Annotated in this window: 57 protein-coding genes and 2 pseudogenes (1 of these 59 running past the window's edge); 39 read left to right on the top strand and 20 right to left on the bottom strand. The window is 71.5% G+C overall.

Annotated features, from left to right (window positions below; genetic code table 11):
- The 3 genes in view from ABT360_RS18910 to holA are tightly spaced (at most 57 nt apart) and all read left to right on the top strand, a layout consistent with a single transcriptional unit that may run on beyond the window.
- Positions 1 to 1227, top strand: the end of a protein-coding gene (locus tag ABT360_RS18910; RefSeq protein WP_351817285.1) for a ComEC/Rec2 family competence protein. 1278 nt of this gene lie to the left of the window's left edge; 1227 of the gene's 2505 nt are visible here — the last part of the coding sequence; the start codon falls outside the window, past its left edge; the stop codon is at positions 1225 to 1227.
- Between the two features lie 24 nt (positions 1228 to 1251).
- On the top strand, positions 1252 to 1497 hold the full coding sequence (locus ABT360_RS18905; RefSeq protein WP_351817282.1) for a hypothetical protein: 246 nt from the start codon (positions 1252 to 1254) through the stop codon (positions 1495 to 1497).
- Between the two features lie 57 nt (positions 1498 to 1554).
- Positions 1555 to 2541, top strand: coding sequence for a DNA polymerase III subunit delta (gene holA, locus ABT360_RS18900; protein ID WP_351817279.1), 987 nt, complete (start codon positions 1555 to 1557; stop codon positions 2539 to 2541).
- 591 nt (positions 2542 to 3132) lie between these two features.
- Here holA and rpsT read toward each other — a convergent pair.
- The gene (gene rpsT / locus ABT360_RS18895) at positions 3133 to 3399 is read right to left on the bottom strand and encodes a 30S ribosomal protein S20 (protein WP_064069563.1); all 267 of its coding nucleotides are present in this window, start codon (positions 3397 to 3399) and stop codon (positions 3133 to 3135) included.
- A gap of 208 nt (positions 3400 to 3607) precedes the next feature.
- On the opposite strand from rpsT, the gene lepA reads away from it, so the two are divergent.
- From lepA to hemW, 4 genes are all read left to right on the top strand, one after another.
- Positions 3608 to 5479: a translation elongation factor 4 gene (gene lepA, locus ABT360_RS18890; protein WP_351817275.1), complete on the top strand. Its 1872-nt coding sequence runs from the start codon at positions 3608 to 3610 to the stop codon at positions 5477 to 5479.
- A 222-nt stretch (positions 5480 to 5701) separates the two neighbouring features.
- Complete coding sequence (locus ABT360_RS18885) at positions 5702 to 7591, top strand: AMP-dependent synthetase/ligase (RefSeq protein WP_351817272.1); 1890 nt, start codon at positions 5702 to 5704, stop codon at positions 7589 to 7591.
- 146 nt (positions 7592 to 7737) lie between these two features.
- On the top strand, positions 7738 to 9783 hold the full coding sequence (locus tag ABT360_RS18880) for a SpoIIE family protein phosphatase (RefSeq protein ID WP_444852271.1): 2046 nt from the start codon (positions 7738 to 7740) through the stop codon (positions 9781 to 9783).
- A gap of 27 nt (positions 9784 to 9810) precedes the next feature.
- A complete protein-coding gene (gene hemW, locus ABT360_RS18875; protein ID WP_351817269.1) occupies positions 9811 to 11043 on the top strand; it encodes a radical SAM family heme chaperone HemW in 1233 nt (410 codons plus the stop codon).
- Between the two features lie 165 nt (positions 11044 to 11208).
- Here the strand turns inward: hemW and ABT360_RS18870 are convergent, their stop codons facing one another.
- Positions 11209 to 12024 (bottom strand): DUF3097 domain-containing protein, encoded by an 816-nt coding sequence (locus tag ABT360_RS18870; RefSeq protein ID WP_351817266.1) that lies wholly within the window; start codon positions 12022 to 12024, stop codon positions 11209 to 11211.
- A 10-nt stretch (positions 12025 to 12034) separates the two neighbouring features.
- Positions 12035 to 12757, bottom strand: coding sequence for an MBL fold metallo-hydrolase (locus ABT360_RS18865; RefSeq protein WP_351817263.1), 723 nt, complete (start codon positions 12755 to 12757; stop codon positions 12035 to 12037).
- 167 nt (positions 12758 to 12924) lie between these two features.
- Here ABT360_RS18865 and hrcA point away from each other — a divergent pair, with 167 nt between their 5' ends.
- The 9 genes from hrcA (at position 12925) to ABT360_RS18820 (ending at position 21915) form a co-directional block, all read left to right on the top strand.
- Positions 12925 to 13941, top strand: a complete 1017-nt coding sequence (hrcA, locus tag ABT360_RS18860) for a heat-inducible transcriptional repressor HrcA (RefSeq protein ID WP_351817260.1) — start codon at positions 12925 to 12927, stop codon at positions 13939 to 13941.
- Positions 13942 to 15078, top strand: a complete 1137-nt coding sequence (gene dnaJ, locus ABT360_RS18855) for a molecular chaperone DnaJ (RefSeq protein ID WP_351817257.1) — start codon at positions 13942 to 13944, stop codon at positions 15076 to 15078.
- A gap of 204 nt (positions 15079 to 15282) precedes the next feature.
- Positions 15283 to 16359, top strand: a complete 1077-nt coding sequence (locus tag ABT360_RS18850) for a nitronate monooxygenase (protein ID WP_351817254.1) — start codon at positions 15283 to 15285, stop codon at positions 16357 to 16359.
- Positions 16356 to 17096 (top strand): 16S rRNA (uracil(1498)-N(3))-methyltransferase, encoded by a 741-nt coding sequence (locus tag ABT360_RS18845; protein WP_351817251.1) that lies wholly within the window; start codon positions 16356 to 16358, stop codon positions 17094 to 17096. Before ABT360_RS18850 ends, ABT360_RS18845 begins: the two co-directional genes overlap by 4 nt.
- 75 nt (positions 17097 to 17171) lie before the next feature.
- A complete protein-coding gene (locus ABT360_RS18840; RefSeq protein WP_351817248.1) occupies positions 17172 to 18455 on the top strand; it encodes an ATP-binding protein in 1284 nt (427 codons plus the stop codon).
- Complete coding sequence (locus ABT360_RS18835) at positions 18452 to 19564, top strand: tetratricopeptide repeat protein (protein ID WP_351817245.1); 1113 nt, start codon at positions 18452 to 18454, stop codon at positions 19562 to 19564. The genes ABT360_RS18840 and ABT360_RS18835 overlap by 4 nt, the downstream gene beginning before the upstream one ends.
- Positions 19565 to 19604: 40 nt before the next feature.
- Positions 19605 to 19967 (top strand): histidine triad nucleotide-binding protein, encoded by a 363-nt coding sequence (locus ABT360_RS18830; protein ID WP_351817242.1) that lies wholly within the window; start codon positions 19605 to 19607, stop codon positions 19965 to 19967.
- Positions 19968 to 19976: 9 nt separating this feature from the next.
- Positions 19977 to 20882, top strand: a complete 906-nt coding sequence (locus ABT360_RS18825) for a ribonuclease Z (RefSeq protein ID WP_351817239.1) — start codon at positions 19977 to 19979, stop codon at positions 20880 to 20882.
- A gap of 28 nt (positions 20883 to 20910) precedes the next feature.
- Positions 20911 to 21915, top strand: a complete 1005-nt coding sequence (locus ABT360_RS18820) for an adenosine deaminase (protein ID WP_351817236.1) — start codon at positions 20911 to 20913, stop codon at positions 21913 to 21915.
- 42 nt (positions 21916 to 21957) lie between these two features.
- Here ABT360_RS18820 and ABT360_RS18815 read toward each other — a convergent pair whose 3' ends face one another.
- Positions 21958 to 22455 carry a MarR family winged helix-turn-helix transcriptional regulator gene (locus ABT360_RS18815; protein WP_351817233.1) on the bottom strand — a complete coding sequence of 166 codons (498 nt, stop codon included), beginning with the start codon at positions 22453 to 22455 and terminating at the stop codon, positions 21958 to 21960.
- A 67-nt stretch (positions 22456 to 22522) separates the two neighbouring features.
- On the opposite strand from ABT360_RS18815, the gene ABT360_RS18810 reads away from it, so the two are divergent.
- A complete protein-coding gene (locus tag ABT360_RS18810; protein ID WP_351817230.1) occupies positions 22523 to 24715 on the top strand; it encodes an MMPL family transporter in 2193 nt (730 codons plus the stop codon).
- Here the strand turns inward: ABT360_RS18810 and ABT360_RS18805 are convergent.
- Entirely contained in the window at positions 24627 to 25955 is a 1329-nt protein-coding gene (locus ABT360_RS18805; RefSeq protein WP_351817227.1) for an MFS transporter, read from the bottom strand. The two genes, ABT360_RS18810 and ABT360_RS18805, sit on opposite strands and share 89 nt — an antisense overlap.
- A gap of 252 nt (positions 25956 to 26207) precedes the next feature.
- Between ABT360_RS18805 and ABT360_RS18800 the strand changes: the two genes are divergently transcribed.
- The 10 genes and pseudogenes from ABT360_RS18800 (at position 26208) to era (ending at position 33884) form a co-directional block, all read left to right on the top strand.
- Entirely contained in the window at positions 26208 to 27326 is a 1119-nt protein-coding gene (locus ABT360_RS18800) for a carbohydrate kinase family protein (RefSeq protein WP_351817224.1), read from the top strand.
- A gap of 132 nt (positions 27327 to 27458) precedes the next feature.
- Positions 27459 to 28472: a PhoH family protein gene (locus tag ABT360_RS18795; protein ID WP_351817221.1), complete on the top strand. Its 1014-nt coding sequence runs from the start codon at positions 27459 to 27461 to the stop codon at positions 28470 to 28472.
- A 14-nt stretch (positions 28473 to 28486) separates the two neighbouring features.
- Positions 28487 to 28984: an rRNA maturation RNase YbeY gene (ybeY, locus tag ABT360_RS18790; RefSeq protein WP_351817218.1), complete on the top strand. Its 498-nt coding sequence runs from the start codon at positions 28487 to 28489 to the stop codon at positions 28982 to 28984.
- Positions 28981 to 30252, top strand: a complete 1272-nt coding sequence (locus tag ABT360_RS18785; protein WP_351817215.1) for a hemolysin family protein — start codon at positions 28981 to 28983, stop codon at positions 30250 to 30252. The genes ybeY and ABT360_RS18785 overlap by 4 nt, the downstream gene beginning before the upstream one ends.
- Positions 30249 to 30602, top strand: a complete 354-nt coding sequence (locus tag ABT360_RS18780) for an MmcQ/YjbR family DNA-binding protein (RefSeq protein WP_351817212.1) — start codon at positions 30249 to 30251, stop codon at positions 30600 to 30602. The genes ABT360_RS18785 and ABT360_RS18780 overlap by 4 nt, the downstream gene beginning before the upstream one ends.
- A 223-nt stretch (positions 30603 to 30825) precedes the next feature.
- Positions 30826 to 31314 (top strand): annotated as a pseudogene (locus ABT360_RS18775) (MmyB family transcriptional regulator); the annotation flags it as partial.
- 96 nt (positions 31315 to 31410) lie between these two features.
- On the top strand, positions 31411 to 32124 hold the full coding sequence (locus tag ABT360_RS18770; protein ID WP_351817209.1) for a hypothetical protein: 714 nt from the start codon (positions 31411 to 31413) through the stop codon (positions 32122 to 32124).
- Between the two features lie 27 nt (positions 32125 to 32151).
- Complete coding sequence (locus ABT360_RS18765; protein WP_351817206.1) at positions 32152 to 32505, top strand: cytidine deaminase; 354 nt, start codon at positions 32152 to 32154, stop codon at positions 32503 to 32505.
- Positions 32505 to 32891: a hypothetical protein gene (locus tag ABT360_RS18760; RefSeq protein WP_351817204.1), complete on the top strand. Its 387-nt coding sequence runs from the start codon at positions 32505 to 32507 to the stop codon at positions 32889 to 32891. Before ABT360_RS18765 ends, ABT360_RS18760 begins: the two co-directional genes overlap by 1 nt.
- 42 nt (positions 32892 to 32933) lie before the next feature.
- Positions 32934 to 33884: a GTPase Era gene (gene era, locus ABT360_RS18755; RefSeq protein ID WP_351817201.1), complete on the top strand. Its 951-nt coding sequence runs from the start codon at positions 32934 to 32936 to the stop codon at positions 33882 to 33884.
- Between the two features lie 101 nt (positions 33885 to 33985).
- On the opposite strand, the gene ABT360_RS18750 is transcribed toward era, so the two are convergent.
- Both ABT360_RS18750 and ABT360_RS18745 read right to left on the bottom strand, forming a co-directional pair.
- The gene (locus tag ABT360_RS18750) at positions 33986 to 34252 is read right to left on the bottom strand and encodes a protealysin inhibitor emfourin (protein ID WP_351817198.1); all 267 of its coding nucleotides are present in this window, start codon (positions 34250 to 34252) and stop codon (positions 33986 to 33988) included.
- A gap of 10 nt (positions 34253 to 34262) precedes the next feature.
- Positions 34263 to 35327: a M4 family metallopeptidase gene (locus ABT360_RS18745; RefSeq protein WP_351817195.1), complete on the bottom strand. Its 1065-nt coding sequence runs from the start codon at positions 35325 to 35327 to the stop codon at positions 34263 to 34265.
- Positions 35328 to 35622: 295 nt separating this feature from the next.
- Between ABT360_RS18745 and leuA the strand changes: the two genes are divergently transcribed.
- The 4 genes from leuA to ABT360_RS18725 all read left to right on the top strand — a co-directional run bounded on the left by leuA (position 35623) and on the right by ABT360_RS18725 (position 40314).
- Entirely contained in the window at positions 35623 to 37380 is a 1758-nt protein-coding gene (leuA, locus tag ABT360_RS18740; protein ID WP_351817192.1) for a 2-isopropylmalate synthase, read from the top strand.
- A 149-nt stretch (positions 37381 to 37529) separates the two neighbouring features.
- Positions 37530 to 38225 (top strand): TerB family tellurite resistance protein, encoded by a 696-nt coding sequence (locus tag ABT360_RS18735; protein ID WP_351817189.1) that lies wholly within the window; start codon positions 37530 to 37532, stop codon positions 38223 to 38225.
- A 58-nt stretch (positions 38226 to 38283) separates the two neighbouring features.
- Positions 38284 to 39273 (top strand): ornithine cyclodeaminase family protein, encoded by a 990-nt coding sequence (locus tag ABT360_RS18730; RefSeq protein WP_351817186.1) that lies wholly within the window; start codon positions 38284 to 38286, stop codon positions 39271 to 39273.
- Positions 39274 to 39477: 204 nt separating this feature from the next.
- Positions 39478 to 40314: a nitroreductase/quinone reductase family protein gene (locus tag ABT360_RS18725; RefSeq protein WP_351817183.1), complete on the top strand. Its 837-nt coding sequence runs from the start codon at positions 39478 to 39480 to the stop codon at positions 40312 to 40314.
- A 58-nt stretch (positions 40315 to 40372) separates the two neighbouring features.
- Here ABT360_RS18725 and ABT360_RS18720 read toward each other — a convergent pair whose 3' ends face one another.
- On the bottom strand, positions 40373 to 41737 hold the full coding sequence (locus ABT360_RS18720) for an FAD-dependent oxidoreductase (RefSeq protein WP_351817180.1): 1365 nt from the start codon (positions 41735 to 41737) through the stop codon (positions 40373 to 40375).
- Between the two features lie 160 nt (positions 41738 to 41897).
- On the opposite strand from ABT360_RS18720, the gene ABT360_RS18715 reads away from it, so the two are divergent.
- Positions 41898 to 42650 carry a hypothetical protein gene (locus ABT360_RS18715; RefSeq protein WP_351817177.1) on the top strand — a complete coding sequence of 251 codons (753 nt, stop codon included), beginning with the start codon at positions 41898 to 41900 and terminating at the stop codon, positions 42648 to 42650.
- Between the two features lie 6 nt (positions 42651 to 42656).
- Here ABT360_RS18715 and ABT360_RS18710 read toward each other — a convergent pair whose 3' ends face one another.
- The 3 genes from ABT360_RS18710 to ABT360_RS18700 are packed head-to-tail and all read right to left on the bottom strand — an operon-like array spanning position 42657 to position 44383.
- Entirely contained in the window at positions 42657 to 43265 is a 609-nt protein-coding gene (locus ABT360_RS18710) for a DUF7691 family protein (RefSeq protein ID WP_351817174.1), read from the bottom strand.
- 9 nt (positions 43266 to 43274) lie between these two features.
- The gene (locus ABT360_RS18705; protein WP_351817171.1) at positions 43275 to 43562 is read right to left on the bottom strand and encodes a DUF397 domain-containing protein; all 288 of its coding nucleotides are present in this window, start codon (positions 43560 to 43562) and stop codon (positions 43275 to 43277) included.
- Positions 43544 to 44383, bottom strand: coding sequence for a helix-turn-helix domain-containing protein (locus ABT360_RS18700; protein WP_351817168.1), 840 nt, complete (start codon positions 44381 to 44383; stop codon positions 43544 to 43546). The genes ABT360_RS18705 and ABT360_RS18700 overlap by 19 nt, the downstream gene beginning before the upstream one ends.
- Before the next feature lie 144 nt (positions 44384 to 44527).
- Between ABT360_RS18700 and ABT360_RS18695 the strand changes: the two genes are divergently transcribed.
- Positions 44528 to 44734 (top strand): hypothetical protein, encoded by a 207-nt coding sequence (locus tag ABT360_RS18695; protein WP_351817308.1) that lies wholly within the window; start codon positions 44528 to 44530, stop codon positions 44732 to 44734.
- Entirely contained in the window at positions 44731 to 44946 is a 216-nt protein-coding gene (locus tag ABT360_RS18690; RefSeq protein WP_351817165.1) for a hypothetical protein, read from the top strand. Before ABT360_RS18695 ends, ABT360_RS18690 begins: the two co-directional genes overlap by 4 nt.
- A 2-nt stretch (positions 44947 to 44948) precedes the next feature.
- On the opposite strand, the gene ABT360_RS18685 is transcribed toward ABT360_RS18690, so the two are convergent.
- Entirely contained in the window at positions 44949 to 45209 is a 261-nt protein-coding gene (locus ABT360_RS18685) for a hypothetical protein (RefSeq protein WP_351817162.1), read from the bottom strand.
- Entirely contained in the window at positions 45206 to 45553 is a 348-nt protein-coding gene (locus tag ABT360_RS18680) for a DUF6247 family protein (RefSeq protein ID WP_351817159.1), read from the bottom strand. The genes ABT360_RS18685 and ABT360_RS18680 overlap by 4 nt, the downstream gene beginning before the upstream one ends.
- 327 nt (positions 45554 to 45880) lie before the next feature.
- On the opposite strand from ABT360_RS18680, the gene recO reads away from it, so the two are divergent.
- Genes recO through ABT360_RS18665 form a run of 3 tightly spaced genes read left to right on the top strand, consistent with a single transcriptional unit; the run spans position 45881 to position 48095 of the window.
- On the top strand, positions 45881 to 46627 hold the full coding sequence (gene recO, locus ABT360_RS18675; protein ID WP_351817156.1) for a DNA repair protein RecO: 747 nt from the start codon (positions 45881 to 45883) through the stop codon (positions 46625 to 46627).
- Between the two features lie 27 nt (positions 46628 to 46654).
- Positions 46655 to 47506 (top strand): isoprenyl transferase, encoded by an 852-nt coding sequence (locus tag ABT360_RS18670; protein ID WP_351817153.1) that lies wholly within the window; start codon positions 46655 to 46657, stop codon positions 47504 to 47506.
- Between the two features lie 43 nt (positions 47507 to 47549).
- Entirely contained in the window at positions 47550 to 48095 is a 546-nt protein-coding gene (locus ABT360_RS18665; protein WP_351817150.1) for a YcxB family protein, read from the top strand.
- 56 nt (positions 48096 to 48151) lie between these two features.
- Here the strand turns inward: ABT360_RS18665 and ABT360_RS18660 are convergent, their stop codons facing one another.
- The 4 genes from ABT360_RS18660 to ABT360_RS18645 form a co-directional block, all read right to left on the bottom strand.
- Positions 48152 to 48559, bottom strand: coding sequence for a Fur family transcriptional regulator (locus ABT360_RS18660; RefSeq protein WP_351817148.1), 408 nt, complete (start codon positions 48557 to 48559; stop codon positions 48152 to 48154).
- Between the two features lie 89 nt (positions 48560 to 48648).
- Positions 48649 to 49557 (bottom strand): metal ABC transporter permease, encoded by a 909-nt coding sequence (locus tag ABT360_RS18655; RefSeq protein ID WP_351817145.1) that lies wholly within the window; start codon positions 49555 to 49557, stop codon positions 48649 to 48651.
- Position 49558: 1 nt separating this feature from the next.
- Entirely contained in the window at positions 49559 to 50353 is a 795-nt protein-coding gene (locus ABT360_RS18650) for a metal ABC transporter ATP-binding protein (protein WP_444852270.1), read from the bottom strand.
- 5 nt (positions 50354 to 50358) lie between these two features.
- Positions 50359 to 51333 carry a metal ABC transporter substrate-binding protein gene (locus ABT360_RS18645; protein WP_351817139.1) on the bottom strand — a complete coding sequence of 325 codons (975 nt, stop codon included), beginning with the start codon at positions 51331 to 51333 and terminating at the stop codon, positions 50359 to 50361.
- A 144-nt stretch (positions 51334 to 51477) separates the two neighbouring features.
- Between ABT360_RS18645 and ABT360_RS18640 the strand changes: the two genes are divergently transcribed.
- Positions 51478 to 52860, top strand: a complete 1383-nt coding sequence (locus ABT360_RS18640; protein ID WP_351817136.1) for a glycine--tRNA ligase — start codon at positions 51478 to 51480, stop codon at positions 52858 to 52860.
- 63 nt (positions 52861 to 52923) lie between these two features.
- On the opposite strand, the gene ABT360_RS18635 is transcribed toward ABT360_RS18640, so the two are convergent.
- Both ABT360_RS18635 and ABT360_RS18630 read right to left on the bottom strand, forming a co-directional pair.
- On the bottom strand, positions 52924 to 53520 hold the full coding sequence (locus tag ABT360_RS18635) for a TetR/AcrR family transcriptional regulator (RefSeq protein ID WP_351817133.1): 597 nt from the start codon (positions 53518 to 53520) through the stop codon (positions 52924 to 52926).
- A 31-nt stretch (positions 53521 to 53551) separates the two neighbouring features.
- Positions 53552 to 54574 (bottom strand): aldo/keto reductase, encoded by a 1023-nt coding sequence (locus tag ABT360_RS18630; protein WP_351817305.1) that lies wholly within the window; start codon positions 54572 to 54574, stop codon positions 53552 to 53554.
- Between the two features lie 241 nt (positions 54575 to 54815).
- Here ABT360_RS18630 and ABT360_RS18625 point away from each other — a divergent pair, with 241 nt between their 5' ends.
- Positions 54816 to 55016: a DUF6243 family protein gene (locus ABT360_RS18625; RefSeq protein WP_351817130.1), complete on the top strand. Its 201-nt coding sequence runs from the start codon at positions 54816 to 54818 to the stop codon at positions 55014 to 55016.
- A 69-nt stretch (positions 55017 to 55085) separates the two neighbouring features.
- Here the strand turns inward: ABT360_RS18625 and ABT360_RS18620 are convergent.
- Positions 55086 to 55346, bottom strand: a pseudogene (locus ABT360_RS18620) (serine/threonine protein kinase); the annotation flags it as partial.

Genomic DNA, 55346 nt, shown 5'->3' with positions numbered 1-55346 from the left:
GCGGCGCTCGCGGCCCAGGCGGTGTGCGCCCCGGTGGTGGCGGTCTTCGCCGCGCGGGTCAGCCTGGTGGCGATCCCGTGCAACCTGCTCGCCGAGCTCGCGGTGGCCCCGGCGACCGTGCTCGGGTTCGCCGCGCTCGCCACGGCACCGGTCGCGATGCCGGTGGCCGGACTGCTCGCCGAATGCGCGGGGTGGCCGGCCGGGTGGATCGCCTCCGTCGCCCGGGCGGGGGCCTCACTGCCCGGGGCGGAGGCTCAGTGGCCCGGAGGCTGGCGCGGAGGGCTGCTTCTCGCCGCCGTCACCGGGCTGGTGCTGGTGGGCGTGCGCCGGGTGCGGCACCGGGCGTGGCTGGCCGGAGCGTGCTCCGTGCTGTTGCTGCTCGCCGTGGTGCGGCCGCAACCGCTCACCAGGCTGGTCACCGGGTGGCCGCCACCGGGGTGGGTGTTCGCGATGTGCGACGTCGGCCAGGGCGATGCGACGGTCCTCGCGGCGGGCGGTGACACGGCCGTGGTGGTCGACGTGGGCCCGGACCCGGCGCTCGTGGACCGGTGCCTGCACCAGCTCGGGGTCAGCCGGGTGCCGCTCGTGGTGCTCACGCACTTCCACGCCGACCATGTCGCGGGCCTGCCCGGCGTCCTGAGGGGCCGGGCCGTCGGGGCGATCCAGACCACGAGCCTCCAGGACCCGCCGGACCAGGCGGCGTTCGTGCGGAGAGCCGCCGCGGCGGCAGGGGTGCCGGTCCTCCGGGCGGGAGCGGGTGAGCGCCGGCGGATCGGGCCGCTCGACTGGCGGGTGCTGTGGCCGGGCGCCGCCATGACGGGCCCGGAGCCCGAGGGAGCGAACGACGCCAGCGTCGCGCTCCACGTCCGCATCGACGGCGGTACGACCCTGCTGCTCCTCGGCGACCTGGAGCCGCCCGCCCAGCAGGGCCTGCTGCGGGCCCACCCGGACCTGCCGCCGGTCGACGTCCTGAAGGTCGCCCACCACGGTTCGGCCCACCAGGACCCCCGCCTGCTGGGCAGGGCCCGTCCACGGCTGGCCCTGGTCTCGGCCGGCCGTGACAACCCGTACGGCCATCCGTCACCGCGTACGGTCGACGCGCTGAGGTCCGGCGGAGCGGTGGTGCTGAGCACCGACAGGCACGGTGCGATCGCCGTGACGGGACGGGGGAGGGAGCTGCGTGCCGCCACCGCATCGGTGCCGACGGCCCCGGGGCCGGAGCCGTAGCGGTACGCGGGAACAATGTCTGTTGTGAGCGATGTGAGACATGTGCTGGTGCTGCCCGACCGGGACGCGGCCGAGGAGGTCGCCGAGGAACTCGGGGAGCGTTTCGGGATCACGGAGGAGCCGCAGCTGGTACGGGACGCCCTGGCCGGTGAGGACGACGCCGAGGACGCCCAGTGGCTGGTGGTGGTCGAGGACCCGGACGGGCGGCTCGCGGCCGCCGAGCTGGACGAGTTCGCGGCCCGGTGGGACGGCTGGCGCGAGGAGCCGTAGGGCGGGCGGTTCCGGGCGTGCCCGCGTTGTCGGTGGGCCGTGCGATGCTGGTTCGCGATGGCCACCAGAAAGAACCAGACCGACGACGTCCTCGCGCCCGTCACCCTCGCCGTGGGGCAGGAGGACCTGCTTCTCGACCGGGCGGTGCAGCAGGTGGTGGCGGCCGCCCGCGCGGCCGACGCCGACACGGACGTCCGCGACCTCACGCCCGACCAGCTCCAGCCCGGCGCGCTCGCCGAGCTGACGAGCCCCTCGCTCTTCGCCGAGCGCAAGGTGCTGGTCGTGCGGAACGCGCAGGACCTCTCCGCCGACACGATCAAGGACATCAAGGCCTACCTCGGCTCGCCCGTGGAGGACATCTGCCTCGTCCTGCTCCACGCGGGCGGCGCCAGGGGCAAGGGTCTGCTGGACGCGGCACGCAAGGCGGGTGCGCGGGAGGTCGCGTGCCCGAAGACCACCAAGCCGGCGGAGCGACTGACGTTCGTACGCGGTGAGTTCCGCGCGCTGGGGCGGTCGGCGACGCCGGAGGCCTGCCAGGCGCTCGTCGACGCGGTGGGCAGCGATCTGCGGGAGCTCGCGTCCGCGGTGTCGCAGCTCGCCGCGGACGTCGAGGGCACGATCGACGAGTCGGTCGTCGGCCGCTACTACACGGGCCGTGCGGAGGCCTCCAGCTTCAACGTCGCCGACCGGGCGGTGGAGGGCCGGGCCGCGGAGGCCCTGGAGGCGCTCCGGTGGTCGCTGTCCACCGGCGTCGCGCCCGTGCTGATCACGAGCGCGCTGGCGCAGGGCGTGCGGGCGATCGGCAAGCTGTCGTCGGCGCGAGGCGGGCGGCCCGCGGACCTGGCCCGCGAGCTGGGTATGCCGCCGTGGAAGATCGACCGCGTGCGTCAGCAGATGCGCGGCTGGACGCCGGACGGGGTGGCCGTCGCGCTGCGCGCGATCGCCGAGGCCGACGCGGGGGTCAAGGGCGGGGGAGACGACCCGGAGTACGCGCTGGAGAAGGCCGTCGTCACCATCGCCCGCGCGGCCCGCTCCCGCCGCTGACGCGAGCGGTGCGGCGCGCCGCCGCCGTGCGGCGGGGGCGATACGAGTGCCGTGGGCCGGCGGTGGCGTGCGCTGCCGGTCGCGGTGTGGCTACCGGGGGCGAGGCGGTGCGTAGTCGGCCTCGAGCCGGTGGGAACCCCGCACGCCTGGAAGCCGGGCTCGGTTTCCGTCGCGCCACCCGCCGCGGGAGGTGCGAGTGCGGGTCTTTCCGTGGGGCTTCCGGCCGTCGGTCGGCCGCGGGCCGTGTGCCGGCGAGCGGTGCTGGTGAGCGGCCCGGTCTCCCTCCCGTGCCGCTTGTACGCGAGCGGCCCCACGTGGAGCCCTTTGCCGTCGGCGGCTGCGCGCCGGACGGTCAGGCGTGGCCCGGGAGAGGGCGTAACCACCGGGGGGCCAGGGTGTGCGGGCCGGGGCTGGGTATGGCGAAGGCCCCGGCGGGCGTCCTGGGGAAGGACGGCGACGGGGCCTTCGGGTGGTGCGTTGGTGAGCTCGTACCCGCGTGGCGAACGCAGGCCGCGTACGGGCTCGGGGTGCCGGTCAGGAGCGGATGAGAGGGCCCGCTGGGTCCCTTCCGGCGATCAAATCAAGAGCAGCTCAGCCCTGGAGGGAGGCAACCTTGGTGGCCAGCGCCGACTTCTTGTTGGCGGCGGCGTTCTTGTGGATGACACCCTTCGAGACGGCCTTGTCGAGCGCACGGGAGGCGGCGCGAGCGGCAACGGTGGCCTTCTCGACGTCACCCGCGGCGGCAGCCTCACGGGCCTTGCGGATCGCGGTCTTGAGCGACGACTTGACGGCCTTGTTGCGCAGGCGCGCCTTCTCGTTGGTCTTGTTCCGCTTGATCTGGGACTTGATGTTCGCCACGAAAGAGCCTTTTCAGGTTCGTAAGGATTTCTCTGATGTGTGCCCCGTTGCTGAGAGGGCCACGAGACACAGCTGCCCAGGCTACCAGTCGCCCTCCGAGCGGCCCAAACCGAGCGCCCGTCCCCGTCCGTGGGACCATGGAACCTACGTATCGATCCGCCGTCGACCCGAGCAGAGACGCCCGGCGTCTCGAGAATCAGGACCCTGCGTGCCCGCGACCCCTATCCACGTGCCCGAGCCGAGCCGTACCGACCCGGCGCTGATCCGCAATTTCTGCATCATCGCGCACATCGACCACGGCAAGTCCACCCTTGCCGACCGGATGCTCCAGCTGACCGGTGTGGTCGAGCAGCGGCAGATGCGCGCTCAGTACCTCGACCGCATGGACATCGAGCGCGAGCGCGGCATCACGATCAAGTCCCAGGCGGTGCGTCTGCCGTGGGCCCCCACCGAGGGGCCCGGCCAGGGCAGCACTCACATCCTCAACATGATCGACACCCCTGGTCACGTCGACTTCACCTATGAGGTGTCGCGGTCCCTGGCCGCCTGCGAGGGCACCATCCTGCTCGTCGACGCCGCCCAGGGCATCGAGGCGCAGACCCTCGCCAACCTCTACCTGGCGATGGAGAACGACCTCGCCATCGTCCCCGTGCTCAACAAGATCGACCTGCCGGCCGCCCAGCCGGAGAAGTTCGCCGAGGAACTGGCGAACCTGGTCGGCTGCGACCCCGACGACGTCCTGCGGGTGTCCGCCAAGACCGGTCTCGGTGTCGAGGCGCTGCTGGACCGCGTCGTCAGGGAGGTCCCGGCCCCGGTCGGCGTCAAGGACGCCCCCGCCCGCGCGATGATCTTCGACTCGGTCTACGACTCGTACCGGGGCGTCGTCACGTACGTACGTGTCATCGACGGCCAGCTCAACAAGCGCGAGCGCATCCGCATGATGTCCACCGGCGCCACGCACGAGCTGCTGGAGATCGGGACGAACTCGCCCGAGATGCTCCCGGCCGACGGCCTCGGTGTGGGTGAGGTCGGTTACCTGATCACGGGTGTGAAGGACGTCCGGCAGTCCAAGGTCGGTGACACCATCACCACCCTGCACAAGGGCGCCACCGAGGCGCTCGGCGGGTACAAGGACCCCAAGCCCATGGTGTTCTCCGGCCTCTACCCGCTGGACGGCTCCGACTACCCCGAGCTGCGTGACGCCCTCGACAAGCTCCAGCTCAACGACGCCGCGCTGGTCTACGAGCCGGAGACCTCCGCCGCCCTCGGCTTCGGCTTCCGTGTCGGCTTCCTCGGCCTGCTGCACCTCGACGTGATCCGTGAGCGGCTGGAGCGCGAGTTCGGGCTGGACCTGATCGCCACCGCCCCGAACGTGGTCTACCGCGTGCTCATGGAGGACGGCACCGAGCACACCGTCACCAACCCGAGCGAGTTCCCCGAGGGCAAGATCAGCGAGGTCTACGAGCCGGTCGTCCGCGCCACGATCCTCGCCCCCAGCGAGTTCATCGGCTCGATCATGGAGCTCTGCCAGACCCGCCGCGGCACCCTCCTCGGCATGGACTACCTCTCCGAGGACCGGGTCGAGATCCGCTACACCCTGCCCCTCGCGGAGATCGTCTTCGACTTCTTCGACCAGCTGAAGTCCAAGACCCGCGGCTACGCCTCCCTCGACTACGAGCCCACCGGCGAGCAGGCCTCCAGCCTCGTGAAGGTCGACATCCTGCTCCACGGCGACAAGGTCGACGCCTTCTCCGCCATCACCCACAAGGACGCGGCGTACGCGTACGGCGTGCGGCTCGTGGCCAAGTTGCGCGAGCTCATCCCGCGCCAGGCGTTCGAGGTGCCGATCCAGGCGGCCATCGGCTCGCGCGTCATCGCCCGCGAGACCATCCGCGCCATCCGCAAGGACGTCCTCGCCAAGTGCTACGGCGGTGACATCTCCCGTAAGCGGAAGCTGCTGGAGAAGCAGAAGGAAGGCAAGAAGCGGATGAAGATGGTCGGTTCCGTGGAGGTTCCGCAAGAAGCCTTCATCGCGGTGCTGTCCAGCGACGACTCCGCCGGCGGCAAGGCCAAGAAGTAGCAGTGCCCGCACAGCGCCCGTTCGGTTCACGGACGGGCGCTTTTGCGTGCTTGCGACGTGCCGCCGCGCGTCCGAGTCGTTATGAAGCGGGTATGAAGCACCGGGCCGCAGCCCCTTACATGGCGGACCATGGCGCTCTAACCTGATGCCGCCCGAGGGTTACTCGCCAGTTAAACAATCATCCCGTCGTGCAGCCCTGCCGCAAGCCGCCCGGAGGACGTCGTGAGCGACACACAAACCCTGATCGAGAACCGACCGCCTTCCGTGGCCACCCTCTTCCTGGAGCGCGTGGCGAAAACGCCCGAAGGCGAGGCCTACCGCTACCCGGTCCCCGCCGCCTCCGGCCAGGGCCCCGACGAGTGGAAGTCCCTCAGCTGGGGACAGGCCGCCGAGCGCGTCTACGCCATCGCCGCCGGCCTCGTCGACCTCGGCGTACGGTCCGAGGAGCGGGTCGCCCTCGCCGCCGCCACCCGTGTCGAGTGGATCCTGTCGGACCTCGGCGTGATGTGCGCCGGTGCCGCGACCACCACCGTCTACCCCCAGACCAACGCCGAGGAGTCCGCGTACATCCTCGCCGACTCCGACAGCCGCGTCCTGATCGCCGAGGACGCCGCCCAGCTGGCCAAGGCACGTGAGAAGCGTGCCGACCTGCCGCACCTCACCCATGTGGTCGTCATCGACCCGACCGGTGTGGAAGCGGACGAGGCCGACCCCGAGGGCTGGGTGCTCTCCCTCGCCGAGCTCGAGGAGCGCGGCCGCGCGTACCTGGAGAAGAACCCGGACGCCGTCAAGGACCGGGTCGCCGCCATCACCGCCGACCAGCTCGCCACCCTCATCTACACCTCCGGCACCACCGGCCGCCCCAAGGGCGTACGGCTGCCCCACGACAACTGGTCGTACATGGCCAAGGCCATCGCCGCGACCGGCCTGGTCACGGCGGACGACGTGCAGTACCTCTGGCTGCCCCTCGCTCACGTCTTCGGCAAGGTGCTGACCTCCGGCCAGATCGAGGTCGGGCACGTCACCGCCGTCGACGGCCGCGTCGACAAGATCATCGAGAACCTGCCGGTCGTCCAGCCGACGTACATGGCCGCCGTCCCCCGCATCTTCGAAAAGGTTTACAACGGAGTCGCGGCAAAGGCACGGGCAGGAGGCGGCGCCAAGTACAAGATCTTCAAGTGGGCCGCCGAGGTCGCCCGCGAATACGCCAGGACCAGTCAGGACAACTTCCGCCGCACCGGCAACGCGAGCGTCCCCTTCGGCCTGAAGGCCAAGCACAAGATCGCCGACGCCCTCGTCTACTCCAAGCTCCGCGAGGCCTTCGGCGGCCGGCTGCGCGCCGCCGTCTCCGGATCGGCCGCCCTCGCGCCCGACATCGGCTACTTCTTCTCCGGCGCCGGCATCCACATCCTGGAGGGCTACGGCCTCACCGAATCCAGCGCCGCGTCCTTCGTCAACCCGGGCGAGGCCTACCGCACCGGCACCGTCGGCAAGCCGGTGCCCGGCACCGAGGTCCGGATCGCCGACGACGGCGAGATCCTGCTGCGCGGCCCCGGCATCATGGAGGGGTACCACGGGCTGCCGGAGAAGACCGCCGAGGTCCTGGAGCCGGACGGCTGGTTCCACACCGGCGACATCGGCGAACTGTCCGTCGACGGCTACCTCCGCATCACCGACCGCAAGAAGGACCTGATCAAGACGTCCGGCGGCAAGTACATCGCGCCCGCCGAGGTCGAGGGACAGTTCAAGGCCGTCTGCCCGTACGTCTCCAACATCCTCGTCCACGGCGCCGACCGGAACTTCTGCACCGCGCTCATCGCCCTCGACGAGCCCGCGATCCTCGGCTGGGCGGAGGAGCACGGCCTGGGCGGCAAGTCCTACGCCGAGGTCGTGGCCACCCCCGAGGTCAACCAGCTCGTCCAGGGCTATGTGGACCGGCTCAACGAGGGGCTCCAGCGCTGGCAGACCGTCAAGCAGTTCCGGCTCCTGCCGCGCGACCTCGACATCGAGCACGGCGAACTGACGCCCAGCCTCAAGCTGAAGCGCCCCGTGGTCGAGCGTGAGTACAAGCACCTGATCGACGAGATGTACGCGGGGACCAGGGAAGCCTGAGACCGGCGGGACGCAACGACGGGGCCGCGCTCGGCGAGCGCGGCCCCGTTCGCGTGGGCGAGTTCGATGACTCGGCGCTTATGGGCGTGCTCGATCTGTCACCCTGTCGGTGTCCGACCACGAGCCGAGCCGACGAGGAGCCGCACGTGGGGTCCCTTCCGACACAGCGCGCGACCACCGGCGAGTTGCTGCTGCCGCCCCACCACCCGCCCCCGGGCCAGTCCGTCACGCGCACCAGCCTGCCGGGCAACCCGCTCGCGCCGTCCGCCGCCCGCCGGTTCGTACGCGCCGCGCTCGCCGACTGGACCGGACTGGCGCTGCCCGCCGCCGCGACGATCAACGACCGGGTCGCCGCCGACGCCGTCCTGGTCGTCGGCGAGCTCGTCACCAACGCCGTCGTCCACGCCGGTACCACCGTCGAGCTCCTCTTCCGTCTCGAGGACCCCGCCGACGGGCGGCCCGCCGCCCTCGTCCTCGAGGTCTCCGACCACCACCCCACCCGGACCGTCCGCCACGAGCAGCAGCACCAGGAGGACGAGGACGGTCTCGACGAGTACGGCCGCGGGCTCCAGCTCGTCGCCGCCCTCGCCGAATGCTGGGGCATCACCTACCGCCCCGGCCTCAAGACCGTCTGGGCCCGGCTCCCCCTCGACGGCTGGGACACCTGCCCCGTACCCGGCGCCGAGCCGGCGATCCAGCGCGGGCTGCGCGCCGCCGGGATCCTCGCCCCGGCACCGCGCCGGGTCGTGCGCGACGACCACGAATGGGCCGGCCGCGGGGCGCTGTCGTTCCTCGCCGAGGCGTCCGACCTGCTCGCCGGCCAGCTCGACGAGGACCTCGTCGCCGCGCTCGCCGGCCAGCTCCTGGTGCCGCGCCTGGCCGACTGGTGCGCCTTCTGGCTGGAGGACAACACCACGGAGGGCGGCGGGCCCCGGCTCGCCCGGGTGTGGCACGCCGACGAATCGGCGCTGGAGACGCTGCGCACGGTGCTGGAGAAGGAACCGCCCCGCATGCCGGAGCCGCCCCGCACCGGGCCGGTGCCGATCCCGTGGCCGTCCTCGGAGCGCGGCGCGGAAGGGCACGCGGACGGGCACGGGCATGCGCACGCGGACGGGAAAGCGGACAGGCACGGGCACGCGGACGGACACGGGGTCCGGGGCGGCGACGGGCAGGGGGTCCGGGGCGTGCCGGGCGGCGCGGCGGGAGGCACCGCGCTCGCGTACCGGCTGGTCGTCGGCGGGCACGGACTGGGCACGCTGATGCTGGGACGGCGCGGGCGCGGCCGGATCCCCGACGCCGTCACCACCCTCGTGGAGGACTTCGCGCGCCGCGTCGCCCTCGCCATCGGGGCCGCCCGCCGCTACACCCGCCAGGTCACCATCAGCCGGATCCTCCAGCGCGGTCTCCTGCCCAGCCAAGTGGCCCAGATCCCGGGCATCGACAGCCGCATCGTGTACGAACCGAGCGACGACGGTCTCGCGGGCGGCGATTTCTACGACGTGTTCCAGGCCGGCCCGGGAGCGCGCCGCTGGTGCTTCATGCTCGGTGACGTCCAGGGCAGCGGCCCCGAGGCCGCCGTCGTCACCGGCCTGGCCCGCCCCTGGCTGCGCTTGCTCGCCCGCGAGGGCCACCAGGTCGGGCAGGTCCTCGACCGGCTGAACCGGCTGCTCCTCGACGACGCCACGGAGGCCGCCGAAGCCGCCGCCTCCATGGTCGCCGCGGCCGGTGACCTGCCCGGCGGGCCACAGCCCCCGGCCCAGCCGCAGTCGCGGTTCCTGTCACTGCTGTACGGCGAGCTCGTGCCGCTCGCCCCCGAGGACGGCGGCGGAGCCCGCTGCACGCTCGCCAGCGCCGGCCACCCCCTGCCGCTCCTGCTGCGCCCCGACGGCTCCGTGACGCCCGCCGCGGCGCCCCAGGTGCTGCTCGGCGTCGTCGACGACGTCGGGTACGAGAGCCACACCTTCCACCTCGCGCCCGGGGAGACCCTCCTGTGCGTCACCGACGGCGTCACCGAACGCCGCTCCCGCACCGGCCGGATGTTCGACGACGGCGACGGGCTGGCCGAGGCCCTCGCCGGCTGCGCCGGGCTGCCGGCACGGGAGGTCGCCGACCGGATCCGGCAGGCGGTCCACACGTTCGGCGAGACGCCCGTGCGCGACGATCTCGCGCTGCTGGTGCTCCAGGCCCGGTAGGTGCCGCGGTGACGGACAATGGGCGGTATGCCTTCCGTACTGCCCGATGGTGAGCCCATGCCCGAGGACGGCGCGCTTCCCGCGTCCGCCCTGCTCGGGGCCGGTGAGCGGCCGCTCGGGTTCTATCTGCACGTGCCGTACTGCGCGACCCGCTGCGGCTACTGCGACTTCAACACCTACACCGCCACCGAGCTGCGCGGCTCCGGTGGCGTCCTCGCCTCCCGCGACAACTACGCGGCGACGCTGACGGACGAGGTGCGCCTCGCGCGGAAGGTGCTCGGTGACGACCCGCGCCCGGTGCGCACCGTCTTCGTCGGCGGCGGTACGCCCACGCTGCTCGCCGCCGCGGACCTCGTGACGATGCTGGGCGCCGTCCGCGACGAGTTCGGGCTCGCCGACGACGCCGAGATCACGACGGAGGCGAACCCGGAGTCCGTGGACCCTGCGTACCTGGCGGAGCTGCGGGAGGGCGGCTTCAACCGGATCTCCTTCGGCATGCAGAGCGCCCGCCGGCACGTCCTGAAGGTGCTCGACCGCACGCACACCCCCGGGCGGCCGGAGGCCTGCGTCGCGGAGGCGCGCGCGGCCGGGTTCGAGCACGTCAACCTCGACCTGATCTACGGCACGCCGGGGGAGAGCGACGACGACTGGCGCGCCTCGCTCGACGCGGCGATCGGCGCGGGGCCGGACCACGTCAGCGCGTACGCCCTGATCGTGGAGGAGGGCACGCAGCTGGCGCGGCGCATCCGGCGCGGCGAGGTGCCGATGACGGACGACGACGTCCACGCGGACCGGTACCTGATCGCCGAGGACGTGCTGTCCGGGGCGGGCTTCTCCTGGTACGAGGTGTCCAACTGGGCCACCTCGGAGGCGGGACGGTGCCTGCACAACGAGTTGTACTGGCGCGGCGCCGACTGGTGGGGGGCGGGGCCCGGCGCGCACAGCCACGTGGGGGGCGTGCGGTGGTGGAACGTCAAGCACCCCGGCGCGTACGCCGCGGCGCTGGCGGAGGGGCGGTCGCCCGGCGCGGGGCGTGAGGTCCTGTCGGAGGAGGACCGGCGCGTGGAGCGGGTGCTGCTGGAGCTGCGACTGAAGGAGGGGTGCGCTCTGTCGCTGCTGAAGCCGGCGGGCCTGGCCGCTGCCGAGCGGGCGGTAAGGGACGGGCTCCTGGACGCCGGTCCTTACGCCGACGGGCGGGCCGTGCTGACGCTGCGGGGGCGGCTCCTGGCCGACGCGGTGGTGCGGGACCTGGTGGATTGATTGACGTCCCCTCCAGGCCCCGCCCAGGAGGCCGACCGCAGATCCCCGCAGTGGCGGGGACAACGACCTGCCAGGCCGTGTGGACGAGCTGATCGACGGAACAGCCCCGCTATGGCGGGGAGGCGGTTCGGGCCCCGGCGGGGAAACGACTGGACCAGTGTGTGATCACGCCGGCTCCGCGCCGCCTACCGTCACGTGATCAATGAGTTGCTCCACCGCGCCCAGCAGCTCCGGCTCCAGGTCTTTGTACGAGTGGACCTTCGACAGGATGTGCTGCCAGGCCGCGCCCGTGTTCTCCGGCCAGCCGAGTGCCCGGCACACGCCCGTCTTCCAGTCCTGGCCGCGCGGGACGGCGGGCCACGCCCGGATGCCCACCGACGAGGGCTTCACCGCCTCCCAGATGTCGATGTACGGATGCCCCACGACCAGGGTGTGGGCGTCCGTGACCGATGCCGCGATGCGGGACTCCTTGGAGCCGGGGACCAGATGGTCCACCAGGACCCCGAGGCGGGCGTCGGGGCCCGGGCCGAAGTCCCGGACGACGGCCGGGAGGTCGTCGACGCCCTCCAGGTACTCGACGACCACGCCCTCGATGCGCAGGTCGTCGCCCCACACGCGTTCCACGAGCTCCGCGTCGTGGCGGCCCTCCACATAGATGCGCCCCGCACGGGCCACACGCGCGCGTGCACCCGGGACGGCGATGGAGCCCGAGGCGGTGCGCGACGGCCGGGAGGGCGCCGCCGACGGGCGCACCAGCGTCACCGTACGGCCCTCCAGGAGGAACCCCCGGGGCGTCAGCGGGAACACCCGGTGCTTGCCGAACCGGTCCTCCAGGGTGACCGTCCCCGCCTCACAGCCGATCACCGCCCCGCAGAAGCCGGTGCTCACCTCCTCGACCACCAGGTCCGGGTCGGCGGGAACCTCGGCAACGGGCGCGGACTTCTTCCACGGGGGCGTCAGATCGGGGTGGTAGCTGCGCATTCGCCAGACGCTACGACACCCCGAACCGCCGGGCCAGTTCATCGCGTTGGGCGCGTAGGAAGGCGGCGTCGACCACGGCGCCGTGCCCGGGGACGTACACGGCCTCCTCGCCGCCCAGCTCCAGCAGCCGGTCCAGGGCGGCCGGCCAGCGCGAGGGGATGGCGTCCGGCCCGGCCTGCGGGTCGCCCGACTCCTCCACCAGGTCCCCGCACAGGACGACCTCCCGGGAGCCCGGCACGAGCACGGCCAGGTCGTGGCCGCTGTGACCCGGCCCCACATTGGCCAGCAGCACCTGCCGCCCGCCCAGCTCCAGCGTCCACTCGCCGCACACCAGGTGGTGCGGGGCCACCAGGACGTCCGTCGCCTCCAGGGCGTCCGTCTCGGCCACCCCGTGCCGTACGGCGTCGCCCCGCAGCGCGTCGCGGTCCCTGGTGAGCACGGTGTCGATGCCGACGGCGCCGTACACCTCCGTCCCCGAGAACGCCGCCGTGCCGAGCACATGATCGAAATGGGGATGACTCAGTGCGATATGCGTCACTCTCCGGCCGCCCATCAGGGCCTGAGCCTGCGCCCGGATCGCGGCGCCCTCACGGAGCGTCGCGCCCGTGTCGTACAGGAGAGCGCCCTCCTCGCCGACCACCAGCGCCGTGGTCGCGTCCCACACCGGGAGCCTCCTGCGGCCCACGCCGTCGGCGAGACGCTCCCAGCCGAAGTCTTCCCAACTGACGTCCATACCGCGACGCTATCGGCAACCACCAGCGACGTCGCGCGGTAGCGTGGTCGGCCGCCCTTGCTAGGGGCGTACCCCGGCGCCGTACACTTGCCGGGGGAAGGTTGGCACTCGGGCATTGCGAGTGCCAGCGAAGCAGAAGGAACCACAGCCAGCTGGAGGTGCGCGCGATGCTCAGCGAACGCAGACTCGAGGTACTGCGCGCCATCGTCCAGGACTATGTCGGTACCGAGGAGCCCGTCGGTTCCAAGGCCCTCACGGAGCGCCACAACCTCGGAGTCTCGCCCGCCACCGTGCGCAACGACATGGCGGTGCTGGAGGAGGAGGGCTTCATCGCCCAGCCCCACACCAGCGCGGGCCGCATCCCCACCGACAAGGGCTACCGCCTCTTCGTCGACAAGCTCGCCGGCGTCAAGCCGCTGTCGTCGCCGGAGCGGCGCGCCATCCAGAACTTCCTGGACGGTGCCGTGGACCTCGACGACGTCGTCGGCCGTACGGTGCGGCTGCTCGCGCAGCTGACCCGGCAGGTCGCCGTGGTGCAGTACCCGTCGCTGACGCGGTCCACCGTGCGTCATGTGGAGCTGCTGTCGCTGGCCCCCGCCCGGCTGATGCTCGTCCTGATCACCGACACGGGGCGGGTGGAGCAGCGCATGGTCGACTGCCCCGCGCCGTTCGGCGAGACGTCCGTGGCCGACCTGCGGGCGCGGCTGAACAGCCGCGTCGTGGGGCGGCGCTTCACGGACGTACCGCAGCTGGTGCAGGACCTCCCGGAGTCCTTCGAGGCGGAGGACCGGGGCACCGTCTCCACGGTGCTGGCCACGCTGCTGGAGACACTGGTGGAGGAGACCGAGGAGCGGCTGATGATCGGCGGCACCGCCAATCTCACCCGCTTCGGGCACGACTTCCCGCTGACGATCCGGCCGGTGCTGGAGGCGCTGGAGGAGCAGGTGGTGCTCCTGAAGCTGCTCGGCGAGGCCAAGGACTCGGCGATGACCGTACGTATCGGGCACGAGAACGCCCATGAGGGCCTCAACTCCACGTCCGTCGTCGCGGTCGGCTACGGTTCGGGCGACGAGGCAGTCGCCAAACTCGGCGTGGTCGGACCGACCCGCATGGACTACCCCGGAACGATGGGAGCGGTACGCGCAGTGGCACGTTACGTCGGACAGATCCTGGCGGAGTCGTAAGTGGCCACGGACTACTACGCCGTACTCGGCGTACGCCGCGACGCGTCCCAGGACGAGATCAAGAAGGCGTTCCGGAGGCTCGCCCGCGAGCTGCACCCGGACGTCAACCCCGATCCGAAGACGCAGGAGCGGTTCAAGGAGATCAACGCCGCCTACGAGGTGCTGTCGGACCCGCAGAAGAAGCAGGTCTACGACCTCGGCGGTGACCCGCTGTCCGCCTCCGGCGGCGCGGGCGCGGGTGGCTTTGGCGCGGGTGGCTTCGGCAACTTCTCCGACATCATGGACGCCTTCTTCGGTACGGCGTCCCAGCGCGGCCCCCGGTCGCGCACGCGGCGCGGCCAGGACGCGATGATCCGCCTGGAGATCGACCTCAACGAGGCGGCCTTCGGTACGACCAAGGACATCCAGGTCGACACGGCCGTCGTCTGCACCACCTGCTCCGGCGAGGGCGCCGCGCCCGGTACATCGGCCCAGACGTGCGACATGTGCCGCGGCCGTGGCGAGGTCTCCCAGGTCACCCGGTCCTTCCTGGGCCAGGTCATGACGTCCCGTCCCTGCCCCCAGTGCCAGGGCTTCGGCACCGTGGTCCCCACCCCGTGCCCGGAGTGCGCGGGCGACGGCCGGGTCCGGTCGCGCCGTACGCTCACGGTCAAGATCCCGGCCGGTGTGGACAACGGCACCCGTATCCAGCTGGCCGGCGAGGGCGAGGTCGGCCCCGGCGGCGGTCCGGCCGGTGACCTGTACGTCGAGATCCACGAGCTGCCGCACGCGGTGTTCCAGCGGCGGGGCGACGACCTGCACTGCACGGTGACCATTCCGATGACGGCGGCCGCACTGGGCACGAAGTGCCCGCTGGAGACGCTGGACGGGCTGGAGGAGGTCGACGTCCGGCCCGGCACGCAGTCGGGCCAGTCGATCCCGCTGCACGGACGCGGTGTGACGCACCTGCGCGGCGGCGGGCGCGGTGACCTCATCGTGCACGTCGAGGTCCAGACGCCGTCGAAGCTGGACCCGGAGCAGGAGCGGCTGCTGCGGGAGCTGGCGAAGCTGCGGGGCGAGGAGCGGCCGACGGGTCAGTTCCAGCCGGGGCAGCAGGGTCTGTTCTCCCGCCTGAAGGACGCGTTCAACGGGCGGTGACCGAGGGTCCGCGGCCCCGGTACCCCCTGACGGGGGCAGATCGTGGTCGTGGGGGCTGACGCCCCCGCGCCCCGGGACCCGGTGGCTTCGCGCCGCATGAGCCCCCCGAGAGGCCGGCTGGTCCGCCGCAGGACCCCAAGACCGCCCGTGCGCGCACGGGCGGCCGCGTGTGGCCGTGCGGCGGGGGCGTGACACCATGCGTGCATGTCCTCCGCACTGACCGATCTCTGCCGGTACCCGATCGTGCAGGCCCCCATGGCGGGTGGCGCCTCCTGTCCGCAGCTGGCCGCGGCCGTGTCCGATGCCGGTGGCCTGGGGTTCCTGGCCGCCGGGTACAAGACCGCCGACGGCATGTACCAGGAGATCAAGCAGGTACGCGGGCTGACCTCGCGGCCCTTCGGCGTCAACCTGTTCATGCCCCAGCCCGGACACGCCGACCCCGCCGCCGTCGACGTCTACCGGCACCAGCTCGCCGGTGAGGCCAACTGGTACGACACGCCGCTCGGCGACCCGGACGCGGGGCGGGACGACGGGTACGAGGCCAAGCTGGCCATCCTGCTGGACGACCCGGTCCCGATGGTCTCCTTCACGTTCGGGTGCCCGACCCGCGAGACGGTCGCCGCGTTCGCGCGCGCCGGGACGGTCACCGTCGTGACGGTGACGTCGCCCGAGGAGGCCCAGGCGGCGCAGCAGGCGGGTGCCGACGCCGTGTGCGTCCAGGGCATCGAGGCGGGAGGGCACCAGGGCACGCACCGCGACGACCCGGAGACCGGCGGGGCCGGCACGGGCCTGCTGTCGCTGATCGCGCTGGTGAAGGAGGCCGTGCCGCTGCCGATCATCGCCGCGGGCGGTCTGATGCGCGGCAGCCAGATCGCCGCGGTCCTCGCGGCGGGCGCCGAGGCCGCACAGCTCGGCACGGCGTTCCTGGTGTGCCCCGAGTCGGGCGCGCACGTCCTGCACAAGCAGGCCATGACCAACCCGCTGTTCGTCCGCACCGAGCTGACGCGGGCGTTCTCGGGGCGCCCCGCGCGGGGCCTGGTCAACCGGTTCATGCACGAGCACGGCCCGTACGCCCCGGCCGCCTACCCCGAGGTGCACCACTTGACGAGCGGGCTGCGCAAGGCCGCGGCCAAGGCGGGTGACCCGCAGGGCATGGCGCTGTGGGCCGGGCAGGGCCACCGGATGGCGCGCGAGCTGCCCGCCGGGCGCCTGGTGGAGGTCCTGAGCGCCGAACTGGACGCCTCGGTGGCCGGCCTCGCGCTGCGGGGCGTCGCGTCATGACCGCGCCCGTGTTCCTGGTCGACCGCGTGGACCAGGTCACCGGCGGGACCGTCACCCTCGACGGGCCCGAGGGGCGGCACGCCGTCTCCGTACGCCGCCTGCGCGTCGGCGAGGAGATCGTCCTGACGGACGGCGCCGGCAGCGGCGCGTACGGCACCGTCGCGGCCGTCGAGGGCAAGGACCGCCTCGATGTGACGGTGACCGAGGTACGCACGGAACCCGAGCCCACCCCCCGTATCACCGTCGTCCAGGCCCTGCCCAAGGGTGACCGCGGCGAGCTGGCCGTGGAGACCATGACCGAGACGGGCGTCGACGCGATCGTGCCGTGGGCGGCGTCCCGCTGCATCACGCAGTGGAAGGGCGACCGGGGCCTGAAGGCGCTCGCCAAGTGGCGGGCCACGGCGCGGGAGGCGGGCAAGCAGTCGCGCCGCCTCCGTTTCCCGGACGTCGCCGACGCGGCCACCACCAAGCAGGTGGCCCGGCTGCTCGCCGAAGCGGACTTCGCCGCCGTCCTCCACGAGGAGGGCGCCCAGCCGCTGGCGACCGCCGAACTGCCCGCCACGGGCCACATCGTGCTGGTCGTGGGCCCCGAAGGGGGCGTGTCGCCCGACGAGTTGGCGGCCTTCGCCGAGGCGGGCGCGAAGCCCTACCGGCTCGGCCGCAGCGTGCTGCGCACCTCGACCGCCGGGACGGCCGCCACCGCCCTGCTGCTGGGACGCACCGGCCGCTGGTCGTAGGGCGGCCCGGGCGACCACCGCTCAACAGCGGGGGTCAGCGGACTCGTTGTCGTACCGGCTCCGTAAGGTGGCGGCATGTCCGACGAGTCTCCTCTCATCCGCAGCCTCCGCACCGCCGTCGCCGCCGCGCCCGACGACGTACCCTTGCGGCTGCACCTCGCCGAACTCCTCCTCCAGGCGGGGCGGAACGACGAAGCCGTGACCGAGGCGGCCGTCGCCCTCCAGCACGCACCCGGTGACCCGGACGCCCGCGCGCTGATGGGCCGCGCCATGGGCATGCCGCCCGCGCCGGCCCCGCAAGCCCCGCAGACCCCTCCGGCCCCGCACACCCCTCCGGCCCCGCAGGACCGCGAGGGCTTCGACTGGGCCGCCGCCGAGCAGGAGGTCGGTGACATCGTCCCGCCCCGGTTCGTGGACGGGACCGAGGCGCCCCTCACCGTCGACGGCCACGGTGACGACCCGGGTGACGCCGCCGCCTGGGACGTCGACGTACCCGGCGCCGTACGGCTCGCGGACGTCGGCGGCATGCAGGAGGTCAAGGACCGACTGGAGGCCGCCTTCCTCGCGCCCATGCGCAACCCCGAGCTGCGCAAGCTGTACGGCAAGAGCCTCCGCGGCGGCCTCCTGCTGTACGGGCCGCCCGGCTGCGGCAAGACGTTCATCGCCCGCGCGGTCGCCGGCGAGCTGGGCGCGAGCTTCCTGTCGATCTCGCTCAGCGACATCCTCGACATGTACATCGGCGCCTCCGAGAAGAACGTCCACGACATCTTCGAGACCGCCCGCGCCCAGGCCCCTTGCGTCGTCTTCCTGGACGAGCTCGACGCGCTGGGCGCCAAGCGCAGCCGCAGCCACCACAGCGGGCTGCGCAACGTCGTCAACCAGCTCCTCACCGAACTGGACGGCATCGCCGCCGACAGCAATGACGGCGTGTTCGTCCTGGCCGCCACCAACGTCCCCTGGGACGTGGACATCGCGCTGCGCCGCCCCGGCCGCCTCGACCGCACGCTGCTGGTCCTGCCGCCGGACGCCGCCGCGCGGGACGCGATCCTCCGCTACCACCTGCGCGACCGGCCCATCGAGGCGGTCGACCTGGGCAAGCTCGTCAAGGCCACCGAGGACTTCTCCGGGGCCGACCTCGCCCACGTCTGCGAGACCGCCGCCGAGGCCGCGCTGCTCGACTCGGCCCGCACCGGCACCGTACGGATGATCAACATGAAGGACCTGATGGGGGCGGCCAAGCAGATACGGCCGTCCACCGAGCCCTGGTTCTCCGCCGCCCGCAATGTGGCGACGTTCGCCAACGACGGCGGCATGTACGACGACCTCCTCGCGTACCTGAAGAGGAAGCGCAAGCTGTGACCACCCCGCCCACCCCGCAGTCGCTGACACTGGACCGGGCCGAGGCGCTCTACGACCTGGATCGCTACGAGCAGGCCGCCGCCCTCACCGCGCAGCACCTCGCGCAGAACCCGGACGACGCGCAGGCCCTCGCCCTGCTCGCCCGCTGCCGCCGCCACCTCGGTGACCGCGGCGAGGCGCTGCGTCTGGCGGACGAGGCGCTGCGCGCCGACCCCGAGCTGCCGTCGGCGTGGTTCCTGCGCGCCGACCTGCTGGCCCACGGGCCGGCGGGCGGGCCCCAGTGGGCGGCCGCGGAGGACGCCGCCCGGCGCGGCCTCGCCCTCGTACCGCACCACTGGAGCGGCTACCACGTGCTGGGGACGATCCTCGCCCGCTCCGGGCGCCGGGAGCGGCTCCGCGAGGCGTACGCGCTCGCCGTCCGCTCGGTCGAGCTGGGCCCCGAGGAGGACGCCACCCACTTCCTGGTGGGCCTGACCGCCTACCAGCTGAAGGACTACCGCACCGCCGAGAAGGCCTACGAGACCGCGCTGCGCCTCAACCCGGAGAGCAGCGAGGCCCACAACAACCTCTCGCTGCTGCACCTGCGCCGCCGCTGGTTCCGGCGCGGCGCGTGGACCAGGGCCGCGGAGGGGTTCGTCGACTCGGCCGCGCTCGACCTGGAGGACCGCGAGGCCCGGTTCAACCTGGAGACCATGGCCTGGGGCACCGCCGCGGGCGCGCGCTGGGTGGCCCTCGCCGGGTTCATGGCCGCGGGCATCGGCTCCGCCCCGCTGCGGACCGGGGGCAGCGGGTCCGGCGCGGTCACCAGCGAGCTGATCGGCATCGGCGTGGTCCTGGCGCTGTGGACGGCGTGGTTCCTGTGGATGCGCAGGCGTGTGGCGCCACGCCTGCGGCGCCCCCTGCTGCTGATCTCCCGGAAGTGCCCTCCGGTGCTGTGGATGGCCGGGGCGGTGGGACTGCTGGGCCTGCACTCGCTGGTCACCCTGGCGCTGCCCAGGGTGGGCGCGGGGGTCGTCGCCGGGTTCGGTGCGCCGCTGTTCTGGGGCGTGGTCATCACGTACTGGGTCAGCAGGTCCGCGCTCAACAGACGGGCGCCCGGCCGCCGATAGAGTGCCCTCATACGTACGAGAGCGGAGAAAGGACCAGGACATGGCCGGAGAGCCGCACCAGAGCGACTGTCTGTTCTGCAAGATCGTGGCGGGGGAGGTCCCGGCCACGATCGTCCGTGAGTCGGAGACGACCGTCGCCTTCCGCGACATCAACCCCCAGGCGCCCACCCACGTCCTGGTCATCCCCAAGGCGCACTACCCCGACGCCGCCGCGCTCGCCGCCGCCGCGCCCGAACTCGCCGCCGACGTGCTGCGCGAGGCGGGCCAGGTGGCCGCGGACGAGAAGGTCGACGGCACCGGCTACCGCATCGTCTTCAACACCGGCACCGGCGCCGGGCAGACCGTGTGGCACGCGCACGCCCATGTGCTCGGCGGCCGCGGCCTCAACTGGCCTCCCGGGTAGGACGCGGCGATGTCCGTCCGTGAACTCGTGGTGCTGGGCACCGCCAGCCAGGTGCCCACCCGGCACCGCAACCACAACGGCTACCTGCTGCGCTGGGACGGCGAGGGCGTCCTCTTCGACCCGGGCGAGGGCACCCAGCGCCAGATGCTGCGCGCCGGGGTCGCCGCGCACGACATCGACCGCATCTGCGTCACGCACTTCCACGGCGACCACTCCCTGGGCCTCGCCGGGGTGATCCAGCGCATCAACCTCGACCAGGTCCCCCACCCGGTCACCGCGCACTACCCGGCGAGCGGGCAGCGCTTCTTCGACCGGCTGCGGTACGCGACCGCGTACCGCGAGACGGTGAAGCTGGTCGAGGTGCCGGCCGCCGACGACGGCGTGCTCGCCACGACGCCCGCGTACACCCTCCTGGCCCGTCGCCTCTCGCACCCCGTCGAGTCGTTCGGCTACCGGCTCACCGAGCCCGACGGGCGCCGGATGCTGCCCGAGAGGCTCGCCGCGCACGGCATCAAGGGCCCCGACGTGGGCCGTATCCAGCGCGAGGGCGCACTGGGCGGGGTCCGGCTGGAGGACGTCAGTGAGGTACGGCGCGGGCAGAGCTTCGCCTTCGTCATGGACACCCGGCTGTGCGACGGTGTCCACGCGCTCGCCGAGGGCTGCGACATGCTGGTCATCGAGTCGACGTTCCTCGACGAGGACGTCCTCCTCGCCGAGGACCACGGCCACCTGACGGCCGGACAGGCGGCGGTGGTGGCCGCCGAGGCGGGCGTACGCCACCTCGTGCTCACCCACTTCTCACAGCGCTACAGCGACCCCGACCTCTTCGAACAGCAGGCGCGGGCGGCCGGTTTCGACGGCGAGCTGACCGTCGCCCAGGACCTCATCCGCGTCCCGCTCCCCAAACGCCAGTAGGGCTCCCACGCCAGTAAGGCCACGCACCATGCACCTGCCCGAAGCACTCCCCAAAGCGGAACTGCACCTCCACATCGAGGGCACCCTCGAACCCGAACTCGCGTTCGCTCTCGCCGCGCGCAACGGGGTCGAGCTGCCGTACGCCGACACCGAGGAGCTGCGCAAGGCGTACCTCTTCAGCGACCTCCAGTCCTTCCTGGACCTGTACTACGGGCTGATGGCCGTGCTGCACACCGCCGACGACTTCACGGAGCTCGCCGACGCGTACCTGGCGCGGGCCGCGGGGCAGGGCGTACGGCACGCCGAGATCTTCTTCGACCCGCAGGCGCACACCGAGCGGGGCGTGCCCATCGGCACGGTGATCGAGGGGCTGGCGCGGGCGCTGGAGCGCAGCGAGGAACGGCACGGCATCTCGACGCAGCTGATCATGTGCTTCCTGCGCGACCGGTCGGCGGAGTCGGCGATGGAGACGCTCCAGGCCGCGAAGCCGTACCTGCACCACATCGTGGGCGTCGGCCTGGACTCGGCGGAGGTGGGCCACCCGCCGGCGAAGTTCGCCGAGGTGTACGCGGCGGCCGACGCGCTCGGCCTGCGGAAGGTGGCGCACGCGGGTGAGGAGGGCCCGCCCGCGTACATCCGCGAAGCCCTGGACGTCCTCGGCGTCGAGCGGATCGACCACGGGCTGCGGGCCATGGAGGACGCCGACCTGGTGGAGCGGCTGGTACGGGAGCGGGTGCCGCTGACGCTGTGCCCGCTGTCGAACGTCCGGCTGCGCGCCGTCGACGTCCTGGAGGACCACCCGCTGCCGTCGATGATGGCGGCGGGGCTCCTGGTGACGGTGAACTCCGACGACCCGGCGTACTTCGGCGGGTACGTCGGCGACACCTTCCACGCGGTCCACGAGGCGCTGGGCATCGGCGAGGAGCAGCTGCGCGAGCTGGCCCGCAACTCGTTCGTGGCGTCGTTCCTGGACCACGACGAGGACCGCCGGGCCCGGTACCTCGCCGAGGTCGAGGCGTACGAGTTCGACTAGGACGTCAGCGGTTTCGGCCGGAGGCCGGCGGCCACGCCGGCCTCATCGGCGTACGAGGGCGAGCTGGTGGTTCATCTCGGTGAGGAAGCGCACCACCACGCGGAGTTCGTCGTCGGTGAACCGGGCACGGACCGCGTCCGTGCCGGTGGCCAGCGGGCGGAAGTAGTCCCGCGCGACGCCCCTGGCCGCCTCGGCGTAGTGCAGGTGGACCACGCGGCGGTCGTCGGCCGCCCTGACCCGGCGGATGTGTCCGGTCTTCTCCAGCCGGTCCAGGCAGGCGGTCATGGCCCCCGAGGTGAGGTTCATCCGCTTGCGCAACCGGCCGGGCGTCATGGGTTCCCCCTCTTCCTCGCCGTCCGCGTCCAGCACCGCGATGAGCGCCTGGACATCGGTGGGGTGAAGTCCCTGGGACTGTGCGAACTCCTGTGCGATGCGCTGGAACTCGGCGTTCATCCGACGGAGCAGCACGGCGAAGGAGTACAACCCGGTCGGGTCGTCGGCCGGAGGAGGCGAAGGCGGTGGGCTGTCGGTGTCTCGCATGACCACAGCCTATGATCTCTCGATCATTGAGATTCTTGATCAATGAGCTAATAGGGAAGGATCATCTGTGGGACACACACCTCGCCGGGGCCGATGGATCGTGCCGATCGCGCTGCTGTTGGTGTGGCTGGCGATCGGCGGGGCGCTCGGGCCGTACGCGGGGAAGCTCGGCGAGGTCGCCACCAACGACCAGGCGGCGTTCCTGCCACGGAGCGCCGAGTCGACGAAGGTCCTCGAAGCCCGCAAGGCGTTCGAAACGGCGCCGTCCGTCCCCGCGATCGTCGTGTGGACGGCCGACGGCGCCCGGGTAACGACCGAGCAACGGGAGGCCGCCACCCGGGCGGTCGCCGGGCTCGCCGGCGAGCCCGGGATCAGTGCCGCGCCCTCGCCGGCCGTCGTCTCCCGCGACGGCGAGGCGATGCAGGCGGTCGTTCCGCTCGCCCCCGACCTGGGCGAGGGGCTCCCGGCGGTTCTGGACGAGGTGCGGCAGGCCGCGCAGCGGGTGCCGGGCGCCGCCTCGGTCTCGATCGCCGGTCCCGCGGCCGCCCAGGCGGACCTGTCCGACGCGTTCGCCGGCATCGACGGACTGCTGCTGGGCGTGGCACTCGGCGTGGTCCTGCTGATCCTGCTGCTGGTCTACCGAAGTGTGCTGCTGCCTCTGGTGATCATCGTCAGTGCGGTGTTCGCGCTGGGCCTGGCGTGCGCGGTGGTGTACGCGCTGGCCGACCGCGGCGCGGTCCGGGTGGACGGCCAGGTCCAGGGGATCCTGTCGATCCTGGTCATCGGGGCCGCGACCGACTACGCGCTGCTGCTCGCGGCCCGTTTCCGGGAGGAGCTCGCCGCACGAGGGGACCGTACGAGGGCCGCGCGGGCCGCCGTCCGCCGGTCGGCCGGAGCCGTCACCGCCAGCGCGGCGACCGTGGCGCTCGGCCTGCTGGCCCTGCTGGCAAGCGATCTGACGAACAACCGGGCTCTCGGGCCGGTCGGCGCGATCGGCATCGTCTGCGCGGTCCTCGCCACCCTGACCTTCCTCCCGGCCGTTCTGGTCCTGCTGGGCCGGGCCGCCTACTGGCCCGCCACGCCCCAGCCCTCCGACGCCACCGTCGAGGGTCACGGAGTGTGGCGCCGCGTCGCGGCGGTGGTCGACCGGTTGCCGCGCCGGGTGTGGGTGTCCACCGCCCTCCTGCTCCTGGTCCTCGCCGGGTTCTCGCCGGCCCTGTCGTCCAAGGGGGTGCCGATGGACGAGATCTTCGTCAACGACGCGCCCTCGGTCACCGCCCAGCAGACCCTTGCCCGGCACTTCCCCGGCGGATCGGGCAACCCGGCCGTCATCGTCGCCGACGCCGACCGGGCCGCCGAAGTGCGGGCGGCCGCCGAAGGCACCGACGGCGTCGCCACCGTCGTCCCCGCCACCGCGAGCGGCCGGCCGGGCGCGGGGCCTCCGCTCGTCGTGGACGGCCGGGTGCGCCTCGACGCCACACTCGGCGCGGCCGCCGACAGCGACGCGGCGAAGGACACGATCCAGCGGCTGCGGGAGCGGGTGCACGCGGTGCCGGGCGCCGACGCGCTGGTCGGCGGCTACACGGCCCAGCAATACGACACCCAGCAGACCTCCGCCCGCGACCGCGCCGTCATCGTCCCGGTCGTCCTGGCCGTCATCCTGCTGATTCTGGTGCTGCTGCTGCGCTCCCTGCTCGTGCCCGTCCTGCTGGTGGCGACCGTGGCCCTCAACTTCCTCGCCACCCTGGGGGTGTCCGCGCTCGTCTTCGAGCACCTGCTCGGCTTCAGCGGAACGGACGCCTCCGTCCCGCTCTACGGCTTTGTGTTCCTGGTCGCCCTCGGTGTCGACTACAACATCTTCCTGATGTCCCGCGTACGCGAGGAGACCCTCACCCACGGCACCCGGCAGGGCGTCCTGCGGGGCCTCACCACCACCGGAGGGGTCATCACCTCCGCCGGTGTCGTCCTCGCCGCGACCTTCGCGGCCCTGATGGTGATCCCTCTGGCCTTCCTGGTCCAGATCGCCTTCATCGTCGCCTTCGGCGTCCTGCTGGACACCCTCGTCGTCCGTTCCCTGCTGGTACCGGCCCTCGTGATCGACATCGGCCCGCGGGCCTGGTGGCCCAGCGCACTGGCCCGAACGGGCCCCGGCCGCCCTGCCGGAGCGCCCGTCAGCCCTGCGGACCCGCCGGTCCCGCCTGGCGGTAGGCACGGCGGCGGACCAGCAGCGGGACGACGGAACGGACGGGGAACTCCCTGACCGGCTGCTCCGGCGCGCCGATCTGCGGGGCGGTCAGGCCGGTCGCCGCACCCGTGGTGCCCGCGACGACCGCCGCGGGGGCGCCGCCGCGGCGGCGTACCGCGCCCGGGACGAGCGGCCGGCCCGAGGTGTGCAGGGCCACGGCGGTCAGCGGGACGGCGAGCAGCAGCAGGAGGGCACCCAGCACCAGGCCCATGCCCGGGTAGCCCGCCCGCTCGGACAGGACGCTGCCGACGACCGGACCGCAGGCCACGCCCAGCGAGGACGCCGAGCCGGCGAGAACCGCCCACCGACCGCGCGGGTCCAGGGACGCGGCCAGGCCGATCAGGTACGACAGGACTACCGGATAGCAGGCGTTCCACAGGATCTCGCCGGCCGCGAAGGTCACCAGGCCCTCGGCGGCGGAACTCAGGACGATGCAGCCCGCGATCACGACTGTGCCGAGGCCGATCGGCACCGCCCGCCCGAGCCGGGCGCCCAGCGCCCCCGCCGCCGTGACGCCCAGCAGCCCGGCGCCGAGCGCCGCCGCGAACACCGCGCCGACGGTCACCTCGCTCAGGCCCGCCTGGGTGAGCCCGATGCGCCCGCTGACGCCCCACAGGGCGTTCTGCGCCATCGACCAGCACACCATCGCGCCCGCCAGCACCAGGCCCGCGCGCGGCCGCGGCAGTGGCGCGCCCGCCTCCCGGACCTCGCCGGTGTCGTGGCCGGTCTCCAGCCGCCCCGTCGCCGGCCACACGGCCGCGGCGACCAGCGCGAGCGACGCGAACGGCAGCGCGTGCCCGCCGCCCAGGTGCGGAAGCGTCAGGTACAGGGCGCCGGCCGTGGCCGACACCGACAGCAGGCCCATCGTCGAGGCGCGGTGCGGATCGCGCTGCCCCGCGATTCCGGCGGCGGCGACCGCCGTCGCCGTACCGGAGCCGAAGCCGCCGGCCACCGCGCCCGCCACGACCAGCGGTACGGCGGTGGTGAGCGCGGCGCAGCCGTAGCCCGTGAGGGCCACCAGCAGGCCCGCGCGGGCCAGTCGGCGCGGGCCGTACCGCTCCACGCGCGACGCGAGCGTGAAGCCCGCGGCGGCGGAGCCGAGAAGGAGACCGGAGCCGACCAGACCTGCCTGGGCCGGGGTCAGGCCGAGACCGGCGGAGAGACGGCCGACGACGGTCGGCAGGAGGTACGCGGCCAGGTAACCGGCCGTGAACACGGCGACGAGCGGCCACAGGGCGCGCGGGCGCGAGGGCATGGGCGTTCCCGAACAGGGAGAGGGGGAAGGGGTGGAGCGCCCGGTGTCGTACGGGAACGCACGGGAACGCGGGCCAATTTGTATCAAGCGGGCCGGTCGAACGAGAAGGCGAGAAGGTGTGATCTGGATCACAAGGTGTTTGCATGAATCGCAGACGGGTAAGCGATGGCGTTCTCCCCGGCCCGACACCCGTTGTGAACGGCGAAAATCGGGCACACTGTCCTGATCCGTACCGCGACCGGGGAGCCCGCCGTGACCACATCCAGAGGAGAGCAGCAGCAGCGGCAACACACGGCCGGAATCGACCCGTTGGACGCGCTGCGCACACCCGCCGATCCCGAGTGCGACGTCTTCCTCACCGGGACGGTGTTCCTCGACATCATCTTCACCGGACTGGACAGCGCCCCCGTGCGCGGCACCGAGACCTGGGCGCGCGGCATGGGTTCCAGCCCCGGCGGCGTCGCCAACATGGCCACCGCCCTCGCCAGGCTCGGACTGCGCACCTCCCTGGCGGCGGCCTTCGGCGACGACCACTACGGCGAGTACTGCTGGGACGCCCTGGAGCAGGGCGAGGGCATCGACCTGTCCCGGTCGCGCACCGTTCCCGGCTGGCACTCGCCCGTGACCGTCTCCATGGCGTACGAGGGCGAACGCACCATGGTGTCCCACGGCCACGAGGCCCCGCCCCTGGACGGCGCCCTGCCCGCGTCGCCGCCACGCGCGCGTGCCGCCGTCGCGTCCCTCGCACCCGGCCGCCCCGAGGAGTGGGTCGGCGACGCGGCCCGCCGCTCCACCCGCATCTTCGCCGACACCGGCTGGGACGACACCGGCCGCTGGGACCTGGCCGCCCTGCCCGACCTGGACCACTGCGAGGCGTTCCTGCCCAACGCCGAGGAGGCGATGCGCTACACCCGCACCTCCTGCCCGCGCGCCGCCGCCCGCGCGCTCGCCGACAAGGTGCCGCTCGCCGTCGTCACCCTCGGCTCCGAAGGCGCGTACGCCGTGGACGGCGTGACCGGCGAGACCGCCGAGGTCCCGGCCATCGAGGTCGCCGCCCTCGACCCGACCGGCGCGGGCGACGTCTTCGTCGCCGGGTTCGTCACCGGCACCCTCGCCGGATGGCTGCTCGCCGACCGGCTCGCCTTCGCCGGGCTGACCGCCGCCCTGTCGGTGCAGGAGTTCGGCGGGTCGCTGTCCGCGCCGGGGTGGGCGGAGGTCGCCGCCTGGTGGAACCACGTACAGGGCTGCTCCGGCCAGGACCCGGCCGGCCTGCGCCGGTACGCGTTCCTGGAGTCGCTGCTACCTGCCCCCACCAGGCCCTGGCCGCTGCGGCGGGCCGTGCCCACGATCGGCTTCCGCCGGTCGGCGTAGGAGCCGGAGCGTGACCGGTGGGGAGAAAAGTCTTCGGGGTTGTCAGCGCCACGACGTAGGCTGGATGTCCAGAGGTTGTCGAGCAGCGAGAACCCTGCAGCGGGAGGTATGTGCAGGCCTGAGAGCCGGCCCATGACGCAGACACCCACAGCCCAGACCCAGCAGGCACGAGCCCACTTCACCGTCCCTGCCAAGCACCCCATGGTGACCGTGCTCGGCTCGGGCGACGCCCTGCTGCGCGTGATCGAAGAGGCGTTCCCGGCCGCCGACATCCATGTCCGGGGCAACGAGGTCAGTGCGGTCGGACCGGCGGGGGAAGTCGCTCTGATCCAGCGCCTGTTCGACGAGATGATGCTGGTGCTCCGCACCGGGCAGCCGATGACGGAGGACGCAGTGGAACGCTCGATCGCCATGCTCCGGGCGAGCGAGAACGGCACGGCCGAGCCCGGCCAGGAGAGCCCCGCCGAGGTGCTCACCCAGAACATCCTCTCCAGCCGCGGCCGCACCATCCGTCCCAAGACGCTCAACCAGAAGCGGTACGTCGACGCGATCGACAAGCACACGGTCGTGTTCGGCATCGGCCCCGCCGGCACCGGCAAGACGTATCTGGCCATGGCCAAGGCGGTCCAGGCCCTGCAGTCCAAGCAGGTCACCCGGATCATCCTGACCCGCCCGGCCGTCGAGGCGGGCGAGCGGCTCGGCTTCCTGCCCGGCACGCTCTACGAGAAGATCGACCCGTACCTGCGCCCGCTGTACGACGCGCTGCACGACATGCTCGACCCCGACTCGATCCCGCGCCTGATGGCGGCGGGCACGATCGAGGTCGCCCCGCTGGCGTACATGCGCGGCCGGACGCTCAACGACGCGTTCATCATCCTCGACGAGGCGCAGAACACGAACCCCGAGCAGATGAAGATGTTCCTCACCCGGCTCGGCTTCGACTCGAAGATCGTCATCACCGGTGACATCACCCAGGTCGACCTGCCGGGCGGCACCAAGAGCGGTCTGCGCCAGGTCCGGGACATCCTGGAGGGGGTCGAGGACGTCCACTTCTCGATGCTCACGTCGAACGACGTTGTACGGCACAAGCTCGTGGGCCGTATCGTCGACGCGTACGAGAAGTACGACAACCAAAACGGGAAGTAGAGCGCACGAGCACCATGTCGATCGACGTCAACAACGAGTCCGGTACCGAGGTCGACGAGCAGGCGATCCTCGACGTCGCCCGGTACGCGCTCGCGCGGATGCGCATCCACCCCCTCTCCGAGCTGTCGGTGATCGTGGTGGACGCGGACGCGATGGAGCAGCTGCACATCCAGTGGATGGACCTGCCGGGCCCCACGGACGTCATGTCCTTCCCGATGGACGAGCTCCGTCCGCCGTCCAAGGACGACGAGGAGCCCCCGCAGGGCCTCCTCGGCGACATCGTGCTCTGCCCGGAGGTCGCCGCCAAGCAGGGCCAGGACGCCCCGACGCAGCACTCCATGGACGAGGAGCTCCAGCTCCTCACCGTCCACGGGGTGCTGCACCTGCTCGGGTACGACCATGAGGAGCCGGACGAGAAGGCCGAGATGTTCGGGCTTCAGGCGGCGATCATCGACGGCTGGCGGGCGGAGAAGGGTCTGACGGGCCCCTCCCCGGCGCCGACCGTCTCATGACCGCCCAGCTGATCCTCGGCGCGGTCGCGCTGGTCGTGGTCGCGTGGCTCGCGGCGTGCGCGGAGGCGGGCCTCGCGCGCGTCTCCAGCTTCCGCGCCGCCGAGGCGGTACGGGTGGGGCGGCGCGGTGCCGCCAAGCTGGTCCAGGTCGCCTCCGACCCCACGCGGTACCTGAACCTGGCGCTGCTCATCCGGGTGGCGTGCGAGATGGCGGCCGGGGTGATGGTCACCTACGTCTGCCTGAACGAGTTCGACGAGACCTGGTCGGCCCTGCTGGTCGCGATCGGCGTGATGGTGCTCGTGTCGTACGTCGCCGTCGGCGTGTCGCCCCGCACCATCGGCCGCCAGCACCCGCTGAACACCGCGACCGCCGCCGCCCACGTCCTGCTGCCGCTGGCCCGCGTCATGGGCCCGGTGCCGCAGCTGCTGATCCTCATCGGCAACGCGCTCACCCCCGGCAAGGGCTTCCGCAAGGGCCCCTTCGCCTCCGAGGCCGAGCTGCGCGCCATGGTCGACCTCGCCGAGCAGGAGTCCCTGATCGAGGACGACGAGCGGCGCATGGTCCACTCCGTCTTCGAGCTCGGCGACACACTCGTCCGCGAGGTGATGGTCCCGCGCACCGACCTCGTCTCCATCGAGCGGTACAAGACCATCCGCCAGGCCCTGACCCTGGCGCTTCGCTCCGGCTTCTCCCGCATACCGGTGACCGGGGACAACGAGGACGACGTCGTCGGCATCGTCTACCTGAAGGACCTCGTCCGGAAGACCCACATCAACCGGGACTCCGAGTCCGACCTGGTCTCCACGGCGATGCGGGCCGCGACCTTCGTACCCGACACCAAGAACGCGGGCGACCTGCTGCGGGAGATGCAGCAGGAGCGCAACCACTGCGCCGTCGTCATCGACGAGTACGGCGGCACGGCCGGGATCGTCACGATCGAGGACATCCTGGAGGAGATCGTCGGCGAGATCACCGACGAGTACGACCGGGAGCTTCCGCCCGTGGAAGAGCTGGGCGAGGGCCGCTTCCGGGTGACCGCGCGGCTCGACATCGGCGACCTGGGCGAGCTGTTCGGCCTCGACGAGTACGACGACGAGGACGTCGAGACGGTCGGCGGCCTGCTCGCCAAGGCCCTCGGCCGGGTGCCGATCGCCGGCGCCTCGGCGGTGGTCGACCTGCCGGACGGCCGGTCCCTGCGCCTGACGGCCGAGTCCCCGGCGGGCCGCCGCAACAAGATCGTCACCGTGGTCGCGGAGCCCGTGGCATGACCCCGGACCAGCTGCGGACGTTCTGCCTCTCCTTCAACGACGCGGTGGAGGACTTCCCGTTCGGCCCGGAGACGTCGGTCTTCAAGGTCGCGGGCAAGATGTTCGCCCTCTCCGCCCTGGACGCCCGGCCGTTCACCGTCAACCTCAAGTGCGACCCCGAGATCGCGCTCCGGCTGCGCGCCGAGCACCCGGCGATCGCACCCGGCTGGCACATGAACAAACGCCACTGGAACACGGTCACGGTCCCCGGCCTCCCGGACCGCCTGGTCCGGGAACTGATCGAGGACTCCTACGACCTCGTCGTCGCCGGCCTGCCGAAGGCGACCCGCCTGCGCCTGGACCGCCCCTGACGCCTGGCCCCTACCCCAGGGGCTCCAGGGGGAGCCGCGGAACGGTTCCGTGCGAAGGTGTGGATGGTCACGCTCCGGCCCTCCGGCCGCCCGAAGCCCCGTGGGGAGCGGGCACTTATGCTGCTGGCCGCACCAGCAGGCAGGGGGAGGACGACTCGGTGACAGCGACCGAAAGCGCCAGCTCCAAGGCCCACCGGCTCGCCGAGCTGCGCGCGCTCCTGCCGTACTGGCCGGGCTCAACCCGCCGCCGCCCGAGGTGGATCCGGAGCAGCGGAACATGTGCGACGGACTGCGGCGGCTGATCGACGCCCGGATGCCGTACCCCGCGCACATCATGGACCGGTACTGCAACACGGTCATGTACAACGACTCGACGTCGACCGTGCTCGGAGTGCCCGGACGACGAGGCTTTCGCGCGGTGGTGGAGGAGGCGAAGGCCGCCGGCGCGGAGTTCGCCGAGCTGTGGGAGCGCCGTGACATCGCCCCGGCGGGCCAGGTGCACAAGGAACTGGAGCACCCGGTCGTCGGCACGCTGCACGTGGAATCGACCCAACTGCGCGTCCCCGCCCGCCCCGACCTGACGATCGTGCTGCACACCCCGCTCCCGGAAGCGGACACGGCGGCGAAGCTGGAGTGGCCGGCGAGCCCGGAGGGACGGCGCGGGGCGATGGTCCCGTGGCAGGGTGAGGACGTTCCTGTACCCATATTGTGATCTTACGGTGTGTATTCTCAGCGCGGCCGATCACGGCGGGGAGGGGGGAACCACAGCTCCCCAGGAATATTCATTTCTAGGGGAGAACACACCCTCATGCGTACTCACATCCGTCGCGGCATCGCTGTCGCGCTCACCGTTTCCGCGCTCACCTTCACCGCCGCGTGCGGTGGCTCGTCCGACAAGGGCGGCGACAGCGCCGCCAAGGGCAAGGACAAGGAGACCGCCAAGGAGGCGCCCGCGGCCACGCCGCTGACCGCCGAGCAGATGAAGGCGGGTGTCCTCGCGGTCGCCGACCTCCCCAAGGGCTGGGTCGTCGCCAAGAACCCCATCACCGCCACTACCTACAAGGCGGACAAGCCCGAGTGCCAGCCGATCGCGACGCTGCTCCAGAACAAGATCGACGGCGCCACGATGGGACCGACCCAGGACTTCACCGGTGGCAACGGCCTTAACCAGCTCACCCACCAGGTCATGACCTTCCCCGGCACGGGCGCCACGGACTTCGTGACGTCCATCGGCACCGCCGCCGACAAGTGCACCGGCTTCAAGGCGACCATGGAGGGCGTGCCCGCCCAGCTCAAGGTGGAGAAGCTGGAGGCGCCGAAGGCCGGCGAGGAGTCGCACGGCGTGCGCGTGAGCATGGACCTCGGCGGCGCGATGGAGTACGCGCTCCACTTCGCCGTCGCCCGCCAGGGCTCCGGGGTGTCCCGTGTCGTGTTCGTGCCCGGCGCCCCGGCCGCCGCCAAGGACTACGCCGACCTCGCCAAGCGCGCCGGCGACAAGTTCGTCAAGGCCGCCCAGAGCTGACGCTGATCGCGGACTTATCCTCGGGGCATGACACAGACCGCCGACCTCGGCCCCGAGGACCGCAAGATCATCACCCTGGCGCGCAGCGCCCGTGCCCGTAACGGCGTGCCCGAGGGCGCGGCGGTACGGGACGAGACCGGGCGTACGTACGTCGCCGGGACCGTCGCCCTGGAGTCGCTGAACCTCAGCGCGCTCCAGACGGCGGTGGCGATGGCCGTGGCCAGCGGCGCGAAGTCGCTGGAGGCCGCGGCCGTCGTCACCGACGCCGACGCCGCCTCGGATGCGGACCGCGCCGCCGTCCGCGACCTGGGCGGTGCGGACACCCCGGTGCTGGTGGCCGGTCCCGACGGCGAGCTGCGCGCCACGGTGAGCGCGGGCTGATGGGCGCCACGGGGGAGAAGACCGGGGGCCTGGCCCTCCCCCGGCTCGTTCTGGCAGTCGGCGTCATCGGCCTCGCCATCAACGTGGTCGACCTGTTCACCGAGGGCCGCCCGGAGCCGTACCAGGCGTTTCCGCTGCTGCTCGTGCTGTGGGCGACGGCCGACCTGCTGAAGGCGTCCCGGCCGGCCGTCGCGCGGGCGGTGCGGGCCGCGGCCGGTGTGCTGCTGGTCACGGTCGGGTTCGCCGTCGGCGTCCCGGCCGTCGCCGCGCTCGTAGGGGGCCGGCCGGTCGACTGGCTCGACATCGTCCTGGGCCTCCTCACCGCCCTGTACGCCGCCTCGGCGGCCGCCGCCCTGGTGGCCCGGCGGCGGACCTCGGAGCCCTGAGGGAGGGCCTGCGGTACGTGAGGGGTGCCCGCATCGGGGAGAATGGCGGTCATGAGCGCTCGTAAACCAGAAACCGAAACCGCCCACCGGGCCGGTTTCGCCTGCTTCGTCGGCCGTCCCAACGCGGGCAAGTCCACCCTCACGAACGCTCTGGTCGGCCAGAAGGTGGCGATCACCTCCAACCGGCCGCAGACCACCCGGCACACCGTGCGCGGCATCGTGCACCGCCCGGAGGCGCAGCTGATCCTGGTCGACACCCCGGGCCTGCACAAGCCGCGCACCTTGCTGGGCGAGCGGCTCAACGACGTCGTGCGCACCACGTGGGCGGAGGTCGATGTGATCGGCTTCTGCCTGCCCGCCAACGAGAAGCTGGGCCCCGGCGACCGGTTCATCGCCAAGGAACTGGCCGAGATCAAGAAGACGCCGAAGGTCGCGATCGTCACCAAGACGGACCTGGTGGACTCCAAGACCCTCGCCGAGCAGCTCATCGCGATCGACCAGCTCGGCAGGGAGCTGGGCATGGAGTGGCAGGAGATCGTCCCCGTCTCGGCGGTCGGCGACACGCAGGTCCAGCTCGTGGCCGACCTGCTGATCCCGCTCCTCCCCGAGAGCCCTCCGCTCTACCCGGAGGGCGACCTCACGGACGAGCCGGAACAGGTCATGGTCGCCGAGCTGATCCGCGAGGCCGCGCTGGAGGGCGTACGGGACGAGCTGCCGCACTCGATCGCGGTGGTCGTCGAGGAGATGATCCCGCGCGAGAACCGCCCGGCGGACAAGCCGCTGCTGGACATCCACGCCAACGTCTACATCGAGCGCCCCAGCCAGAAGGGCATCATCATCGGCCCCAAGGGCCAGCGCCTGAAGGAAGTCGGCACCAAGTCGCGCAAGCACATCGAGGCGCTGCTCGGTACGCCGGTCTTCCTCGACCTGCATGTGAAGGTCGCCAAGGACTGGCAGCGCGACCCCAAGCAGCTGCGGAAGCTGGGCTTCTAGCGACGTCGCAACCCCCGCCGCCGGGGCACGCGCCCGGGCGCGGGGGCACGACGACCCTCACGGCCCCGGCACCCGCCCGGGCGCGGGGGATAAGACGACCCTCACGCGCCTTCCCTGAGCACCCGCGCGACCAGCTCCCGCTGCGCGTCCGTCAGCCCGGGGTCGGCGCAGTACACCGTCCGGTCGTCGACCGTGATCTCGTAACCGAACCCGTCCGGCACGCCCACCGGCCGGTCCCCGTGCCCGTCCTTCAGCGCCCCCTCGGCCAGGACGTGCCAGTCGTGGGCGTCGAGCAGCCCCGAGGTGTCCACCTCGGCCCGCCGCTCGATGCCCGCGAAACCGCCTGTGCGGATGACCCGAATACGCATGGGGCCCTGTCTACTCCGTCGGCAGCCCCACCGTCGACCAGGCCTTCACCACCGCGTCGTCCTCCGCGCCACCGGCCCCGAACCGCTCACGCGTCGCGGCCACCGTCAGCCGGGAGAAGTCGGCGAACTCGGCGTCCACCGCCAGCCGGCCGCCGGTCAGCACGTCGTACCAGACCCGCCCGGCCCGCTCCCAGGCGTGGCCGCCCAGCTCCTTGGCGAAGAGGTAGAAGGCGTGGTTCGGGATGCCGGAGTTGATGTGCACCCCGCCGTTGTCCGCGCCTGTGTGCACGTAGTCCTCCATCTTCGCGGGCTGCGGGTCGTTGCCGAGGACGTCGTCGTCGTACGCCGTCCCCGGGGCCTTCATCGAGCGCAGCGCCACGCCCTGGACCTCGGGGGCCAGCAGACCGGCGCCGATCAGCCAGTCGGCCTGTTCGGCGGTCTGCCCCAGCACCTTCTGCTTGACCAGCGCGCCGAAGACGTCCGACATGGACTCGTTGAGGGCTCCGGACTGGCCGAAGTACGCCAGGTTCGCGGTGTACTGCGTGACCCCGTGGGCCAGCTCGTGACCGATGACGTCCACCGCGACGGTGAAGTCGAGGAAGATCTTGCCGTCCCCGTCGCCGAAGACCATCTGGTCGCCGTTCCAGAAGGCGTTGTTGTAGTCCCGGTCGTAGTGGACGGTCGCGTCCAGCGGCAGCCCGGACCCGTTGATCGAGTCGCGCCCGTACGCGTCGCGGAACAGCTCGAAGGTCGCGCCGAGACCGGCGTACGCGCGGTTGACGGTCGCGTCCCCGGTCGGCTTCTCGCCCTCGCCGCGCACCTTCTCGCCCGGCAGGGCGGTCTTGTGCCCGGCGTCGTGGATCGTGCGCTTCGGCTTGTGGGCGACCGCGTCGGCGGCCGGCGGGACGGGGGCGGCGCCGACGACGGTGGTCAGCCGGCGGGCGGTGCGGTGCGCGGCGTCCGTGACGAGGGTGCGGCGGGCGGCCGCGGCGATGACCGGATCCGCGGCGCGGGACAGGTGGTCGAGCAGGTGCGGCGGGACGATCGTGCAGAACACGGGAGATGTGGCAGTCATATTCCGCAATGTGGCAGTCTGTCACTGACCTGTCACCACCTGCGACGACGATTCCCGAAAAGGAGTGATAGGTCACTGTTTGACGGTTGGCGCGCCGAATCCCGCATACTGAAACGGCACCTCCACTCACGGTGTTGCTCGGCTAGGCTTCTTCGCATCATGCGTTTCGGGCTGCTTCTTCTTAGCTGCCGCGGCGAGGGCCTGTAGTCGTAGGCCGACCCCCTCCCCGCGGAGTCTGGTGCTGCTTCGACCCAGTCGGCCGTCCCGTTCAAGGACAACCGAGGAGCCCTACGCAATGTCCCAGCCCGTTGGCCGCCCCACGCCCATCACCAACGCGACGCACACCCAGAAGCCGTCCGGGATGCCGATCCACAAGTACGGCCGGTACGAGGCCGTCGACATCCCCGACCGCACCTGGCCGGACAACCGCATCACCAAGGCGCCGCGCTGGCTGTCCACGGACCTGCGGGACGGCAACCAGGCGCTGATCGACCCGATGAGCCCCGCCCGCAAGCGCGAGATGTTCGACCTGCTGGTGCGCATGGGCTACAAGGAGATCGAGGTCGGCTTCCCGTCCTCCGGCGAGACCGACTTCAACTTCGTCCGCTCCATCATCGAAGAGGGCGCCATCCCCGAGGACGTGACGATCTCCGTCCTGACGCAGGCGCGCGAAGAGCTGATCGAGCGCACCGTCGAGTCGCTGCGCGGCGCCCACCGGGCCACCGTCCACCTGTACAACGCCACCGCGCCGGTCTTCCGCCGGGTCGTCTTCCGCGGCTCCAAGGAGCAGGTCAAGCAGATCGCGGTCGACGGCACCCGCCTGGTGATGGAGTACGCCGACAAGCTGCTGGGCGACGAGACGGTCTTCGGCTACCAGTACAGCCCGGAGATCTTCACCGACACCGAGCTGGACTTCGCCCTGGAGGTCTGCGAGGGCGTCATGGACGTCTGGCAGCCCGAGGAGGGCCGCGAGATCATCCTGAACCTGCCCGCCACCGTGGAGCGCTCGACGCCCTCCACCCACGCGGACCGGTTCGAGTGGATGTCCCGCAACCTGTCCCGCCGCGAGTACGTCTGCCTGTCCGTCCACCCCCACAACGACCGGGGTACGGCGGTGGCGGCGGCCGAGCTGGCGATCATGGCCGGTGCCGACCGCATCGAGGGCTGCCTGTTCGGGCAGGGTGAGCGCACCGGCAACGTCGACCTGGTGACGCTGGGCATGAACCTGTTCTCGCAGGGTGTCGACCCGCAGATCGACTTCTCGCAGATCGACGAGATCAGGCGTACGAGCGAGTACTGCAACCAGATGGAGGTCCACCCGCGCCACCCCTACGCGGGCGACCTGGTCTACACCGCCTTCTCCGGCTCCCACCAGGACGCCATCAAGAAGGGCTTCGACGCCATGGAGGCCACCGCTGCCGCCGCCGGCAAGACCGTCGACGACATCGAGTGGGCCGTGCCGTACCTGCCGATCGACCCCAAGGACGTCGGCCGGTCCTACGAGGCGGTCATCCGCGTCAACTCGCAGTCCGGCAAGGGCGGCATCGCCTACGTCCTGAAGAACGACCACAAGCTGGACCTGCCGCGCCGTATGCAGATCGAGTTCTCGAAGATCATCCAGGCGAAGACCGACGCCGAGGGCGGCGAGGTCACGCCGAAGGCCATCTGGTCGGTCTTCCAGGACGAGTACCTGCCCAACCCGGACAACCCGTGGGGCCGCATCCAGCTGCGTTCCGGCCAGACCACGACCGACAAGGACGGCACGGACACCCTGACCGTCGAGGCGGTCGTCGACGGCGCCGAGACGGTCCTGACCGGCACCGGCAACGGTCCGATCTCGGCCTTCTTCGCCGCCCTCCAGGCCATCGGCATCGATGCCCGGCTGCTGGACTACCAGGAGCACACGATGAGCGAGGGCGCGTCCGCGCAGGCCGCCTCGTACATCGAATGCGCCATCGACGGCAAGGTCCTGTGGGGGATCGGCATCGACGCCAACACCACCCGTGCCTCGCTGAAGGCCGTCATTTCGGCCGTGAACCGCGCCGCACGCTGACCCGGCTTCTTGCGAACCCCGCCCTTTCCGGAGGGCGGGGTTCAGCCATGTCGGTGGCGATCTCACGCCGGGGTGCTGACGTGGCATCACCGATGTGGCTAACATCACGCCAACGCGGCAAGGTGGCCGAGGCGTTCTGGAGGTGCGACGTGCTGCCAGCACGAGGATCAAGCGGGCGGAAAGTGCGCATCTGCTCCATTTCCACCGCGTGGAACACCGTCGGTGACGGTCAGTTCTTCTGCCCCGCGTGCGGCGGGGACCGCAACTACCGGCGCCGCACCGGCCGTCGGCGCCTCACGCTCCTCGGCGTTCCGCTGCTGCCGCGGGGCCTCGCCGGACCGGTCGTCGAATGCGCCGCCTGCCACACCCACTTCGGTACCGACATCCTGGACCACCCCACCACGGCCCGCTTCTCCGCGATGCTCCGCGACGCCGTCCACACCGTCGCCCTCGCCGTCCTCGCCGCCGGCGGCGTCTCCTCCCGCCCGGTGCTCCGGACCGCCGTCTCCGCCGTCCGCGCCGCGGGGTACGACGACTGCACCGCCGACAGCCTCACCGCGCTGATCGAGGCCCTGGAAGCCGACACCGGCCGCTTCGTCGCCGACACCGGCACCCCGTGCGGCGCCGCCCTCGCCATCGAGCTCCATGAGGCACTGGAGCCGCTCACCCCGCACCTCGCGCCCGCGGGGCGTGAATCGATCCTCCTCCAGGGCGCCCGCATCGCCCTCGCCGACGGCGCGTACACCACCGCCGAGCGGGACGTCCTCACCACCGTCGGCACGGCCCTGCACCTCCCCGCCGACGACACGGCCCGCCTGATGGAAGAGGCGCGGACGCCCTTCTAGGCCTCCGTACGGGCGTGTCGCCGTGGCGGGCACCCGAGCCGTGACGGACGCTGGAGGGATGCTGGTACTGGGCCGTACGCAGGTCGAGGCGCTGCTCGACATGGACACGCTGATCGACGGGCTCGGTCCCGCGATGGTGGACCTCAGCGAGGGCCGGGCCTCCGTGCCCGACCGGGTCGCCGCCGTGGTGCCCGAGCAGGACGGGTTCCTGGCGGCCATGCCGGGGTACGTGCCGTCCGCCGGGGTGCTCATGACCAAGCTGGTCACCCTCTTCCCGCACAACGCCGGGACCCCGCTCCCCACCCACCAGGCGCTCATCGCCGTGTTCGATCCCGCGACGGGCACGCCCCAGGCCCTGCTGGACGGGACCGCCATCACCGCCGCCCGCACCGCCGCCGCCTCCGCGCTCTCCACACGGCTCCTCGCCCGCGACGACGCCGCCGTCCTCGCCGTCCTCGGCACCGGCGTCCAGGCCCGGACGCACGCCCACGCCATGTGCCGGGTGCGGCCCGTCCGCCACATCCGGGTGGCCGGCCGCGACCCGGTCCGCGCGGGCGTGCTGGCCGACGAACTGGCGGCCACCCTGCACATCCAGGCCGACGCCGCACCGACGTACGCCGAGGCGCTCGACGGCGCCGACATCGTCGCCGCCGCCACCCACTCGGTCGATCCGGTCGTACGGCGCGCCTGGCTGGCCCCCGGCGCGCACATCACCTCCGTGGGGTTCAACCGGGGCGGGCGCGAGGTCGACGACGCCACGGTGGCCGACGCCCTGGTCTGCGTCGAGTCGCGGCGGGCCGTCCTGGCGCCGTTCCCCGCCGGGAGCAACGACCTGCTGTTCCCCATCCGCGACGGCGTGATCACGGCCGACCACATCCACGCCGAACTCGGCGAACTGATCAACGGCAGCAAGCCGGGCCGCAGCTCCCCGGACCAGATCACCCTCTACAAGTCGGTCGGTGTCGCCGTCCAGGACGCGGCTGCCGCCGCACTGGTCATCAACGCGGCGCGCGAGCGGGGCATCGGTGACGAGATCCGGCTGGACTGATGGCCGGATTTCTCCGTTGCGCGTGATCGATCGTCATCGGTACGTTGACGCCGTGACTGCCGGGTCGGCCATGGGCCACACACGAGTAGGGCACCCGGCCTCGGCGTGACGCCGGGGCGGGCCAGAGCCCCGCCTTCTTCTGTTTTCTCTCCACGCGCCCTCGTGCGCACAGCAGTCCTTCACCCCGGAGCAGAAAGCAGAGATTTGCCCAACGATTTCAACCAGCCGATCATCGAGGAGTTCCGCGCGAACCACGGGCGCGTGGGCGGATGGTTCGAGGGAGCCCGGCTGGTCCTGTTGACCACCACAGGCGCCCGGTCCGGCAAGCCCCACACCACACCCGTCGGCTACTACCCCGACGGCGACGGCCGGATCCTCGTCATCGCCTCCGCCGCAGGCGCCCCCAAGCACCCGGCCTGGTACCACAACCTGCTGGCCAACCCCCGTGTGACGGTCGAGAGCGGCGTCTTCACGTACGAGGCCGACGCCACCGTCCTCCGAGGTGAGGAACGCGACCGCGCCTTCGCCCGCGCGGTGGAGGCCGACTCCGGGTGGGCCGACTACCAGGCCAGGACCAGCCGTGTGATCCCCGTGGTCGCCCTCACCGAAATACCCGGCCCGCCCCACATCAACGCGAAGTCCTTCGGCGAGGCCATCAAGGTCGTCCACGACATGTTCCGGCACGAACTCGGCCTCATCCGCAAGGAGATCGCCGAGTCCGGGACCGCCACCGGCCTCGGCACGCAGCTGCGCGTCAACTGCCTGACCGTCTGCCAGGGCCTGCACAACCACCACACCGGGGAGGACACGATGCTCTTCCCGATGCTCGCCGACCGTCACCCCGAACTGGCCCCGGTGATGGACCGGCTCAAGCAGGAACACGTACAGATCGCCGGGCTTCTCGCCGACCTGAAGAAGGTGGTGTCCGATGCGGAGGCGGACCCCCGGCATGTGCTCGCGGAGGTCGAGCGGCTCACGGACGAACTGGAGGCCCACCTCGTGTACGAGGAGGAGCAGCTCATCCCGCTGCTCGACGCGTGAAAAGGGTGGGGCGCCCCCGGAAACCCGGGGGCCCCCCACCGCCGTGCTCGCCGTACGGCTACTGCTCGGCGCTCGCCCGCAGCATGCCCTCACGCTCCACGATCTTCACGCGCTCGCGGCCCTCGGCCTCGCCCAGCGCCCGCTCGGCGGCGTCCAGGCGGTACCAGCCCTCCCACGTCGTGTACTCCACGCCCTTGTCCCGCAGGTACGCCACCACGGCGTCCTCCTCCGGTGCTGCCGGGGTGAGGAGCCGGCCCTCGCGGTGGTCCTCCAGCAGGTTGGCGACCGTCTCGTTGGCGTCGCCCTTGGTGTGGCCGATCAGACCGACCGGACCGCGCCGGATCCACCCCGTGACGTACGTCGACGCCATGTGCGCGCCGCCTTCGATCACCCGGCCGCCCTCGTCCGGGACGGTGCCGCTGGCGAGGTCGAACGGCAGCTTCGGCAGCTCGTCGGAGAGGTAACCCACCGCGCGGTACACGGCCTGGACGTCCCACGTCGTGAACGCGCCGGTGCCCTTCACATTGCCCGTGCCGTCCAGCTCGGTCCGCTCGGTGCGCAGCCCGACGACCTTGCCGTCCTCGCCGACGATCTCGGCGGGCGACTCGAAGAAGTGCAGGAACAGCTTGTGCGGCCGGGTTCCGACGTCGCGGATGGCCCAGTTCTCCAGGGTTTTGGCGACCATGTCGACCTGCTTGTTGGAGCGCCGCTGCTCGATGGACCCGGCGTCGTAGTCGATGTCCTCGGGGTTGACGATGACCTCGATGTTCGGCGAGTGGTCCAGCTCGCGCAGCTCCATCGGGCTGAACTTGGCCTGCGCGGGACCGCGCCGCCCGAAGACGTGGATCTCCAGCGCCTTGTTGGCCTTCAGGCCCTCGTAGACGTTCGGCGGGATCTCGGTCGGCAGCAGCTCGTCCGCCGTCTTGGCGAGGATGCGCGCCACGTCCAGCGCCACGTTGCCCACGCCCAGGACCGCGACCTTCTCGGCCTCCAGCGGCCAGGTGCGCGGCACGTCGGGGTGGCCGTCGTACCAGGACACGAAGTCGGCGGCGCCGTACGAACCGTCCAGGTCGATGCCGGGTATGTCCAGCGCCCGGTCCGCCATCGCGCCCGTCGAGAAGATCACCGCGTCGTAGAACGCCCGCAGGTCGTCCAGGGCGATGTCGGTCCCGTAGTCCACGTTGCCGAACAGCCGGACCTGCGGCTTGTCCAGCACCTGGTGCAGCGCGGTGATGATGCCCTTGATACGCGGGTGGTCGGGGGCCACGCCGTACCGGATCAGGCCGAACGGCGCGGGCATCCGCTCGAAGAGGTCGATCGATACGCCGGGGTCGGTGGCGGCCTCGGACTTCAGCAGCGCGTCGGCGGCGTAGATTCCGGCGGGGCCGGCACCGACGATCGCGACCCGCAGGGGGCGGGGCATGACGATTCCCTTCGAGCGAGGAGTGAGCGGTCACTTGAGTGCTCATACGCACCCTAAGTAAGGCTCACCTCACCTCGGTACCCGCCCCCTGTCTATGACCTCATAAGTCTGGCTTATGGCATCTCTCGCCTCTACGCATGAACCGCGCCACGCTGGAACCATGAACGGCACAGCCGGCTGGGGCGCCAGGCTGATGAACAGTTCGATCGCCGGGATGTCCCCGTGGATCGTCTTCTCCCTGCTGGTCGGCCCCGACCGATACGAACTGGCCGCCGGGCTCTCCCTCGCGCTCGCGGTCGTCCTCGTGGTGGTGCGGCACCGGCCGGTGTTCCTGGAGGTGGCGGGCCTCGTCTTCTTCGCGGTCCTCACCGTCATCGGCATGATCGTCCCGGCGGACACGCTGCGGTGGCTGGAGACGTACGCCAACGAGATCTCCAACCTGACCATCGCCGCGCTCGCGGCCGCGTCCGTCACGGCGAGGGCACCGCTGACCACGCCGTACGCCCGTAAGAAGGTCCCCCGCGAGTTCTGGCACACCCACGACTTCCTCCGGGCCAACGTGGTCGTCACCTACGCCTGGGCCCTGGCCTTCCTCGTGGCGGCCGTCGCGGGCCTGGTCGGCGACCTCCTGCTGCGCGACCCGGACAACCTCTGGACGGCCTGGCTGATCCAGGCCTGCGCACTCATCACCGCCATGCGCTTCACCGAGTGGTACCCGTCCGTCCCCAGGCCCCCGGTCCGTAGCCTGCTGATGCCGTTCGTCGGCCTGCTCATCCCCATGGGCGTGCTCGTCCTGATCTACGACGCCGCCCCCCGGTGGTTCGCGGTCGGCCTCATCGTCCTCGGCGTGGTCCTCGCCAGGGCCCTGCGGAAGGAGGTCGTGGTGGCCAAGCAGGAGGGCCGGGAGCCGTAGCGCGGGTCAGGAAACGAAGCCGACCACGCCGAAACCGGGGCGCGCCTCCACATGGCGCAGCCAGCCGATGACGTCCATGACGGCGTCGACCACCTCCGGCTCCAGCGGCGGGGCGTGCCCGTCCCGCTTGGTCCGCTCGAACTGCTCCAGCGCCTCCAGGCACTGCTCGTGCGTCCACTCGCCGCAGCGCGGCAGGTCGTACGACGGGACACCCTCGGGCAAGCCGCCGTACCCGAACTCCGCCACTGACACGGCGGTGATCCGCAGCGCCCGCAGCCCCTCGTCCACGACCTCCAGCCAGTCGCCCCGGAACGGACAGAAGGAGGAGTTGTCCAGGAGGGAGCCGGTCAGGGAGCACAGGCGCTTGTACGCGTAGCCGTACTGGAAGGCGACGTGCTTGTCCTCGACGTACGGGCCGCCGTGCACCACCGCGCGCAGCGCCTCGTACGCGGTGGGGGCGCCCTCCTCGATCTCGGAGGAGAAGTAACGGTCGTCCGACGCCATGTCGGCGCCGAACCGGTCACGTATGACGTCGAGCAGCTGGTCGTCGCGGGAGCCGACGAGGGCGCGGGCGGCCTTGGGGTCGAGCAGGTACACGCTCAGGGAGGAACTCATGTGATCACGTTAGCCACCGGCACTGACACCCAGCCCGTCGACGAACGCCCGCCAGGCGGGGGCGGTGACGACGAGGACGGGGCCGGTGGGGTTCTTGCTGTCCCGGACGGGGACGACGCCGCCGGGGACGTCGTCGAGGACTTCGAGGCAGCTTCCGCCGTTACCGTCGCTGTAGGTGCTCTTACGCCATGGGGCGGCGCCGGGGAAGTCGTACGCCACTTCGACGCAATCACCGCCGTGGCCGTCGCTGTAGCTGCTCTTACGCCACTGGGCGGTGCTCAAGTCGTACGCGCGCATCGTCTGTGGTCCTCCGCCGCCGATTCGATCAGGGCTCGGGACGCCTCCGGCGACAGCGCGGCGGCCCTGAGCAGATCGTAGGAGGCACTTGCCCGCTTCACCACCGCTGGATCGTCCAGCAGGTTTCCGGAATACCAGCCCTCTGTATAGGCGGTTGGCGGCGCATCCTGGAACTCCATGAGCTTCAGCATGCCGGCCATCTCCGGGTAGGCCCCTGCCGAGTACGGGATCACCTGCACCAGCGCCTTCCGCTCGGACGCAGCGGCCAGGATGTGCTCAAGTTGGTCAGCCATGGCATCCGGCCCGCCGACCGGCGTGCGAAGCACGTTCTCGTGCAGGATCACCCAGAATGGCGGCCGCTTGGGGCCCTTGAGGATGTCCGCGCGGTCCATTCGGGCGCCGACCTTCTCATCGATGAAGTCCCCGGACGCGAAGGGGTTGCTCGCCAACGTGACGGCCCGGGCGTAGGAGGGGGTCTGGAGGAGCCCCGGCACGAGCGTGGACGCGAACTCGCACAGCTCTGTCGTGAGCTTCTCCAGCTCCGCGACCGCCGCGAAATAGCTCGCATACGGCGACGTGTTGATGAGCTTGCGGCACATCCGCTCGAAAAAACCATCGGTTTGTAGGACCTCGTCGATCCTCGCCGCCACGTCCAACTGCGGTTTCCGGATGGCCTGTTCGAATTGGCCGATGTACCCGCCCGATACGAAGACCTTCCGCCCCAGTTCCTGCTGCGTCATTTTCGCGGCTTCGCGCCGGTTCTTGAGCTCCGTGCCGTAGAACTCCCAGGCGGCCTGCCTGGACGAGCCTGCGTTGGCCATGGCTTAACACCCCTGTCCTGCCGCGCAGTTGTAGCGCTGTCGCACCTGCCAATGCTAGGGGCGCGGGTCCATGCTGGGGGCAGTAAGCGGGAAATGGATTCGGAAAGGGCGGCGTTGGTGAAGGAAGAAAGCGAGCGACAGCCGATGGGGACCGTCGAAGACGCGAAGGAGGCCGTGGCGGAATTGCGTGCGGCGCTGGAAAGGGCGGGAATCACGTTGCCCTCGCTGGGGTTGGACCCCGTCACGTGTGCCGCCGAGCCCCCTTGGCCGCTCGTCGAATTGGGACGTTGCACGGTGGGGACGGCGCGCAGGCTGGCCGCCGCCCTGCCAGAGGAAGGTGGCCGCTCATGAGTCTGCCCGTCGGGTCGTACGTCGTCGATGTCCGCAACGGACGCGTGGGCCGCGTCATGGGGCACGAGGGGCCGTACGTACAACTGAGGCCCATCGGCGGCGGACGGGAGTGGGACTGCCCGCCCGAGGGCGTGCGCCCGGCGACGGACGCGGAGCGGATCAGCGCGGCGACGTCGTACGTGAACGCGCGGAGCCGGGGGGAGGTGCCGTGAGATCACCCGTACCAGGTGATGTTGCAGACGTAGACGCACGCGTGCCGGGGGACGGCCAGGAAGCTGATGAACCCCCGCCCACTGAGGATGTCGAATTCCCGCAGACCCCCTTCGCGGTCGATCGGGCGACCGACCTTGGTCGCCTCGTCACCGAGTGCGGCGAGCTCGGTGGCCAGGCGTTCCACCTCCGCCACCACGCCAGGCGGCAGGCCGTCGGTGAGGTACTCCTGGCTCGGGTTGTAGTCCCAGGTCCAGTCGGTCACAGCCCGGCCTCTGCGGCCGCCGCCTCGTGAATGCTGCGGATCTCGGAGATGGCTTCGGCGGGATCCTGATCGCCGGCGTCGACGATCCGTTCCAGTTCGCGCAGGCGGGCGGCCCGCTCGGGATGGCGCTCGATGGCGACGAACACCGCCCACGAATGGACGAACGCTCGCAGGGGTGCGAGGCTCCCTGCCTGCTGTGCGTTGGTGGTCGCCTCGAAGAGGTGTTGTGTGAGAGCGGGGACCCGGCTGGGGGCGATACGGGCGACCGCCGCCCGCAGGCCATCGGGGGTCAGTTCTGGCATGGGGATCAGCGGGCCGTAGGGGCCGTCGGGCTGGGCACTCACAGGGGCCTCCGGTACGGGTGTGTCCGAGGGTTCGTACGCTACCGGCCCATCGGCCCTCGGCGATGACTGTGTGACCACCAGGGCCATGACGGAGTCGACCCACGCATGCTCATCCGCCGTCGGCGGGTGGAGGACCTCCAGGACCTCATCGGCCGCTGCCACGCCTTCCGCGATCTTCGCCGCTCGCACACCGGGACTCATGCGTACAGGGTTGCGGACCCCGCCTCTGTCGCAGGGTGCAAGCCGTATCCCGTCACCGGCACGGGTGACCGAACCCGGGTCTCCGGGCCGGGCCCGCGCGACTCTCCCGTACGGGACAATGTCCCCATGACCCTGTTCCGCGACGACGGCATCGTGCTGCGCACCCAGAAGCTGGGTGAGGCGGACCGCATCATCACGATCCTCACGCGCGGGCACGGGCGCGTGCGGGCCGTCGCCCGGGGTGTGCGGCGGACGAAGTCGAAGTTCGGGGCCCGGCTGGAGCCGTTCTCCCACGTGGACGTGCAGTTCTTCGCGAGGGGCTCCGAGCTGGTCGGGCGCGGGCTGCCGCTGTGCACGCAGAGCGAGACGATCGCGGCGTACGGCAGCGGGATCGTCACCGACTACGCGCGGTACACCGCCGGGACGGCCATGCTGGAGACCGCCGAGCGGTTCGCGGACCACGAGGGTGAGCCGGCCGTACAGCAGTACCTGCTGCTGATCGGCGGGCTCCGGACCCTCTCGCGCGGGGAGCACGCCCCGAACCTGATCCTGGACGCGTTCCTGTTGCGGTCCCTGGCCGTGAACGGCTACGCGCCGTCGTTCGACGACTGCGCGCGGTGCGGGATCCACGGGCCGAACCGGTTCTTCTCGGTCGCGGCGGGCGGGGTCATATGCGGCGACTGCCGGGTGCCCGGGAGCGTCGTACCCTCTGCGGAGGCCGTCGGTCTGCTCAGCGCGCTGCTGACCGGCGACTGGCAGACGGCGGACGCGTGCGAGCCGCGCCACGTCAGGGAGGGGAGCGGACTGGTGTCCGCGTATCTGCACTGGCATCTGGAGCGAGGGCTGCGCTCCCTTCGCTACGTCGAGAAGTAGAAGCAGATTGAGGAGAGTGTGAGCCGCATGGCACGACGCGGATTCCTGGGCCGGTCCCGCCGCGACTACAAGGACGTCGAGCCGCATCCGTCCGGCGCGCGACCGCCGAAGATCCCGGGCGAGCTGGTGCCCAACCATGTGGCGATCGTCATGGACGGCAACGGCCGCTGGGCCAAGGACCGCGGCCTGCCGCGTACCGAGGGGCACAAGGTCGGCGCCGAGCGCGTCATGGACGTGTTGCAGGGCGGGATCGAGATGGGTGTCGGGGCCATCTCCCTGTACGCCTTCTCCACCGAGAACTGGAAGCGTTCGCCGGACGAGGTGCGCTTCCTGATGAACTTCAACCGCGACTTCATCCGCAAGACCCGCGACCAGCTCGACGAGCTCGGCATCCGGGTGCGCTGGGTGGGCCGGATGCCCAAGCTGTGGAAGTCGGTGGCCAAGGAGCTCCAGATCGCCCAGGAGCAGACCAAGGACAATGACCGGCTGACTCTCTACTTCTGCATGAACTACGGCGGGCGCGCGGAGCTCGCGGACGCCATGCAGGCCATCGCCGAGGACGTGAAGGCGGGCAAGCTCGATCCGTCGAAGGTCGGCGAGAAGACGATCCAGAAGTACCTCTACTACCCGGACATGCCGGACGTGGACCTGTTCCTGCGGCCCAGCGGTGAGCAGCGCACCTCCAACTACCTGATCTGGCAGAGCGCGTACGCCGAGATGGTCTTCCAGGACGTGCTGTGGCCCGACTTCGACCGCCGCGACCTGTGGCGTGCCTGCCTGGAGTTCGCCCAGCGGGACCGCCGCTTCGGTGGGGCGATCCCCAACGAGGAACTGCTGGCCATGCAGGGCCGTCCGGAGGGCGATCATCCGGTTGCCTGACCCGGCCGCTACGATCACGGCCTGTCCATGCCAAGGAGGGGTCATGACCGAAGTAGTTCCCGAGACGGCACGGGACGCCGTGGAGCTGACCTATGTACCTGTTCTCGCCGACGCGGTGGGGGCGATCCGCGCCCGCGCGAAGCGCACACCGGCGGGGCGGCTCCAGAACGGGATCCTGCTGGCGTGCGGGCTCCCCATAATGGGTGCCCTCGTCCTGAACTTCACCAGCCCGGCGGGGCCGAGCCCCGGGGGGACGGCGTTCTGCATCGGGGTCCTGGTCCTGATGATCGGCGTGTACGTACTGGTGCCCGGCCTCCAGGGGCAGCAGGTGCACCGGATGTACGCCACCCAGGGCGAGTTCCGGGTGATCGTGGACGAGGACGGCGTACGGCAGTTCTCGCGGGACCTGGACATGACGTACCGCTGGCCCGCGATGCCCCGGTACACCGAGACAGCCGAACTGTTCGTGCTGCTCTCGGGCGACCGGCACGGCGTGGGCATCGCCTTCCTCCCCAAGCGGGGCATATCCGGCCCGGAGGGCGTCGACCGGCTGCGGGCGATCCTGGACCGCCACATCACCCGCATGTGACACGTACGCGAAAGGGGCCCGCGCCGGACACAGCCGGTGCGGGCCCCTCCGTCACGTCACTTGGCGGCGCACTCCGCGCACGTACCGAAGATCTCGACCGTGTGCGCCACGTTCACGAACGCGTGCTCGGCCGCGATCGCCTCCGCCCACTGCTCCACCGCGGGGCCCTCCACCTCCACCGCCTTGCCGCACATGCGGCAGACCAGGTGGTGGTGGTGCTCGCCGGTGGAACAGCGGCGGTAGACCGCCTCGCCGTCGCTGGTGCGCAGTACGTCGACCTCGCCCGCGTCGGCGAGGGACTGCAGGGTGCGGTAGACCGTCGTCAGGCCCACCGAGTCGCCGCGGTGCTTGAGCATGTCGTGCAGCTCCTGCGCGCTGCGGAACTCGTCCACCTCGTTCAGCGCCGCCGACACGGCAGCTCGCTGCCGGGTCGACCGGCCGCGCACGCCGGGGGTTCCAGCCATCGCCACAGGTGCCTCCTCAACACTCGGCCCGCTCACACATACGTCGGGCCATTCTGCCAGGCCCCGCCAAGGGGCCCGGCAGCCCCGCGTCAGACCTTCCCGACCCGGACGTCGTCGTCCGTGGGGCCGCGGGTGCCCGAGACGGCCACGTCACAGCCCTTCACGGCCGCCGGCTCGGCGGCTCCGGCGCGGCGCCGGGCCAGGGGGGTGGCCAGGGCGGTCAGCACGATGAACACCGCGATGGCCAGCAGGACAATCGTCGCGCCGGGCGGGACGTCCTGGTAGTAGGAGGTCGCCGTGCCGGCCAGCGTGACCGCCGTACCGATCAGCACCGCCAGCGCGAACGTCATCCGGAAGCTCCGCGTCAGCTGCTGCGCGGCCGCCACCGGCACCACCATCAGGGCGCTGACCAGCAACAACCCGACCACTCGCATGGCGACCGTGACGGTCACGGCGGCGGTGACGGCGATCAGCAGATTCATCGCCCGCACGGGCAGGCCGGTGACCCGGGCGAACTCCTCGTCCTGGCTGACGGCGAACAGCTGCCGCCGCAGCCCCACTGTGACCACTATCACGAACGCCGCGAGCACGCAGATGGCGGTGACGTCCTCGTCGGACACCGTGGACAGCGAGCCGAAGAGGTACGAGTTGAGGTTGGCGTTGGAGCCGGTCGGCGACAGGTTGATCAGCATGACGCCGCCCGCCATACCGCCGTAGAAGAGCAGCGCGAGCGCGATGTCGCCGCGGGTGCGCCCGTACGCCCGGATCAGCTCCATGGCGATCGCGCCGGCGATGGAGACGGCCGCGGCCATCCACACGGGATTGGTGGACATCAGGAAGCCGAGGCCGACGCCGGTCATCGCGACATGGCCGATGCCGTCGCCCATCAGGGCCTGCCGGCGCTGCACCAGGTAGATGCCGACCGCCGGGGCCGTGATGCCGACCAGGACGGCCGCGAGCAGCGCGCGCTGCATGAAGGCGAGCTGGAGGATTTCCATGTCAGGTCAGCAGTCCCGTGCGGAGCGGCTCGTCGGCCGCGTGCGGATGTACGTGGTCGTGGCCGGGGAGCGCGTGCTGGCCGACGGCCCTCGGCGGCGGCCCGTCGTGGACGACGCAGCCGTCGCGCAGCACGACCGCGCGGTCGATCAGGGGCTCCAGGGGGCCCAGCTCGTGCAGGACCAGCAGCACGGTCGCCCCGCCCGCTACCTGCTCGCGCAGCGTCGAGGCGAGGATCTCCTGACTGGCCAGATCGACGCCCGCCATCGGCTCGTCCATGATCAGCAGATCGGGCTCGGCGGCCAGGGCGCGGGCGATCAGCACCCGCTGGTGCTGGCCGCCGGACAGGGCGCTCACGGAGTCCTTGGCGCGGTCGGCGAGCCCGACGAGCTCGATGGCCCGCTCCACGGCCGCCTTGTCGGCCCTGGAGGGCCACTTCAGCCTCGTACGGGAGAGGCGGCCGGAGGAGACGACCTCGCGGACCGTGGCGGGGACGCCGCTGGCCGCGGTGGTGCGCTGCGGTACGTAGCCGATGCGCGACCAGGCGCGGAACCGCTTCAGCTCCGTACCGAACAGCGAGACGGACCCGCTGGTGAGCGGGACCTGGCCGATCACGGAGCGTACGGCGGTGGACTTGCCCGAGCCGTTCGCGCCGAGCAGCGCGACGACCTCACCGCCGTGGACGGTGAGGTCGATACCGCGCAGCACGGGGCGCGAGCCGAGTGAGGCGGTGGCCGAGCGGACGGCTATGACGGGCTCGGTTATGGCGGGCTCGCTGCTCACTTCGCTGCCTCCCATGCGTGTCACTTGGCGCCGAGGGCCTTCTGCAGCGCGGCGAGGTTCGATCGCATGACCTCGACGTAGTCAGTGCCCTTGGACCGCTCGGTGATTCCCTCCAGGGGGTCCAGGACGTCCGTCTTGAGGCCGGTGTCCTTGGCGAGGGTCTTGGCGGTCTTGTCGCTGGCGAGGGTCTCGAAGAAGACGGTGGTGACCTTGTCCTTCTTCGCGATGTCCTGGAGCTCCTTGACCCGGGCGGGGCTCGGCTCGGACTCGGGATCCATGCCGGAGATGCCTTCCTGGTCCAGGCCGTACCGCTCGGCGAGGTAGCCGAAGGCGGAGTGGGTGGTGATGAAGGTCCTGGTGGTGGTGTTCTTCAGGCCCTGCTGGAACTGCGCGTGGAGGCCGTCGAGCTTCTTCACCAGCTCGGCGGTGTTCTTCTTGTACGCCGCGGCGTTGTCGGGGTCGGCCTTCTCCAGGGAGGCGCCGACGCCCTTGGCGACCTCGGCGTACTTCACCGGGTCGAGCCAGATGTGCGGGTCGGCCCCGGCCTCCTCGCCCTCGTGCTCCTCGTGGCCGTGGTCCTCGCCCTCGTGGGCGTGGCCGCCGGTCGCGGTGCCGTGCTCCTCCAGCTTGGTGAGGGTGCCGGCGTCGACGGTGTTCTTGACGCCCGCCTGCTTGATGGCGTCGTCGACGGCGGGCTGGATGCCCTTGAGGTAGAGGATGTAGTCCGCTTCGCCGAGCTCGCCGATCTGCTTCGGCTTGAGCTCCAGGTCGTGCGGTTCGACGCCCGGCCTGGTGAGGGTGGTGACGGAGACGCGGTCGCCGCCGATCTGCTCGGCCAGGAACTGCATGGGGTAGAACGACGCCACCACATCCAGCTTGCCGTCCTCCTTGGCGGCGGCGGAGCCTGAGGAGCCGCCGCAGGCGGAGAGCGTGACCAGGCCGAGGGCCACGGCTCCGGCGAGGGCGGTGGTGGGTATGAGGCGTCGTACGTTCATGGGATTCATTTTCAACAATAGTGGAAACGATTGTCAACAAAGCGGGTAAGTGGCCCCGGCCACCCACCGATTTGATCCCAGGGGTGCGCGCGCCGGTAACCTGAAGCATTCGCCGTTCGCCATCGTCGTTATGAAGAGAGCACAGTGGCCGCCGACAAGATCGACACGATCGTCAACCTGAGCAAGCGCCGTGGCTTCGTCTACCCGTGCAGCGAGATCTACGGCGGCCAGAAGGCCGCCTGGGACTACGGGCCGCTGGGTGTCGAGCTCAAGGAGAACCTCAAGCGCCAGTGGTGGCGCTACATGGTCACCTCGCGCGAGGACGTCGTCGGTATCGACTCGTCGGTGATCCTGGCCCCCGAGGTCTGGGAGGCCTCCGGTCACGTCGCCACCTTCACCGACCCGCTCACCGAGTGCACCTCCTGCCACAAGCGCTTCCGCGCGGACCACCTGGAGGAGGCGTACGAGGAGAAGCACGGCCGCCTCCCCGAGAACGGCCTCAAGGACCTGGGCTGCCCGAACTGCGGCAACAAGGGCACCTTCACCGAGCCCAAGCAGTTCTCCGGCCTGCTCTCCACGCACCTCGGCCCGACCCAGGACTCCGGCTCCGTCGCCTACCTGCGCCCCGAGACCGCCCAGGGCATCTTCACCAACTTCGCCCAGGTGCGGACGACCACCCGCAAGAAGCCGCCGTTCGGCATCGCGCAGATGGGCAAGTCCTTCCGGAACGAGATCACTCCGGGCAACTTCATCTTCCGCACCCGCGAGTTCGAGCAGATGGAGATGGAGTTCTTCGTCAAGCCGGGCGAGGACGAGCAGTGGCAGGAATACTGGATGGAGCAGCGCTGGAACTGGTACCGCGACCTTGGTCTCCGTGAGGAGAACATGCGCTGGTACGAGCACCCCAAGGAGAAGCTCTCCCACTACTCCAAGCGCACCGCCGACATCGAGTACCGCTTCCAGTTCGGCGGCAGCGAGTGGGGCGAGCTGGAGGGCGTCGCCAACCGCACCGACTACGACCTGTCGGCCCACGCCAAGGCCTCGGGCCAGGACCTGGCGTACTTCGACCAGGAGGCCGGCGAGCGCTGGACGCCGTACGTCATCGAGCCCGCCGCCGGTGTCGGCCGCGCGATGCTGGCGTTCCTCCTCGACGCGTACAACGAGGACGAGGCGCCGAACGCCAAGGGCGTGATGGAGAAGCGCACCGTGATGCGCCTCGACCCGCGCCTCGCGCCGGTCAAGGTCGCGGTGCTGCCGCTGTCCCGCAACGCGCAGCTGTCGCCGAAGGCCAAGGGCCTCGCCACCGACCTGCGCAAGAACTGGAACATCGAGTTCGACGACGCGGGCGCGATCGGCCGCCGCTACCGCCGCCAGGACGAGATCGGTACGCCGTTCTGCGTCACGGTCGACTTCGACACGCTCGACGACAACGCGGTGACCGTGCGCGAGCGCGACACCATGAAGCAGGAGCGCGTCTCCCTGGACCAGATCCAGGGCTACCTGGGCAGCCGCCTGCTCGGCTGCTGATCCCGGCGCGCTGAAGCCCCCGGTTCGGTACGGACGTACCGAACCGGGGGCTTTGTCGTGTGCTCAGGCGCGCAGGCCGCGCAGCAGCAGGGAGACCACGGCGTCGAAGGCGGCATCGATGCCGGGGTCCGTCCAGTCGGCGGCGTGCACCGGGTCGTGGAAGCGGTCGGTGGCGTCGAAGACCGCGCGGGCCGTGGTGGTGTAGTCGCCTCCGAGGCGCTCCGGGGCGGCGAACTCGCCCTGCCGGTGGCCGTCCTCGACGATCCGGGCGAGCTGCCCGACGAGGTGGTCCACATGCTCGGCCACCACCGCGCTGCTCTCGCCGATCAGCACCTCGTACGTCGCGAACAGCTCCGGATCGCCGCCCGCCTTGCGGCGCTTGGCCGCGAACAGCGCCGACAGCCAGTTCGTGAGCCGCTCGGCCGCCGGGCCCGGTTCGTCGGCGAGCGGGGCCAGCTCGCGCACCGCCTGCTCCAGCCAGCGCTCGGTGACGGCCTCGCGGAGCGCCGCCTTGGTACGGAAGTGGCGGTAGACGCTGCCGTGGCTCACCCCGAGGGCCCGCGCCACATCGACCACCGTCGCCTTGCCGGGGCCGTAGCGGCGCAGCACCTCCTCGGTGGCTTCGAGGATGCGATCCGGGGTCAGGGCTTCGGTGCTCATGCCACTGAAGGTACCGGGCCCGGCGGGCGGGTCAGCGTTCGCTGTCGAGGTGCGCCATCTGGGCCGCCGTGTAGCGCTCGCCGGCCGCCGCACCCGCCGGGACGGCCGTCTCGATGGCGGCCAGGTCGTCGGCGTCGAGCGTGACGTCGAGGGCGCCGAGCGCCTCGGCCAGCCGGTCGCGGCGGCGGGCGCCGATGAGGGGGACGATGTCGTCGCCCTGGGCGAGCACCCAGGCGATGGCGGTCTGGGCGACGGTGACGCCCTTGCCCTCGGCGACCTTGCGCAGCCGGTCCACCAGATCGAGGTTGCGGTGCAGGTTGTCCCCCTGGAAGCGGGGGCTCATGCTCCGGAAGTCGCCGGGCGCGAGGGCGCGGTCGCGGGAGAAGTGGCCGCTGATCAGGCCGCGTGACAGCACCCCGTACGCCGTGATGCCGATGCCGAGTTCACGGGCGGTCGGCAGGATCTCGTCCTCGATCCCGCGCGTGATGAGCGAGTACTCGATCTGGAGGTCGGTGATCGGTGCGACCGCGGCCGCCCGGCGCAGGGTCCCGGCGCCGACCTCGGACAGGCCGATGTGGCGTACGTGGCCGGCCTCCACCAGCTCGGCGATGGCACCGACGGTCTCCTCGATCGGCACCTCCGGGTCGAGGCGGGCGATCCGGTAGATGTCGATGTGATCGGTGCCGAGGCGCTGGAGCGAGTACGCGGCGAAGTTCTTGACCGCGGCCGGGCGGCCGTCGTAGCCGGTGAAGTCGCCCTCGACGGTGCGCAGCGCGCCGAACTTCACGCTGGTCAGGGCCCGTTCGCGGGAGGCGGCGGGCGCGGTGCGCAGGGCCTCGTTGATCAGCAGCTCGTTGTGGCCCATGCCGTAGAAGTCGCCGGTGTCGAGCAGTGTGACGCCCGCGTCGAGGGCGGCGTGGACGGTGGCGACCGACTCGGTGCGGTCGGCCTCGCCGTACAGCGCGGACATGCCCATGCAGCCGAGGCCGAGGGCGGAGACGCGGGGGCCGGTGGCGCCGAGGGGGCGGGTGGGGAGTGGGGTGACGGGGGCCATGGGGTGCTCCTCGGTGGAGGTGTGTGCGGTGGATGCCGTCTCCACGGTGACATGACTGATGACAGATTTCAATATCTGTCATCAGTCATGTGTGCGGGAAAAATGGGTGCCGGGCCCGTCGGCGCGGGGTACCGTCACCGCATGCCATTCCTTCCGATCTACGAGTGAGAGTGCGGCGGGGGTCCGACCTCCCGCCCCCCACCCCCCGAGCCGAACCACTTCTCACCACGATGGAGATCCCGTGGCCAAGAGCCGTAACAACCTTCTCGGCGTAGGCGGACAGCGGAAGAAGCTGTCCCGTGCCGACCAGCAGGGCTCCGCCCCGGCCCGCGCGGCCGACCGCAGGGCCGCCGCCGACCAGAAGCAGGAGCTGCTCCGCAAGATGCGCGAGCGCGCCCTGGGCGGCGGGCAGGCCGCGGACGGCGAGCAGCAGGAGAGCTGACAGAAGGCCGGCAGGCCTTCTCGGACCGCGCACGGCGATATGTCGCACGGCGCACGGGCAGGGCCCGGGTCACCCCTCGACGGGCGGCCCGGGCCCTCGCCGTTTCGGCGCCGGAGGGGTTGCCCCGGTGCCGGTGCCGGTGCCGCTGTTGCCGGTGCTGGTGCCGTTGTCCGCGCGTGCGCCCCGGACGCGGGCTGCGGGCCCGTTGTCCGCGCGTGCGCCCGGACGTGGGCTGCGGGCCGGGGCCGGGCGGGGCCGCGGCACCCGGCGGAAGCGGGCGGTGGTGGGGCGGGGCCCTTCCGGGCTCACCTCCTCGGGGCCGGCGGCCTG

This window comes from Streptomyces sp. NPDC000229 (assembly GCF_040300825.1).
In the GTDB taxonomy this organism is placed as follows: Bacteria; Actinomycetota; Actinomycetes; order Streptomycetales; family Streptomycetaceae; genus Streptomyces.
This window is presented reverse-complemented; position numbering and strand designations above follow the sequence as displayed.

Coding starts and splice junctions, on each gene's coding strand:
- hrcA (WP_351817260.1), top strand. CDS start 12,925: ATGCTCAGCGAACGCAGACTCGAGGTACTGCGCGCCATCGTCCAGGAC.
- ABT360_RS18745 (WP_351817195.1), bottom strand. CDS start 35,327: ATGACTGCCACATCTCCCGTGTTCTGCACGATCGTCCCGCCGCACCTG.
- ABT360_RS18770 (WP_351817209.1), top strand. CDS start 31,411: ATGCGTACTCACATCCGTCGCGGCATCGCTGTCGCGCTCACCGTTTCC.
- ABT360_RS18690 (WP_351817165.1), top strand. CDS start 44,731: ATGAGTCTGCCCGTCGGGTCGTACGTCGTCGATGTCCGCAACGGACGC.
- ABT360_RS18870 (WP_351817266.1), bottom strand. CDS start 12,024: ATGCGCAGCTACCACCCCGATCTGACGCCCCCGTGGAAGAAGTCCGCG.
- ABT360_RS18720 (WP_351817180.1), bottom strand. CDS start 41,737: ATGCCCCGCCCCCTGCGGGTCGCGATCGTCGGTGCCGGCCCCGCCGGA.
- ABT360_RS18645 (WP_351817139.1), bottom strand. CDS start 51,333: ATGAACGTACGACGCCTCATACCCACCACCGCCCTCGCCGGAGCCGTG.
- ABT360_RS18850 (WP_351817254.1), top strand. CDS start 15,283: ATGTCCTCCGCACTGACCGATCTCTGCCGGTACCCGATCGTGCAGGCC.
- ABT360_RS18665 (WP_351817150.1), top strand. CDS start 47,550: ATGACCGAAGTAGTTCCCGAGACGGCACGGGACGCCGTGGAGCTGACC.
- ABT360_RS18795 (WP_351817221.1), top strand. CDS start 27,459: ATGACGCAGACACCCACAGCCCAGACCCAGCAGGCACGAGCCCACTTC.
- ABT360_RS18650 (WP_444852270.1), bottom strand. CDS start 50,353: ATGGGAGGCAGCGAAGTGAGCAGCGAGCCCGCCATAACCGAGCCCGTC.
- ABT360_RS18830 (WP_351817242.1), top strand. CDS start 19,605: ATGGCCGGAGAGCCGCACCAGAGCGACTGTCTGTTCTGCAAGATCGTG.
- ybeY (WP_351817218.1), top strand. CDS start 28,487: ATGTCGATCGACGTCAACAACGAGTCCGGTACCGAGGTCGACGAGCAG.
- ABT360_RS18765 (WP_351817206.1), top strand. CDS start 32,152: ATGACACAGACCGCCGACCTCGGCCCCGAGGACCGCAAGATCATCACC.
- ABT360_RS18700 (WP_351817168.1), bottom strand. CDS start 44,383: ATGGCCAACGCAGGCTCGTCCAGGCAGGCCGCCTGGGAGTTCTACGGC.
- ABT360_RS18630 (WP_351817305.1), bottom strand. CDS start 54,574: ATGGCCCCCGTCACCCCACTCCCCACCCGCCCCCTCGGCGCCACCGGC.
- ABT360_RS18865 (WP_351817263.1), bottom strand. CDS start 12,757: ATGGACGTCAGTTGGGAAGACTTCGGCTGGGAGCGTCTCGCCGACGGC.
- ABT360_RS18715 (WP_351817177.1), top strand. CDS start 41,898: ATGAACGGCACAGCCGGCTGGGGCGCCAGGCTGATGAACAGTTCGATC.
- ABT360_RS18820 (WP_351817236.1), top strand. CDS start 20,911: ATGCACCTGCCCGAAGCACTCCCCAAAGCGGAACTGCACCTCCACATC.
- ABT360_RS18655 (WP_351817145.1), bottom strand. CDS start 49,557: ATGGAAATCCTCCAGCTCGCCTTCATGCAGCGCGCGCTGCTCGCGGCC.
- leuA (WP_351817192.1), top strand. CDS start 35,623: ATGTCCCAGCCCGTTGGCCGCCCCACGCCCATCACCAACGCGACGCAC.
- ABT360_RS18845 (WP_351817251.1), top strand. CDS start 16,356: ATGACCGCGCCCGTGTTCCTGGTCGACCGCGTGGACCAGGTCACCGGC.
- holA (WP_351817279.1), top strand. CDS start 1,555: ATGGCCACCAGAAAGAACCAGACCGACGACGTCCTCGCGCCCGTCACC.
- ABT360_RS18840 (WP_351817248.1), top strand. CDS start 17,172: ATGTCCGACGAGTCTCCTCTCATCCGCAGCCTCCGCACCGCCGTCGCC.
- ABT360_RS18710 (WP_351817174.1), bottom strand. CDS start 43,265: ATGAGTTCCTCCCTGAGCGTGTACCTGCTCGACCCCAAGGCCGCCCGC.
- ABT360_RS18750 (WP_351817198.1), bottom strand. CDS start 34,252: ATGCGTATTCGGGTCATCCGCACAGGCGGTTTCGCGGGCATCGAGCGG.
- ABT360_RS18760 (WP_351817204.1), top strand. CDS start 32,505: ATGGGCGCCACGGGGGAGAAGACCGGGGGCCTGGCCCTCCCCCGGCTC.
- ABT360_RS18730 (WP_351817186.1), top strand. CDS start 38,284: ATGCTGGTACTGGGCCGTACGCAGGTCGAGGCGCTGCTCGACATGGAC.
- ABT360_RS18695 (WP_351817308.1), top strand. CDS start 44,528: ATGGGGACCGTCGAAGACGCGAAGGAGGCCGTGGCGGAATTGCGTGCG.
- ABT360_RS18785 (WP_351817215.1), top strand. CDS start 28,981: ATGACCGCCCAGCTGATCCTCGGCGCGGTCGCGCTGGTCGTGGTCGCG.
- ABT360_RS18705 (WP_351817171.1), bottom strand. CDS start 43,562: ATGCGCGCGTACGACTTGAGCACCGCCCAGTGGCGTAAGAGCAGCTAC.
- ABT360_RS18780 (WP_351817212.1), top strand. CDS start 30,249: ATGACCCCGGACCAGCTGCGGACGTTCTGCCTCTCCTTCAACGACGCG.
- ABT360_RS18635 (WP_351817133.1), bottom strand. CDS start 53,520: ATGAGCACCGAAGCCCTGACCCCGGATCGCATCCTCGAAGCCACCGAG.
- hemW (WP_351817269.1), top strand. CDS start 9,811: ATGCCTTCCGTACTGCCCGATGGTGAGCCCATGCCCGAGGACGGCGCG.
- ABT360_RS18825 (WP_351817239.1), top strand. CDS start 19,977: ATGTCCGTCCGTGAACTCGTGGTGCTGGGCACCGCCAGCCAGGTGCCC.
- recO (WP_351817156.1), top strand. CDS start 45,881: ATGACCCTGTTCCGCGACGACGGCATCGTGCTGCGCACCCAGAAGCTG.
- ABT360_RS18815 (WP_351817233.1), bottom strand. CDS start 22,455: ATGCGAGACACCGACAGCCCACCGCCTTCGCCTCCTCCGGCCGACGAC.
- era (WP_351817201.1), top strand. CDS start 32,934: ATGGCGGTCATGAGCGCTCGTAAACCAGAAACCGAAACCGCCCACCGG.
- ABT360_RS18805 (WP_351817227.1), bottom strand. CDS start 25,955: ATGCCCTCGCGCCCGCGCGCCCTGTGGCCGCTCGTCGCCGTGTTCACG.
- ABT360_RS18670 (WP_351817153.1), top strand. CDS start 46,655: ATGGCACGACGCGGATTCCTGGGCCGGTCCCGCCGCGACTACAAGGAC.
- ABT360_RS18660 (WP_351817148.1), bottom strand. CDS start 48,559: ATGGCTGGAACCCCCGGCGTGCGCGGCCGGTCGACCCGGCAGCGAGCT.